The organism is Paracoccus aerius (assembly GCF_014656455.1).
Lineage (GTDB): Bacteria > Pseudomonadota > Alphaproteobacteria > Rhodobacterales > Rhodobacteraceae > Paracoccus > Paracoccus aerius.
This window is the reverse complement of record NZ_BNCL01000010.1, coordinates 55,161-111,564: the sequence shown is the minus strand read 5'-3', so window position 1 is coordinate 111,564 and position 56,404 is coordinate 55,161. Positions and strand designations below refer to the sequence as shown.

Annotated in this window: 51 protein-coding genes and 2 tRNA genes (1 of these 53 running past the window's edge); 21 read left to right on the top strand and 32 right to left on the bottom strand. The window is 66.7% G+C overall.

Annotated elements, in window-relative coordinates; translation table 11 throughout:
• Positions 1-3: 3 nt before the first annotated feature.
• The 8 genes from IE224_RS12895 to IE224_RS12860 all read right to left on the bottom strand — a co-directional run bounded on the left by IE224_RS12895 (position 4) and on the right by IE224_RS12860 (position 8,943).
• Entirely contained in the window at positions 4-1,020 is a 1,017-nt protein-coding gene (locus IE224_RS12895; RefSeq protein WP_191310921.1) for a Gfo/Idh/MocA family protein, read from the bottom strand.
• A gap of 8 nt (positions 1,021-1,028) precedes the next feature.
• Positions 1,029-1,928: a sugar phosphate isomerase/epimerase family protein gene (locus tag IE224_RS12890; RefSeq protein WP_191310919.1), complete on the bottom strand. Its 900-nt coding sequence runs from the start codon at positions 1,926-1,928 to the stop codon at positions 1,029-1,031.
• 79 nt (positions 1,929-2,007) lie between these two features.
• Positions 2,008-2,937, bottom strand: coding sequence for a substrate-binding domain-containing protein (locus IE224_RS12885; protein ID WP_191310917.1), 930 nt, complete (start codon positions 2,935-2,937; stop codon positions 2,008-2,010).
• 59 nt (positions 2,938-2,996) lie between these two features.
• Positions 2,997-4,016: an ABC transporter permease gene (locus IE224_RS12880; RefSeq protein ID WP_167620980.1), complete on the bottom strand. Its 1,020-nt coding sequence runs from the start codon at positions 4,014-4,016 to the stop codon at positions 2,997-2,999.
• 13 nt (positions 4,017-4,029) lie between these two features.
• The gene (locus IE224_RS12875; protein ID WP_191310915.1) at positions 4,030-5,568 is read right to left on the bottom strand and encodes a sugar ABC transporter ATP-binding protein; all 1,539 of its coding nucleotides are present in this window, start codon (positions 5,566-5,568) and stop codon (positions 4,030-4,032) included.
• 57 nt (positions 5,569-5,625) lie between these two features.
• Positions 5,626-6,567: a sugar ABC transporter substrate-binding protein gene (locus tag IE224_RS12870; RefSeq protein ID WP_191310913.1), complete on the bottom strand. Its 942-nt coding sequence runs from the start codon at positions 6,565-6,567 to the stop codon at positions 5,626-5,628.
• A 255-nt stretch (positions 6,568-6,822) separates the two neighbouring features.
• Complete coding sequence (locus IE224_RS12865) at positions 6,823-7,851, bottom strand: LacI family DNA-binding transcriptional regulator (protein ID WP_167620983.1); 1,029 nt, start codon at positions 7,849-7,851, stop codon at positions 6,823-6,825.
• 81 nt (positions 7,852-7,932) lie between these two features.
• Positions 7,933-8,943: a LacI family DNA-binding transcriptional regulator gene (locus tag IE224_RS12860; protein WP_191310911.1), complete on the bottom strand. Its 1,011-nt coding sequence runs from the start codon at positions 8,941-8,943 to the stop codon at positions 7,933-7,935.
• A 106-nt stretch (positions 8,944-9,049) separates the two neighbouring features.
• Here IE224_RS12860 and IE224_RS12855 point away from each other — a divergent pair, with 106 nt between their 5' ends.
• Together IE224_RS12855 and IE224_RS12850 are read left to right on the top strand one after the other, a co-directional pair.
• On the top strand, positions 9,050-9,997 hold the full coding sequence (locus tag IE224_RS12855; RefSeq protein WP_191310909.1) for a sugar phosphate isomerase/epimerase family protein: 948 nt from the start codon (positions 9,050-9,052) through the stop codon (positions 9,995-9,997).
• Entirely contained in the window at positions 9,994-11,166 is a 1,173-nt protein-coding gene (locus tag IE224_RS12850; RefSeq protein WP_191310907.1) for a Gfo/Idh/MocA family protein, read from the top strand. Before IE224_RS12855 ends, IE224_RS12850 begins: the two co-directional genes overlap by 4 nt.
• A gap of 36 nt (positions 11,167-11,202) precedes the next feature.
• On the opposite strand, the gene IE224_RS12845 is transcribed toward IE224_RS12850, so the two are convergent.
• Genes IE224_RS12845 through IE224_RS21295 form a run of 3 tightly spaced genes read right to left on the bottom strand, consistent with a single transcriptional unit; the run spans position 11,203 to position 13,912 of the window.
• Positions 11,203-12,249, bottom strand: coding sequence for an NAD(P)-dependent alcohol dehydrogenase (locus IE224_RS12845; protein ID WP_191310905.1), 1,047 nt, complete (start codon positions 12,247-12,249; stop codon positions 11,203-11,205).
• A 38-nt stretch (positions 12,250-12,287) separates the two neighbouring features.
• Positions 12,288-13,484 (bottom strand): alpha-amylase family glycosyl hydrolase, encoded by a 1,197-nt coding sequence (locus IE224_RS12840; RefSeq protein WP_191310903.1) that lies wholly within the window; start codon positions 13,482-13,484, stop codon positions 12,288-12,290.
• Positions 13,391-13,912 (bottom strand): alpha-amylase family glycosyl hydrolase, encoded by a 522-nt coding sequence (locus IE224_RS21295; RefSeq protein ID WP_191310901.1) that lies wholly within the window; start codon positions 13,910-13,912, stop codon positions 13,391-13,393. Before IE224_RS21295 ends, IE224_RS12840 begins: the two co-directional genes overlap by 94 nt.
• Positions 13,913-14,028: 116 nt before the next feature.
• Between IE224_RS21295 and IE224_RS12830 the strand changes: the two genes are divergently transcribed.
• Positions 14,029-14,979 (top strand): TIGR03885 family FMN-dependent LLM class oxidoreductase, encoded by a 951-nt coding sequence (locus IE224_RS12830; protein WP_191310898.1) that lies wholly within the window; start codon positions 14,029-14,031, stop codon positions 14,977-14,979.
• Between the two features lie 21 nt (positions 14,980-15,000).
• Here the strand turns inward: IE224_RS12830 and IE224_RS12825 are convergent, their stop codons facing one another.
• Positions 15,001-16,659 carry an NAD+ synthase gene (locus IE224_RS12825; protein ID WP_191310896.1) on the bottom strand — a complete coding sequence of 553 codons (1,659 nt, stop codon included), beginning with the start codon at positions 16,657-16,659 and terminating at the stop codon, positions 15,001-15,003.
• A 125-nt stretch (positions 16,660-16,784) separates the two neighbouring features.
• Here IE224_RS12825 and IE224_RS12820 point away from each other — a divergent pair, with 125 nt between their 5' ends.
• From IE224_RS12820 to IE224_RS12805, 4 genes are all read left to right on the top strand, one after another.
• Positions 16,785-18,230 carry an MORN repeat-containing protein gene (locus tag IE224_RS12820; protein WP_191310894.1) on the top strand — a complete coding sequence of 482 codons (1,446 nt, stop codon included), beginning with the start codon at positions 16,785-16,787 and terminating at the stop codon, positions 18,228-18,230.
• Positions 18,231-18,325: 95 nt separating this feature from the next.
• Positions 18,326-19,003 carry a GntR family transcriptional regulator gene (locus tag IE224_RS12815; RefSeq protein ID WP_191310892.1) on the top strand — a complete coding sequence of 226 codons (678 nt, stop codon included), beginning with the start codon at positions 18,326-18,328 and terminating at the stop codon, positions 19,001-19,003.
• 10 nt (positions 19,004-19,013) lie between these two features.
• Positions 19,014-20,225 carry a mannonate dehydratase gene (gene uxuA / locus IE224_RS12810; protein WP_191310890.1) on the top strand — a complete coding sequence of 404 codons (1,212 nt, stop codon included), beginning with the start codon at positions 19,014-19,016 and terminating at the stop codon, positions 20,223-20,225.
• Positions 20,225-21,136, top strand: a complete 912-nt coding sequence (locus IE224_RS12805) for a sugar kinase (RefSeq protein ID WP_191310888.1) — start codon at positions 20,225-20,227, stop codon at positions 21,134-21,136. Before uxuA ends, IE224_RS12805 begins: the two co-directional genes overlap by 1 nt.
• Positions 21,137-21,174: 38 nt before the next feature.
• On the opposite strand, the gene IE224_RS12800 is transcribed toward IE224_RS12805, so the two are convergent.
• The 8 genes from IE224_RS12800 to uxaC form a co-directional block, all read right to left on the bottom strand.
• Positions 21,175-22,569 carry a mannitol dehydrogenase family protein gene (locus IE224_RS12800; protein ID WP_373305558.1) on the bottom strand — a complete coding sequence of 465 codons (1,395 nt, stop codon included), beginning with the start codon at positions 22,567-22,569 and terminating at the stop codon, positions 21,175-21,177.
• 1 nt (position 22,570) lies between these two features.
• On the bottom strand, positions 22,571-23,311 hold the full coding sequence (kduD, locus tag IE224_RS12795; protein ID WP_191310886.1) for a 2-dehydro-3-deoxy-D-gluconate 5-dehydrogenase KduD: 741 nt from the start codon (positions 23,309-23,311) through the stop codon (positions 22,571-22,573).
• Complete coding sequence (kduI, locus tag IE224_RS12790) at positions 23,308-24,135, bottom strand: 5-dehydro-4-deoxy-D-glucuronate isomerase (protein ID WP_191310884.1); 828 nt, start codon at positions 24,133-24,135, stop codon at positions 23,308-23,310. Before kduI ends, kduD begins: the two co-directional genes overlap by 4 nt.
• 11 nt (positions 24,136-24,146) lie before the next feature.
• Positions 24,147-24,428: a cupin domain-containing protein gene (locus IE224_RS12785; RefSeq protein WP_191310882.1), complete on the bottom strand. Its 282-nt coding sequence runs from the start codon at positions 24,426-24,428 to the stop codon at positions 24,147-24,149.
• Positions 24,425-25,705 (bottom strand): TRAP transporter large permease, encoded by a 1,281-nt coding sequence (locus IE224_RS12780; RefSeq protein WP_167620999.1) that lies wholly within the window; start codon positions 25,703-25,705, stop codon positions 24,425-24,427. The genes IE224_RS12785 and IE224_RS12780 overlap by 4 nt, the downstream gene beginning before the upstream one ends.
• 1 nt (position 25,706) lies before the next feature.
• Positions 25,707-26,240, bottom strand: a complete 534-nt coding sequence (locus tag IE224_RS12775) for a TRAP transporter small permease (RefSeq protein ID WP_191310880.1) — start codon at positions 26,238-26,240, stop codon at positions 25,707-25,709.
• Positions 26,241-26,304: 64 nt separating this feature from the next.
• The gene (locus IE224_RS12770; RefSeq protein WP_167621001.1) at positions 26,305-27,300 is read right to left on the bottom strand and encodes a TRAP transporter substrate-binding protein; all 996 of its coding nucleotides are present in this window, start codon (positions 27,298-27,300) and stop codon (positions 26,305-26,307) included.
• 22 nt (positions 27,301-27,322) lie between these two features.
• The gene (uxaC, locus tag IE224_RS12765; RefSeq protein WP_191310877.1) at positions 27,323-28,729 is read right to left on the bottom strand and encodes a glucuronate isomerase; all 1,407 of its coding nucleotides are present in this window, start codon (positions 28,727-28,729) and stop codon (positions 27,323-27,325) included.
• An 81-nt stretch (positions 28,730-28,810) separates the two neighbouring features.
• On the opposite strand from uxaC, the gene IE224_RS12760 reads away from it, so the two are divergent.
• The gene (locus IE224_RS12760; protein WP_167621003.1) at positions 28,811-29,515 is read left to right on the top strand and encodes a GntR family transcriptional regulator; all 705 of its coding nucleotides are present in this window, start codon (positions 28,811-28,813) and stop codon (positions 29,513-29,515) included.
• A gap of 81 nt (positions 29,516-29,596) precedes the next feature.
• On the opposite strand, the gene IE224_RS12755 is transcribed toward IE224_RS12760, so the two are convergent.
• The 4 genes from IE224_RS12755 to IE224_RS12740 all read right to left on the bottom strand — a co-directional run bounded on the left by IE224_RS12755 (position 29,597) and on the right by IE224_RS12740 (position 33,141).
• The gene (locus tag IE224_RS12755; protein ID WP_191310875.1) at positions 29,597-30,496 is read right to left on the bottom strand and encodes a TonB family protein; all 900 of its coding nucleotides are present in this window, start codon (positions 30,494-30,496) and stop codon (positions 29,597-29,599) included.
• On the bottom strand, positions 30,493-30,945 hold the full coding sequence (exbD, locus tag IE224_RS12750) for a TonB system transport protein ExbD (RefSeq protein WP_167621005.1): 453 nt from the start codon (positions 30,943-30,945) through the stop codon (positions 30,493-30,495). The genes IE224_RS12755 and exbD overlap by 4 nt, the downstream gene beginning before the upstream one ends.
• Before the next feature lie 3 nt (positions 30,946-30,948).
• Positions 30,949-31,980: a tonB-system energizer ExbB gene (exbB, locus tag IE224_RS12745; RefSeq protein ID WP_191310873.1), complete on the bottom strand. Its 1,032-nt coding sequence runs from the start codon at positions 31,978-31,980 to the stop codon at positions 30,949-30,951.
• A 135-nt stretch (positions 31,981-32,115) separates the two neighbouring features.
• Positions 32,116-33,141 carry a siderophore-interacting protein gene (locus IE224_RS12740; protein WP_191310871.1) on the bottom strand — a complete coding sequence of 342 codons (1,026 nt, stop codon included), beginning with the start codon at positions 33,139-33,141 and terminating at the stop codon, positions 32,116-32,118.
• Between the two features lie 126 nt (positions 33,142-33,267).
• Here IE224_RS12740 and mobA point away from each other — a divergent pair, with 126 nt between their 5' ends.
• Together mobA and IE224_RS12730 are read left to right on the top strand one after the other, a co-directional pair.
• Positions 33,268-33,876 (top strand): molybdenum cofactor guanylyltransferase MobA, encoded by a 609-nt coding sequence (mobA, locus tag IE224_RS12735; protein ID WP_191310869.1) that lies wholly within the window; start codon positions 33,268-33,270, stop codon positions 33,874-33,876.
• Positions 33,877-33,891: 15 nt separating this feature from the next.
• Positions 33,892-34,605 carry a TspO-related membrane protein gene (locus IE224_RS12730; RefSeq protein WP_191310867.1) on the top strand — a complete coding sequence of 238 codons (714 nt, stop codon included), beginning with the start codon at positions 33,892-33,894 and terminating at the stop codon, positions 34,603-34,605.
• On the opposite strand, the gene IE224_RS12725 is transcribed toward IE224_RS12730, so the two are convergent.
• A complete protein-coding gene (locus tag IE224_RS12725) occupies positions 34,584-35,960 on the bottom strand; it encodes a cryptochrome/photolyase family protein (RefSeq protein WP_191310865.1) in 1,377 nt (458 codons plus the stop codon). The two genes, IE224_RS12730 and IE224_RS12725, sit on opposite strands and share 22 nt — an antisense overlap.
• A gap of 119 nt (positions 35,961-36,079) precedes the next feature.
• On the opposite strand from IE224_RS12725, the gene cobA reads away from it, so the two are divergent.
• Positions 36,080-36,820, top strand: coding sequence for a uroporphyrinogen-III C-methyltransferase (cobA, locus tag IE224_RS12720; RefSeq protein ID WP_229849369.1), 741 nt, complete (start codon positions 36,080-36,082; stop codon positions 36,818-36,820).
• A gap of 111 nt (positions 36,821-36,931) precedes the next feature.
• The gene (locus tag IE224_RS21290; RefSeq protein WP_268246548.1) at positions 36,932-40,408 is read left to right on the top strand and encodes a calcium-binding protein; all 3,477 of its coding nucleotides are present in this window, start codon (positions 36,932-36,934) and stop codon (positions 40,406-40,408) included.
• A gap of 4 nt (positions 40,409-40,412) precedes the next feature.
• Here IE224_RS21290 and queG read toward each other — a convergent pair whose 3' ends face one another.
• The 4 genes from queG to IE224_RS12695 form a co-directional block, all read right to left on the bottom strand.
• Positions 40,413-41,435: a tRNA epoxyqueuosine(34) reductase QueG gene (gene queG / locus IE224_RS12710; protein WP_373305557.1), complete on the bottom strand. Its 1,023-nt coding sequence runs from the start codon at positions 41,433-41,435 to the stop codon at positions 40,413-40,415.
• 118 nt (positions 41,436-41,553) lie between these two features.
• On the bottom strand, positions 41,554-42,240 hold the full coding sequence (gene fzlA, locus IE224_RS12705; protein ID WP_167621014.1) for an FtsZ-binding protein FzlA: 687 nt from the start codon (positions 42,238-42,240) through the stop codon (positions 41,554-41,556).
• Between the two features lie 61 nt (positions 42,241-42,301).
• On the bottom strand, positions 42,302-43,030 hold the full coding sequence (gene mtgA, locus IE224_RS12700; protein WP_191310859.1) for a monofunctional biosynthetic peptidoglycan transglycosylase: 729 nt from the start codon (positions 43,028-43,030) through the stop codon (positions 42,302-42,304).
• 33 nt (positions 43,031-43,063) lie between these two features.
• A complete protein-coding gene (locus IE224_RS12695) occupies positions 43,064-43,597 on the bottom strand; it encodes a DUF1269 domain-containing protein (protein ID WP_191310857.1) in 534 nt (177 codons plus the stop codon).
• 151 nt (positions 43,598-43,748) lie between these two features.
• Here IE224_RS12695 and IE224_RS12690 point away from each other — a divergent pair, with 151 nt between their 5' ends.
• Both IE224_RS12690 and IE224_RS12685 read left to right on the top strand, forming a co-directional pair.
• Complete coding sequence (locus IE224_RS12690) at positions 43,749-44,057, top strand: hypothetical protein (RefSeq protein WP_191310854.1); 309 nt, start codon at positions 43,749-43,751, stop codon at positions 44,055-44,057.
• A gap of 100 nt (positions 44,058-44,157) precedes the next feature.
• A complete protein-coding gene (locus tag IE224_RS12685; RefSeq protein ID WP_191310853.1) occupies positions 44,158-44,607 on the top strand; it encodes a DoxX family protein in 450 nt (149 codons plus the stop codon).
• Positions 44,608-44,717: 110 nt separating this feature from the next.
• Here IE224_RS12685 and IE224_RS12680 read toward each other — a convergent pair.
• Positions 44,718-44,802 (bottom strand) — tRNA-Leu (locus tag IE224_RS12680).
• Positions 44,803-44,986: 184 nt separating this feature from the next.
• Between IE224_RS12680 and IE224_RS12675 the strand changes: the two genes are divergently transcribed.
• From IE224_RS12675 to gltB, 5 genes are all read left to right on the top strand, one after another.
• Entirely contained in the window at positions 44,987-45,973 is a 987-nt protein-coding gene (locus tag IE224_RS12675; protein ID WP_167621019.1) for a complex I NDUFA9 subunit family protein, read from the top strand.
• Positions 45,970-46,776 carry an undecaprenyl-diphosphate phosphatase gene (locus tag IE224_RS12670; RefSeq protein WP_191310977.1) on the top strand — a complete coding sequence of 269 codons (807 nt, stop codon included), beginning with the start codon at positions 45,970-45,972 and terminating at the stop codon, positions 46,774-46,776. Before IE224_RS12675 ends, IE224_RS12670 begins: the two co-directional genes overlap by 4 nt.
• A gap of 152 nt (positions 46,777-46,928) precedes the next feature.
• Complete coding sequence (locus IE224_RS12665; RefSeq protein WP_191310851.1) at positions 46,929-48,425, top strand: NAD(P)-dependent oxidoreductase; 1,497 nt, start codon at positions 46,929-46,931, stop codon at positions 48,423-48,425.
• Between the two features lie 8 nt (positions 48,426-48,433).
• Entirely contained in the window at positions 48,434-49,132 is a 699-nt protein-coding gene (locus tag IE224_RS12660) for a hypothetical protein (protein WP_191310849.1), read from the top strand.
• On the top strand, positions 49,129-53,670 hold the full coding sequence (gltB, locus tag IE224_RS12655; RefSeq protein WP_191310847.1) for a glutamate synthase large subunit: 4,542 nt from the start codon (positions 49,129-49,131) through the stop codon (positions 53,668-53,670). The genes IE224_RS12660 and gltB overlap by 4 nt, the downstream gene beginning before the upstream one ends.
• Before the next feature lie 142 nt (positions 53,671-53,812).
• Here the strand turns inward: gltB and IE224_RS12650 are convergent.
• Positions 53,813-53,888 (bottom strand) — tRNA-Lys (locus IE224_RS12650).
• Positions 53,889-53,974: 86 nt separating this feature from the next.
• On the opposite strand from IE224_RS12650, the gene dapF reads away from it, so the two are divergent.
• The gene (gene dapF, locus IE224_RS12645) at positions 53,975-54,814 is read left to right on the top strand and encodes a diaminopimelate epimerase (RefSeq protein ID WP_373305556.1); all 840 of its coding nucleotides are present in this window, start codon (positions 53,975-53,977) and stop codon (positions 54,812-54,814) included.
• Positions 54,811-56,064, top strand: coding sequence for a tRNA (N(6)-L-threonylcarbamoyladenosine(37)-C(2))-methylthiotransferase MtaB (gene mtaB / locus IE224_RS12640; RefSeq protein ID WP_191310845.1), 1,254 nt, complete (start codon positions 54,811-54,813; stop codon positions 56,062-56,064). The genes dapF and mtaB overlap by 4 nt, the downstream gene beginning before the upstream one ends.
• Before the next feature lie 28 nt (positions 56,065-56,092).
• On the opposite strand, the gene IE224_RS12635 is transcribed toward mtaB, so the two are convergent.
• On the bottom strand, positions 56,093-56,404 hold the end of the coding sequence (locus tag IE224_RS12635) for a universal stress protein (RefSeq protein ID WP_191310843.1). 525 nt of this gene lie beyond the right edge of the window; the window shows 312 of its 837 coding nt (coding positions 526-837); its start codon lies off the right edge, out of view — the gene reads right to left on this strand; its stop codon occupies positions 56,093-56,095.

Genomic DNA, 56,404 nt, shown 5'->3' with positions numbered 1-56,404 from the left:
GGGTCAGCCTTGGGCGTAAAGGGCGGGACGGTCGGGATAGGTGATGGCTATGGCATCGCCCTCGGCCTCTTGCGCGGCCACGCAGGCGTCCGAGGTGACGGCGGCCATGTAGCCGTCCCATGAGGTCGGGCCCGATGCCGTGCCTTGCGCCGCGGCCTTCAGGAAGTCCTGCAATTCCACGTCGTAGGACGCCACGAAGCGGTCCTTCCAGTCGGTCAGGATCGGGTTCTGCAAGGTCGCGTTCAGGCGCGTCTGGATGGACATGGGTTCGGGCAGCCGGGCCACGCCGTCCTCGCCCACGACCTCGCACTGGATGTCGTAGCCGTAATGGCAGTTCACGAAGATCTCCGTGTCGATGACCGTGCCCTTGGCCGTCACCAGCGTCACGATCTGCGGGTCGCGCAGCTTGGCATGGGTGCGGGCGCAGGACCGGGGAAAGGTCACGCGGGCGGACACATAGTCGTCGTCCAGAAGCCAGCGGAACACGTCGATCTCGTGGATCAGCGTGTCGTGGATCGCCATGGGGGTGGTATAGGCTTCCGGCACGGTCGGGTTGCGGTGCGCGGCATGGACCATGATCGGCGCACCGATCTGACCGTCCACGACCTTCTTCAGGGCGACATATCCTTCGTCATAGCGACGCATGAAGCCCACCTGGACCAGGCGCGTCCCATGCGCCACCTCGGCATCGACGATGCGCTTGGCGCCCTCGGCGGTCGTCGCCAGCGGCTTTTCGCAGAAGCAGGGCTTGCCCGCGGCGATGGCGGCCAGGACATATTCCTCGTGCGTCGCGCCCCAGGAACAGACGAGGATCGCGTCCACATCGGGGCTGGCGATCAGGTCCTGGCCATTGTCGAAGACGGTGGCGTCGGGCGCGATGTCGGCGCGGACGGCCTCGGCCGATGCGCGGTTCACGTCGGACAGGGCGGTGATGCTGCCGCCCGACAGCACCTGGTTGATGCGGCGGGCGTGGTCGCGGCCGATGGCTCCGGTGCCGATGACACCAATTCTGACGGTCATGTCCTGTCTCACTTCCAATACTGGTCGATGTATTTCTGCATTTCGGTGCGCATGAAGCGGCCCGACTGGTCGGCCTTGTCTTCCCAGGCAAAGACGCAGGCGGTCATGATGCCGTCAAAGCCGATGGCGGCCAGCGTGCCGAAGAAGTCGTCCCATGGCACCTCGCCCTGGCCGATGTTGAGGTGCTGGTGGACACGCGCCTGCGTGCCCGGCGGGTTCAGGATATAGCGCAGGCCGGAACTGGCCTTGTGGTTGAAGGTGTCGCCCACATGGACATGGGCCAGCACGTCGGCGGCCTCGCGCAGCATCGCCGCGGTGTCGTCTCCGAAATAAAAGGTATGGGGCGCGCAATACAGGAAGCGCACGTTCTTCGAGTTCACGGTGCGGATGATGTCCAGGGCAGGCTGGATGGTTTCGCACCAGTCTTCCGGATGGGGTTCCACGTTCAACTGGATCCCTTCACGTTCCAGGATCGGGACCAGTTCCTCCATGCTGCGCCACCAGGCGTCCTCGCAGGCCTCGATCATCGACCCGGTATGGCAGCAATAGCAGGACCCCTTGTCGGGATGGGGGCCGCGGCCGAATTCGCTGTTCATCGTGTCCACGCCCAGTTCCACCGCGATCTCGATCGCGCGCTTCCAGTGGCGGACAGCGGCCTGACGCTCGGTTTCGTCGTTGGAGGCCCAGCGATACATCGGCAGCAGGCTGGCGATGCCGACATCCGCGTCCTTCAGCGCCTGTTTCAGGGACTTGACGCGGTCGGGGAAGACGCGCGGCGCCTTGAACCATTCCAGGAAATCGCCGCGCGGGGATAGTTCGATCCAGTCATAGCCAAGCTCCTTGACCTTGGCCGGGATCGCCTCGAGCGGCAGGTGACGGTGCATGAAGGGGTCGATGGCGATGCGCATGACTGCGGTCCTGTAGCATTGTCTGGAAAAAAGCCGGGCAGGGCACGGGGAGGAGGCGCCCCCTGCCCGGCGGCACCGCTTACTTCTGGTAATCGGCCATGTTCTGGGGGGTCACCGGCTCGAACGGGATCCAGTGTTCGGGTTCGATCTTTTCGCCCGCTGCGGCGGCGACGGCGGCCTTGACGGCCTGCTCGCCCTGGCCCGTGGCGTTCTGATAGACGGTCACGTCCATCTGCCCCGCCTCCATCGCCGCCAGCCCGTCTGCGGTGGCGTCGATGCCGGCGATGACGATGTCGCCCTTGCCGGTGGTGGCAGCCAGGGCCTGCGCCGCGCCGATCGCCATCTCGTCGTTGTTGGCGACGATGGCGTCGAACTCCAGGCCCGCCGTCATCCAGGACGTGACCAGATCCTGCGCCTGGACGCGGTTCCAGTTGGCGACCTGCTTTTCGACGATTTCCACCTGGCAGTCGGGCTTGGCAAAGGCTTCCTCGACCATCTTCGTGCGCACCAGGGCAGCATGGTTTTCCAGCGGTCCCATCAGGATCACGGCCTTGGGATCCTCGCGCCCCTTCAGGGCCTCGCAGACGGCGGCGGCTTCCAGCCGGCCCGCGTCGGTTTCCTGCGATCCGACATAGCCGGTGCCCTGGGGCATCCCGGTTTCCAGTTCGGCGGGCGGGTGGTTCACGTAGATCAGCGGGATGCCGGCGCCGGTCGCGGCGGCGGTGATGGCCGATGTCGAGTCCCCGTCGACCGCATTCACGATGATCGCATCGACGCCGTTGGCCACGAAGTTCTGCACCTGGTTCAGTTGTTTGGCCACGTCCAGTTGCGCGTCCTCCACCGACAGGGTGACGCCCTCGGTCCGTTCGGCCTCGGCCCGGATGCCGTTCAGCAGGATCGTCAGGAAGGGGTTGTCAAAGGACGTCATGGTGACGCCGATCCGGGTTTCGGCAAGCGCGGGGGCTGCCAGGGACAGGCAGAGGGCGGTGGTGGCAATCAATCTGGTCATCGCGGTTTCCTTGTCGGACAGGGTTGGGGGGCGGCCCCGCAGCAGGGGCCGCGCCGGTGTCAGCTTGTCTTCCGGCGCTTCCGCTGGCGGTGGACATCGGCCACGACGGCGGCCACGACGATCGCGCCCTTGATCATCTCCTGGTAATAGGCGTCCAGCCGCAGGAAGGTGAAACCCGAGATGATGACACCGAAGATGACCATCCCGATGGCGGTTCCCAGCACCGACCCGCGCCCGCCCTGCAACGACACGCCGCCGATCACGGCCATGGCGATGGCGTCCAGTTCATAGGCCAGGCCCATCCCGGCCTGCGCCGTCTGCCCGCGGGCCGCGACCACCATCCCGGCAAGTGCTGCCAGCATCGCGGCGATCACATAGACCTTGACCAGGTGGCGTTCCACGTCGATGCCGGACACGCGCGCGGCCTGGGCATTGGCGCCGATGGCATAGGTGAACTTGCCATAGCGGGTGTATTTCATCGCCACGTGGAAGATCGCCGCGACCAGGATGAAGATCACCACCGGCATCATGCCGCTGCCGATCCAGGCAAAGCCCTCGGTCGGGAAGCTGATCGGCTGGCCCTTGGTGTACCACTTGGCAAAGCCGCGCACCGTGACCATCGTGCCAAGCGTTGCGATGAAGGGCGGGATCTTGGTATAGGCGATCAGCCAGCCGTTGATCAGGCCGACGATGGCGCCAAAGCCAAGCCCGATCAGCAGGGGCACGATCATCGGCAGGTCGGTCAGCGCAGGATAGACCGCGCGCGCATAGGTGGACACCTGGGCGAATGACATGGCGACCATCGCCACCGCCCCCACCACGGAACCCGACGAAAGGTCGATCCCGCCCGAGATGATGACCTGCGTCACCCCCACGGCGATGATCCCGATGACCGAGACCTGCAGGATCATGATCTTCAGCCGGTTCCAGGAAAACAGGAAGGACTGGCCCTGGAAGATCCAGCCCAGGATCTCGAAGACCAGGGCGATGCCGATCAGGACCAGCAGGATGTTGACCTCGGCGGGCCATTTGCGCTGCGTGCGCGGGGCGGTGCGGGCGGTGATGTCTTGGCTGCTCATGCGAATGGTTCCCTTACTTCGCCGCAAGCGACATGATCTTGACCTGATCCGCTTCCGCGCGGTCCAGGAAGCCGGACACATGGCCTTCGTGCATGACCATGATGCGGTCGGACATGCCCAGCACCTCGGGCAGTTCGGACGATATCATCAGCACCGCCACGCCCTGCGCGGCCAGTTCGGTGATCAGGCGGTGGATTTCGGATTTCGCGCCCACGTCGATGCCGCGGGTCGGTTCGTCCAGGATCAGGATGCGGGGTTTCGTCAGAAGCCAGCGGGCGATCAGCAGCTTTTGCTGATTGCCGCCCGACAGGTTTTCCACGGTTTCCTGAAGGTTCGGGGTCTTGACGCGCAGGGTGCGGGCCATGTCCTCGGCCAGCTTGTTCACCTCGGCCTGGCGGACGAAGCCGTTTTTCACATGGCTGCGGGTGATCAGCGCGGACTGGATGTTCTCCAGGCAGTCCAGCGTCAGGAAGCAGCCGGTCTCCTTGCGATCCTCGGTCAGGAAGGCCATGCCATGCGCCATTGCCTGGGCGGGGGACTTGATCTGGACCGGCGTCCCGTCGATCAGGATTTCGCCGGACTCGGCAGGCGTGACCCCAAACAGCGCCTCGGCCACGTTCGACCGCTTGGAACCCACCAACCCGGCCAGTCCCAGGATCTCGCCCCGGCGCAAGGTGAAGGACACGTCGTGGAAGACGCCGGGCAGGGTCAGGTTCCGCACCTCGAGGATCGTGTCGCCGATGGGGCAGTCGACCTTGGGGAACATGTTGGTGATCTCGCGGCCCACCATCATGCGGATGATGTCGTCGCGGGTGACATTCTTGGCATTGTGGGTGCCCACATACTTGCCGTCGCGGAAGACGGTGAATTCGTCGGCGATCTCGAACAGCTCGTTCATCTTGTGGGTGATGTAGACGATGCCGATGCCGCGCTGACGCAGATCGCGGATGATGGCGAACAGGTGGTCGACCTCTCGTTCGGTCAGCGCCGATGTCGGCTCGTCCATGATGAGAACGTCGGAATTGTGGCTGACGGCCTTGGCGATCTCGACCATCTGCTTTTGCGCGACCGTCAGTTCGGACACCTGGGCGCGGGGGTCCAGCCTGATGTTCAGCCGCGCGAACAGGTCGGCCGTCATCCGGGCCATTTCGGCATGATCGATCAGGCCGAGACGGTTCTTGGGTTCGCGGCGGATCCAGATGTTTTCCGCCACCGTCATCCAGTTCATCAGCGCCAGTTCCTGGTGGATCATCGAGATCCCCTGGTCCAGGGCGTCCAGCGGCGATTTCAGGGCCACCACCTGGCCGCGCAGCCGGATCTCGCCCGCGTCGGGCTGATAGACACCGGCGATGATCTTCATCAGCGTGGACTTGCCCGCGCCGTTTTCCCCCATCAGGGCGTGGACGGTGCCGGGGCGGATGCGCAACTGCACGTCGTCAAGGGCCAGAACGCCCGGAAACTCCTTGCGGATGCCGCTGATCGACAAGACGCCGTCGCGATCTATGGCAGCCTGCACGCGGTCGATCGCGGCAGCGGTCCTTGGGCTGACCATGGTCGTCCCTCCGTGATCCTGGGATGCGCCGGGACCCCGTGCCCCGGCGCTGCGCTGTCAGTTCCGGGCCTGGTAGTCCGCCAGGTTTTCGGGCGTCACCAGTTCGAAGGGGACATAGACCTTGGTTTCCACTTCCTCGCCCCGCGCCAGGCTGAGGGCTGCATCGACGGCGCCCTGGCCCTGGCCCGCGGCGTTCTGGAAGACGGTCACGTCCAGATCGCCCGCCTCCATCGCGGCAAGCGCGTCCTGGGTGGCGTCGATCCCGCCCACGATGATGTCGTCCATCGACCTGCCCGCGGATTTCAGCGCCTGGATCGCGCCGATCGCCATTTCGTCGTTGTTCGAGATCACCGCGTCGAATTCCAGCCCCGAGGTGATCCAGTTGGTCATCAGGTCGGCGGCCTGGGTGCGCGACCAGTTGGCCGTCTGCTCCTCGACAATCTGGATGAAGCCGCAGTCGGGCGTGGCGATCACGTCCTTGATGTCCTGGGTGCGCATCCGCGCCGCCTGGTTCGACAATTCGCCCATCAGGACCACGGCCCTGGCTTCGGTCTTGCCGGCTTCCTTCAGCAGGCGGCAGATTTCCTGGGTCTGCAGCGTGCCGGATTCCTTTTCGTCGGACGCGACAAAGGCCTGCTTTTCCGGCAGGTCGTCCACGTTCACCGGCTCGCGGTTCACATAGACCAGCGGGATGCCGGCATCGGCGGCCGCCTGCGACATGGCCACGGTGGCGTCGGTATCGACCGGGTTCACGATGATCGCGTCCACGCCCGAGGCCACGAAGTTCTGGATCTGGTTCAGCTGCTTGCCGACATCGTTCTGGGCGTCCTCGATCTGCAGTGTCACGCCGTCCAGGCTGGCCGTGTGTTCCTGCATCCCGTTGCGAAGGACGGTCAGGAAGTTGTCGTCAAAGAGCGCCATGGACACCCCGATATTCTCGGCCTGGGCAGCCGTTGCCATCACCGCAGAAATCGCGGTCGCCGTCAGCAGTCGCTTCATTGTTCTTTCCCTCCACTGGTGGTGCGCGTGGCACCTTGTTCTTGCCGCGTCAGTCATTGGGCTACACGGGGCCACCCCTGCGGATGCAGGGTTGCGGCAGTCCGGATCTTTGGCAGGCAGCGACGATTCTCCTCCGTGTCGTCGCAAGGGGAAGATCACCGAGGGGGTGCCCTTCGGTCAATCACGGCATGACGCATAAAACCATCATTCATGATGGAAAATGACGTGCGCCATGATGGCTTCACCTCATAAGGGTCACAGGCTTTCCGGCGTCCAGATCTGGAAGGGCAGGAAACGCTGGCCGGGATTGTCGGTCAGGCCGTGTTCGCGGGCGTGGATCATCAGGGCCACGGTTTCCTCGCAGACCTGCCGCAGGGGCGTGCTGATGACGACCGACAGGGTGCGGTCCTGCAGCGCCTCGCGCGAATCCGGGGTCAGTTCGTTCACGATCAGCGCCACGTCGCCGGGCTTGCGCAGTTCGCGCAACGCGGCAATGGCGCCTTCCATCCCGCCACCGGCGCAATAGATGCCGACAAGGTCGTTGTGGCGTTCCAGAAGCTCCGTCACCGCTTCATAGGTCAGTTGCCGCGTTTCCAGGTTGACCTGCGGGTTCAGCAATTCGAAATCTGGCGCGTATTCCCGGAAATAGCTGCGAAAGCCGGTTTCGCGCAACTCATGCCCGTGGAAGCGGTGCCCGCCGATGAAGACCGCTACCTTGCCGGGCCTGCGGGCGATCTTGGAAATCAGCCAGCCTGCCGACCTCCCCACCTTGATATTGTTCGTCCCGACATAGCTTTCGCGCACGCCCTGGGCGAAATCGGACAACAGAGAAAAGGTCGGAATGCCGCGCTGTCGCAGGTCGCTGACGGCCGCCGTGACCTTGTGGTGGTCCAGCCCGGTGGCAGCCACCATGTCCACCTTTCCGGTCATCGAGGCCAGAATCTGCTCAAGCTCTCCGGGCAGCGTCGATTGCGCAAAGCGCACCGTGACCCGCAGCCGGTGCGAGGAGACCTGCGCCGCGTGTTCCTGAAACAGCCGCGCGAAGTCCTGGTAGAAGGGATGGCGTTCCTTCTGAAGGATCAACCCGACATGCAATTCGGGCAGTTCCGCCATCAGCCGGGCGCGGATCGCATTCGCCCCGTGATAGCCGATGCGCTGCGCGGCGTCCTGCACGCGCCGCGCGGTTTCCTCGCGCACCTTCATGCGGCCGTTCAGCACCCGGTCTGCGGTGGCAAGGCTGACGCCAGCTTCCCGGGCAAGGTCGGCGATGGTCGGACGGCGCATCCGGCCCCCTTTCCGATTGTGATGGAAGACGTCAGGGCGTTGATGGTTTCACGTCACCCGTGCCGGCGTCAACCCAGTGATTCAGACGCTTTCGGGCATGAAGATCTGGATCTCGGTTGCGACGGATCCTGCGTCACCGTCCAGCCGGCCGATCAGGCGGGCCATGGTTTCCACCGCCAGCCGCGCTTCGAGCATGGGTTTCTGGTCGATGATCGCCTGCACCTTGCGCGCCTTCAGCAAGTCCCGCCGCTGCGGCGTCAGTTCATGCGTGACGATGGCGATGGACCGCGACCGCCGCACGGGCTCAAGCGCGGCCACCAGTTCCGTGCAGCCCGTGGTGCACAGATAGATGCCGCGCAGGTCGGCATTGGCCCGCACCGCGCGCAGGGCAAGGGTGGCGGCAATTGCCTTGTCCTCATGCGTTTCCAGCACTTCGGCCACATGCAGGCGAGGGTGGCGTTCGGCCAGCAGGTCGACAAATCCGCCGCTGCGCGCGCCGTGGCCCGGCATGTCGAAGCGCCCGATCAGGACCAGGGCCTCGCCCCTGTCGGGGCCCGCCAGGTGACCCATCAGGTCGCCTGCGACGCGACCGGCCTGGCGGTCGTCGGGACCGACAAATGCGGCGCGGTTTCGGGCGGGCAGGTCGTCGGCCATGGTCACGACAGGGATGCGCGCGGGCAGCGCCCCGACCGCCATGACGATCTGCGGGGCGGCGGGAACGGTCAGGATCATGCCGTCGGCCCAGGATGCCGCGCGGGTGATCCGGGCGGCGATCCGGTCGGGATCGGCGGGGTCGATATGCTCGACCTGCAGCAGCATGTTCAGATCGCGGTGAAGCGTACGGGCCTGGTCGATGCCCCCGCGAAGCTGATCGTGGAAGGGGTTCGTGGGCGGCTGGATCAGGACGGCGATGCGCTTTGTCAGGGTGGGCCTGATCGTCAGGTTCCGGTCCAGCCCAAGCTTCCGCGCGGCCTGCAGGATCGCCATCTCTTTCGCGGCCGAGACGCCGCCCCGGCGGTTCACGACCCGGTCCACGGTGGCGACCGACGCGCCTGCCGCCCGCGCCACATCCTCCAGCGTCACCTTGGCCATGATCCCCCCTGCCTGGACGACAGTGGCGGCTTGAGGGTTTCCCCTCAAGAGATTCCTTCGCAGGGCGTCCCGTGCCCGATAATCCCGTAGGCGACCGGAGGACCCCATGACCATCACCATCACGACCGCCCCCTGCTGCTGGGGTGTGGACGATGTCGCGAACCCGAACCTGCCCGACTGGCGGCTGGTCCTGGCCGAGGCCGCGGCAGCGGGCTATGGCGGGCTGGAGCTTGGGCCCTACGGCTACATCCCGCTGGATGCCGAAACGGTGTCCGCGGAGTTGCGGCGGCATGGGCTTTATGTCGTGGCGGGGACGATCTTCGACAACCTGGTCGACCCCGCCAACCGCGACAACCTGGAACGCCAGACCCGCCAGATCTGCGCGGTGATCACAGCCCTGCCCAAGCCTCCGGCAGCGCCGGGCCAGCGGTATGCCGCGCCCTACCTGACGGTGATGGACTGGGGCCACGACGCCCGCGACTTCGCCGCCGGCCAGTCGGACCGCGCGGCCCGGCTGGACGATGCCGCCTGGGCCGGCATGGTCGCCAACATCCGCGCCATCGCCCGGATCGCCCGCGGCCACGGCGTCCGCGCCGTGATCCATCCCCATGCCGGCGGCCATGTGGAATTCGCCGATGAGATCGCGCGGATCCTGCGCGACATCCCCGCCGACGAGGCGGGCCTGTGCCTGGACACCGGCCACACGGCCTATTCCGGGATGGATCCGGTCGCCATGCTGGAGGCCTGCTGGGACCGCCTGGACTACATCCATTTCAAGGACATCGACCCGGCCGTCCATGCCGGCGTGATGAACAGCCGCATCCGCTTCTTCGAGGCCTGCGCCCTGGGCGTGATGTGTCCCATCGGCGACGGCTGCATCGACTATCCGGGGATTCTGTCGCTGCTGGAACGGCGCGGCTATGCCGGTTTCATCACCGTGGAACAGGAACGCGACCCCCGCAGCGCCGGCGGGACGCTGGCCGATGTCGCGAAGTCCCGCCGCTATCTGGAACAGGTTGGCTTTGTCCGCCCTGCCATGGAGAAAACCCGATGATCGACGGCATCCGCTTGACGAAGGCCCCCATCCGCTGGGGCATGGTGGGCGGCGGAAGGGGCAGCCAGATCGGCTATGTCCACCGCTCTGCCGCGCTGCGTGACGGGTATTTCTCCCTTCTGGCCGGGGCCTTTGATCTGGACCCCGATCGCGGCCGCGCCTTCGGTGCGGATCTGGGGCTGGACCCGGGCCGCTGCTATCCCGACTGGCAGGCGATGTTCGCGGCGGAAGCCGCGCGCGCCGACGGCATCCGCTGCGTCACCATCGCCACGCCGAACAACACTCATTACCCGATCACCCGCGCGGCCCTGCTGGCGGGCCTGCACGTGATCTGCGAAAAGCCCCTGACCTTCACCACGTCCGAGGCGCTTGACCTGCAGGCCATCGCAGCCGACCGCGGCCTGGTCGTTGGCGTCGCCTACGGCTATTCCGGCCACCAGATGATCGAGGAGGCTGCGCGCCTTGTCGCCGACGGCACGCTGGGCGAGATCCGCATCGTCAACCTGCAATTCGCCCACGGCTTCCACAGCGCGGCGGTGGAACATGACAACCCCGCCGCCCGCTGGCGCGTTGATCCGGCCTTTGCGGGGCCAAGCTATGTCCTGGGCGACCTTGCGACCCATCCGCTGTATGTCGCGCAGGTCATCTGCCCCAATCTGCGCATCCGCCGGCTGCTTTGCACTCGGCAAAGCTTTGTCGCCTCCCGCGCGCCGCTTGAGGACAACGCGACCGTGCTGATGGAATACGAAGGCGGCGCGGTGGGGACCTGCTGGACCTCGGCCGTGAATGCCGGGGCGATGCACAGCCAGAAGGTGCGGATCGTGGGGTCGAAGGGTTCGGTCGAATGGTGGGACGAACACCCTAACCAGTTGCGGCTGGAAATCCAGGGCGAACCCGCCCGCGTCCTGGACCGGGGGATGGCCTATCTGCACCCGCAGTCGCTGGCTGACGACCGCATCGGCGCGGGTCACCCGGAAGGGCTGTTCGACGCCTGGGCCAACCTGCACTGCCGCTTTGCCCTGGCCATCGAGGCGCATGAGGACAAGGATCCCGCACGCCTGGCCGGCCTGCGCTATCCCGGCATCGAGGCGGGTGTCGAGGGCGTCCGCTGGGTCGAGCATTGCGTGCGGTCGGCCGACGGGGGCGGGGTCTGGGTCGACTACGCCTGACCGATGCCAGCCGGGCACCCCCGGCTGGCAGGATCGTCACGCCATCGTGGCGATGTCCATGACGAAGCGATACTTCACGTCGCCCCCGAGCATCCGTTCATAGGCTTCCTCGATCTGGTCGGCGCGGATCATCTCTATATCGGCGGTGATGCCGTGCCGGGCGCAGAAATCCAGCATCTCCTGCGTTTCGGGAATGCCGCCGATCATGGAACCGGCCAGGCTGCGGCGGCGCATGATGAAGTTGAAGACATTGGGCGACGGATGGGGCGTCGCCGGCGCGCCCACCAGGGCCATGGTGCCGTCGCGCTTGAGCAGCGCCAGAAAGGCGTCGAGGTCATGCGGGGCGGCGACCGTGTTCAGGATGAAGTCGAAGCTTTGCGCATGGGCCCACATCTCGTCGGCGTCCTTCGAGATGACCACCTCGTCCGCGCCGAGCGCCTTGGCCGCCTCGCGCTTGTCGGGCGAGGTGGTGAATGCCACCACATGCGCGCCCATCGCATGGGCCAGCTTCACGCCCATATGGCCCAGGCCGCCGATGCCCACGACCCCCACCTTCTTGCCCGGTCCCGCCCCCCAGTGGCGCAGCGGCGAATAGGTCGTGATCCCCGCGCAAAGCAGGGGGGCCACTGCGGCAAGCTGGTCTTCGGGATGGGTGATCTTCAGGACATAGCGTTCATGGACCACGATCGCCTGGGAATAGCCGCCAAGCGTGTGGCCGGGCGTATCTTCGGTCGGCCCGTTATAGGTGCCGATCATGCCATCGCAGTAATTCTCGAGCCCGTCCTCGCAATCGGCGCAATGCTGGCAACTGTCCACGATGCAGCCCACGCCCACCAGATCGCCAGGCTTGTGGCTGGTGACATGGGCGCCGACGGCGGTCACGCGGCCCACGATCTCATGTCCCGGGACGCAGGGGTAAAGGGTGCCTGCCCATTCGCTGCGGGCCTGGTGCAGGTCGGAATGGCAGATGCCGCAAAACGCGATCTCGATCCGCACATCATGGGGGCCGGTGTCGCGCCGGGTGATCTGCATCGGGCCCAGGGGCTGGTCGGCGGCAGGGGTTCCAACGGCATGGATGGTCATGAGCGGTCCTTTCAGATCAGGGGTTGCCCGAGGTTGCCTTACCGGGGCCACCGGGACCAGCGGAAATCATGGCCAGGCAGCGTCACCCGAAGGCGGCCGTCCCGGGTTTCCAGGGGATCGCCCAGCAGGGCGGTGGATTCGCCCCGGCAGGACGCGCCCAGGTCCAGATCCAGCCGAGCGGGCTTCGGGGACAGGTTGTGCAGGGTGACAAGGTCGTGGTCTGCTGCGGCATAGCGAAGGGCGATCACGCCATCGGGCGCATTGGCGATTGTGCGGCATTCGCGGCGCCCGATGCCCGGATGATCCAGCCGGATCGCGGACAGCCGGGCCACGTGGTTCAGAAGCGAGCCCGGATCGTCCCACTGGTCCGTCGCATTCACCTGGTCCGGGCCGAAGGCGCCGGCGACGACGGGCTGGATCAGGCGGGCCTTGGCGGCGGTGGAGAAGCCGCCGTTGCGGCCACGGGTCCACTGCATCGGGCTGCGCACCGCGTCGCGGCCCGGCTGGCCCAGGTCCTCGCCCATGCCGATCTCGTCGCCATAGCAGAGCAGGGGCGCCCCGGGCATGGCGAACAGCAGGCTGAGGGCCATGCGCAGCCTCGGCCCGTCGCCGCCCAGCATCGGCGCCAGCCTGCGGCGGAAGCCGCGGTCGAAGATGCGCATGTCCTGGTCCGGGGCCAAGATATCCACGGTGGCGCGGAAGGCGTCCGGGTCCAGCCGCTCCAGCGTCGCCTCGTCCAGGTTGCGCAGGAAGTTGGCCCAAACGCCGTTGTCGGGCGGCGGGGGCAGGCGGGCCAGCCCGTCCAGCACCGGCTGCGCGCGGCCCGACGCCAAGGCGTGCAGCAGATGGTTGTTCAGCGAAAAGTTCATCATCGCGTTCATCTGCCCGCCATCGAAGAAATCGGGCAGGCTGCCCTCGTCCTCGTTGACCTCGGACATGATCAGGGCGTCGGGGATGCGGCGGGTGACATGGCGGAAGATGTCGCGCAGGATCCGGTGGTCCTTGTCCTTGCCGCCCTGCGGGTCCAGCGGCTTCTGGATCAGGTGTGCGGCGGAATCGATGCGGAAGCCCGCGATGCCGAAGCTCATCCAGAAGTCCATGATCCGTTCCAGTTCCATCCAGACCGACGGGTTTTCGTGGTTCAGGCTGGGCTGGAAGCGAAAGAAGCGGTGATAGTAATACTGCTGCGCCACCGGGTCATGGGTCCAGGTCGTGTCCTCTTGCCCCGGAAACATCGGGCCGCGGCCGGGCGCGGGGCGGGGGGATGGTCGGTCCAGACGTAATAGTCGCGAAAGGGCGACCGGGCGTCGTGCCGGGCCGACAGGAACCAGGGATGCCGGTCCGAGGTGTGCTGCGCCACCAGATCCAGGATGACGCGGATCCCGCGCGCGCCGGCTTCGGTCAGGAAGAACAGGAAATCGTCAAAGCTGCCATATCGCGGATCGACCTGCAGGTAATCCGTGATGTCATAGCCGTTGTCGCGGTTGGTCGAAGGGTGGAAGGGCAGCAGCCAGATGCAGGTCACGCCCAGCCGGACCAGGTGGTCCAGCCTTTCGGTCAAGCCGGGAAAGTCGCCGATCCCGTCGCCGTTGCTGTCGCAGAACCGCGAGACATCGACGCCATAGATGACCGCGTTCTTCCACCATTCGCCCGCGTCAGTCATCCCTGCCCGCCCCTGTTCCCTGCCCAAGCGCAAGCCGCAAGGCCGCGTATTGTTCCGGGGAGGGAACTTCCCGCGGCTTTGCGGGCTTCCCGCAGGCACGCACAAGGGGAACGGCCATGACGCGCATCGGATATCACGCCTCGCACGAACAGTTCGATCCCCGCACCATGCGCGACCTGGCCGTCCGGGCCGAGGCTGCCGGCTTTGCCGGGGTCAAATGTTCCGACCACCTGCAACCCTGGAGCACGCGGCAGGGCCAGTCGGGCCATGCCTGGGTCTGGTTGGGCGCGGCGATGGGCGCGACCACGGTTCCCTTTGGCAGCATCTCGGCGCCGGGATACCGTTACCACCCGGCGGTGATGGCGCAGGCGGTGGCGACGCTGGGGCAGATGTTCCCCGGCCGGTTCTGGCTGGCCCTTGGCACGGGCGAGGCGTTGAACGAATGGGTGACGGGCCTGCCCTGGCCGGACAAGCCCGAACGCAATGCCCGCCTGCGTGAATGCTTTGACGTGATGCACGCCTTGCTGCGCGGCGAGACCGTCACCCATCGCGGCCGCATCACCGTGATCGAGGCGCGGCTGTGGTCGCTGCCCGACACGCCGCCGCCCCTGTTCGGCGCGGCCGCCACACCCGAAACGGCCCGTCTTCTGGGCGGCTGGGCGGAAGGACTGCTGACCCTGGGCGGCGATCCCGACAAGGTCGCCAAGGTCATCGCCGCCTTCCGCGAGGGCGGCGGCGAGGGCAAGCCGGTCCATATCCAGCACACCATATCATGGGCCGAGACGCAGGATCAGGCCATGGCCAATGCCCTGGACCAATGGGCGCCCGTCGCCATCGGGGGCGAGATCAACTGGGACATCCGCCGCCCGACGGATTTCGACCTGCTGGGCCAGTTCGTCGGCCCCGACCAGATCGGCCGGTCGGTGCGCGTCTCGGCCGATCCGGGGCTGCACCGCGCCGACCTGCAGGCCCTGGCCGGTCTGGGCGTGGATACGATCTTTCTCCACAATGTCGGGCTGAACCAGGAAGCCTTCATCGACATGGCCGCGCGCGAACTGCTGGGCTGAGGCCCCCGCCGCGCCAAGCCCCTACAGCTTGTCACGCCAGCGGTTGACCAGGGGATAACGCCGGTCCAGCCAGAAGGCCCGGGTCGAGATCCTCGGCCCCGGCGCGGCCTGGTAGCGTTTCCATTCGCTGCCATAAAGCAGCCGTTCCACCAGTCGCACCGTATCCGCGTCGAAGCCCTGCGCGACAAGATCCGCCAGCGACAGGTCCTTTTCCACCAGCCCTTCCAGGATCGCGTCCAGGATGTCGTAGGGGGGCAGCGAATCCTGGTCCACCTGGTCCGGGCGCAGTTCCGCCGAAGGCGGCTTCTGGATGATCCGGGGCGGGATCACCTCGCCCGCCGGTCCCATCATCCAGTCGCGGTGGTTCCCGTTGCGCCAGCGGCAGGTTTGGAACACGCGTGTCTTGTAGAGATCCTTGATCGGATTATATCCGCCCGCCATGTCGCCATAGATCGTGGCATAGCCCACGCCCACCTCGGACTTGTTGCCGGTGGTCAAGAGCATCCCCCCGAACTTGTTCGAAATCGCCATCAGCATCACGCCGCGCAGGCGGGACTGGATGTTTTCCTCGGTGATGTCGGGCTGGGTGCCTTCCATCAGATGCGCCAAGGCACCCGATACCGCATCGCGCGCGCCGTCGATGCGGACGGTGTCCAACCGGGTGCCCAGGCGGGCCGCGCAATCGGCGGCGTCATCAAGGCTGGTCTGGGACGTGTATTCGCTGGGCAGCATCACGCAGTGGACGTTTTCCGGCCCGATCGCGTCAGCGGCGATGGTTGCCACAAGCGCGGAATCGATCCCGCCGGATAGGCCCAGCACCACCGTCTTGAAGCCGGACTTGCGCATGTATTCGCGCAGGCCCAGCATCATCGCCATGTAGTCCTGTTCCCATTCGTCGGGCTGCGGCGCCATTTCGCCCGGCTCGGCCCGCCAGCCGTCATCGGTCAGGGTGAAATCCACATGGGCCAGCATCTCTTGGAACGGCGGAAGCTGCACGACCTTGTGGCCGCCGGGGTTCAGCACGAAGCTGGCGCCGTCGTAAAGCTGGTCGTCCTGCCCGCCCACCATGTTGACATAAACCAGCGGCAGCCCGGTTTCGACCACGCGGGCAACCATGTGGCCCATGCGCAGGTCCAGCTTGTTGCGGTGATAGGGCGAGCCGTTCGGCACGACCAGGATCTCGGCGCCGGTCTCGGCCAGGGTCTCGGCCACGTCGGGGGCCCAGCCGTCCTCGCAGATGGGCGATCCGATGCGCGCGCCCGCGACGGGATAGGGGCCGCTGATCGGGCCGCTGTCGAACAGGCGCAATTCGTCGAACAGCTGCTTGTGGGGCAGGCGGTGCTTCAGCACGCGCGCCACCAGCTCGCCGTCCTTGAAGACCCAATAAGCGTTATACAGCATGTCGCGGTCCCCCCAGGGACCGCCGATGCCGATGGCCGGGCCGCCGGTGCAGGCGGCAGCCAGTTCGCGGATCGCTTCCTCGGCCTGGCGGGTGAAGGCCGGCTTCAGCACCAGATCCTGGGTCTGGTACCCGGTGATGAACATCTCGGGCAGGGCCAGCATGTCGGCACCCGCGTCCCTTGCGGCAGCCCAGGCGTCGCGCGCCTTGGCGGCGTTGCCCGGCAGATCGCCCACGGTGGCATTCAGTTGGCCGATGGTCAGGCGGAAACGGTTTGTCATGATGCTTGGCCCCTGGTCCTTGTGGAAATCGTGATAGGCGATGGCGCGGATAAGGAAAAGTCGGGCTTTGCGTGCCGGGTTCCGCTGCGCTAGACCAGAAGCGAAGGACAAAGGACTATGTGGCGATGAAGGCGGCAAGTTGGGCGGCTGTTGTGGCGCTGTTGGCGGGGACCGTGGCGGCGGATGCGCAGGTCGTGACCAAGCAATACGACGACGGCGGCGTCTACGAGGGCACCTTCCGCAACGGTCGCCAGCACGGCCAGGGCAGCTATACCCTGCCCAACGGCTATCGCTACGAAGGCGACTGGGTCGAGGGCGAGATCCTGGGCCAGGGCCGCGCGACCTTTCCCAACGGTTCGGTGTACGAAGGCCAGTTCGCGGAAGGAAAACCCAACGGCACGGGCACCATCACCTATGCCGACGGCGGCACCTATGAAGGCGACTGGGTTGCCGGAGAGATCACCGGCAAGGGTGTCGCGCGCTATGCCAACGGCTCGGTCTATACCGGCGATTTCGTCAAGGGCCTGCACCAGGGCAAGGGCGTGCTGACCCAGCCCAACGGCTATCGCTATGAAGGGGACTGGAACGCGGGCGTCAAGGAAGGGCAGGGCAAGATCACCTATCCCGATGGCGCGGTCTATGAAGGCGGGATGCTGGCCGGTCAGCGTGCGGGCAAGGGCAAGCTGACCATGGCGGACGGGCTGGTCTATGACGGCATCTGGTCGGCTGGTCAGATGTCGGGCACCGGTGTGCTGGTCCAGGGCTCGGGCGACCGCTACGAAGGGCAGATGCTGAACGGCCGGCGCGAAGGGCAGGGGATCGCCACCTATGCCAATGGCGATGTCTACGAGGGAAGCTTCAAGTCCGACCGCCGCCACGGCCAAGGCACCTTCACCGGCACCGACGGCTATGTCTATATCGGGTCCTGGATCGAGGGCCGGATGGAGGGCGAGGGCCAGATCACCTATCCCGACGGTTCCATCTACCAGGGCCAGATGAAGGCCGACCGTCCCGACGGCCGGGGCAAGATCACCTATCCCGATGGCGCGACCTATGACGGCCAGTGGTCCCAGGGCGTGATCGAGGGCGAGGGCAAGGCCACCTATGCCAATGGCATGGTCTATGAAGGCGGCTTCAGGAATGCCCGCAACCACGGCCAGGGCCGGATGACCTATCCCGACGGCTATGTCTATACCGGGGCCTGGGCCGACGGGCAGCGCCACGGCGAAGGCCAGGCGACCTATGCCGACGGCACCGTCTACACGGGCGGCTTCGTCAACGGCTTGCGCGAAGGCCAGGGCAAGCTGACCACGCCCGACGGCTTTTTCTACGAAGGCGGCTGGAAGGCGGGCGAGATCGACGGAAAGGGCACGGCCACCTATGCCAGCGGCGACCGATATGAAGGCAGCTTCGTGGCCGGCAAGCGCCAGGGCCAGGGCGTCATGCGCTATGCCAGCGGCGAGGTTGCGTCCGGCGAATGGGACCAGAACCGCCTGGTCGAAAGCGGCCCGGCGCCCGAAAGCGAGGCAACGGATACGCCGGCCATGCCCACCGAGGCACCAAATCCCTAAGGTGGGTGCTTGCACGCACCTTCCGCCAAGGCAGCCCCGACATTTCGCTTCACTGGTATGGAAGTATGGTATAGATCCTCCGGTAGGAGGCATTCATGGACATCGCCCGCATCACCATCGCGCCCAGCACCTCGGCCCAGGTGCATGACTGGCTGCGCAAGCGCGTCCAGCAGGGCGACCTGCCCCCCGGGATGCGGATCAGCGAAACCGAGGTCGCGGCCGCCATCGGCATCAGCCGCCAACCCGTGCGGGAAGCCTTTATCCGCCTGGCCAGCGACGGCCTGGCCGAGGTCCGCCCCCAGCGGGGCACCTATATCAGCAAGATTTCCGTGGCGGCGGTCCTGTCCGCCCGCTTCATCCGCGAGGCGGTCGAGGCCGACCTGGCCCGCGCCGTGGCCAAGACCCGTCCCGTTGCCGTCCTGGACCGCATGGCCAAGGAAATCGCCAAGCAACACAAGGCGGACCGGGACGGAAACGTCGAGGACTTCATCGAATCCGACGACCGCTTCCACAAGCTGCTGGCGCTTGGGGCGGGGCAGGAGGCCGTCTGGGCCGATCTCGACCGGCTGAAGGCGCAGATGAACCGGCTGCGCCACCTGTCCATGCGCGCCTTCGACCGCAGCTTCACCATCGGCCAGCACCAGCAGATCCTGGATGCGCTGCGCGGTGGCGACGCGGACGCAGCCGAATCCGCGATGCGCGCCCATCTGCGCCAGATGCTGACCGAGGTGCCGCAGATCGCGGCCGCCCAGCCCGACTATTTCACTGCATGAGAGGATCCCCATGAGACACACCTGGCGTTGGTTTGGCCCGAATGACCGCGTGTCGATCGACGACATGCTGCAGGCCGGCGTGCAGGGCGTCGTCACGGCGCTGCACCATGTCCCGACCGGAGAGGTCTGGTCGTCCGAACAGATCGCCCTGCGCCAGGCCCAGCTTGCCTCGATGCGCGACGGTTCGCCTTCGGGGCTGGCCTGGGAGGTCGTGGAAAGCCTGCCCGTCAGCGAGGCGATCAAGACCCAGTCGGGCGACTGGCGCGGCCATGTGCAGAACTGGATCGCCTCCATGCGGAACCTGCACGCGGCGGGGATCCGGGTGATCTGCTACAACTTCATGCCGGTGCTGGACTGGACGCGCACCGATCTGGAATGGCGCCGCCCCAATGGCGCGCGCTGCATGCGCTTCGACCTGACCGACTTCGCGGCCTTCGACATCCACATCCTCGAACGCCCCGGCGCGGCCGAGGACTTCCCGGAAGACATCCGCGACGCCGCCGCCCGCCGCTTTGCCGACATGGACGATGCCGCGCGCCAGCAGCTTGCCGGAAACGTGGTCTTCGGCCTGCCCGGCGCGGCCGAGCATCTGACCATGGGCGATGTGCGCGACCTGCTGCAGACCTATGCGCCGGTGACGGACGCGGTGTTGCGCCGCAACTTCAACGCCTTCCTGGAACAGGTGGCGCCCGTCGCGCAGGACCTGGGGATGCGGCTGTGCTGCCACCCGGACGATCCGCCCTTCCCGCTGCTGGGCCTGCCCCGCGTCATGTCCACCGAAGCAGACTATGCCGAACGCATGGCGGCTGTGGATCTGCCCGCGAACGGCATCACGCTCTGTTCCGGCTCGCTGGGGGCGCGGCACGACAACGACCTGCCGGGCATGATGCGCCGGCTGGGCGACCGCGTGCATTTCCTGCACCTGCGCAATGTGCGCCGCGACACCGACACCATCCCCGCCAGCTTCTTCGAGGATGAACACCTGGGCGGGCAGACCGACATGGTGGAACTGATAGACGCCATCCTGTCCGAGGAAGCGCGCAGGCAGGCGGCAGGGCGCGAGGACTGGCGTATCCCCATGCGCCCCGACCACGGCCAGGACATCCTGGACGACATCGGCCGGGGCGGTCAGCCGGGCTATCCCGCGATCGGCCGCCTGAAGGGTCTGGCCGAACTGCGCGGCGTCGAACTCGCGTTGTCGCGCAAGCACCGGGCCGCCTGATGCGCATCCTGTCCATCGGAGAGGCGATGGTTGAACTGGGCCAGTCGGACCAGCCCGGCCTGTGGCGCCTGGGGATCGCGGGCGACACGCTGAACACGGCCTGGTATCTGCGCCGGTTGCTGGGCGCGGATTGGCAGGTCGATTACCTGTCCCGCGTCGGTCAGGGCGCCTTTTCGCAGCAGATGGTGGATTTCCTGGTTGCCGAAGGCATCGGCGCCACCCATGTCGGCCGCGATCCCGACCGAGAGATTGGGCTTTACGCCATCAGCCTGAAGGACGGCGAACGCAGCTTCGCCTATTGGCGCGATACGTCGGCAGCCAAGCGTCTGGCCGACGATCCGGCGGCCCTTGACGCGGCGCTTGACGGTGCGGGGGTCGCCTATTTCTCGGGGATCACGGTGGCGATCCTGCCGCCCCAGGGCCGGGCGAACCTGCTGGCTGCCCTGGGCCGGGCCAAGGCGGCAGGCACATGGATCGTCTTCGACCCGAACCTGCGCCCGCGCCTGTGGACCGACACCAACACGATGCATCAGGGGATCAGCGATGCTGCCGCGGGTGCCGATCTGGTCCTGCCCTCTTTCGACGACGAGGCCACGCATTTCGGCGATGCCGATCCCCAGGCGACCGTGGCCCGCTATCTGGCGCTTGGCGCGGGGCAGGTGGTGGTCAAGAATGGCGGCGGGCCGATCAGCTTTGGCGGGGCCGGGGGATCGGGCGTGATCGACGACCTTGCGCCCGAAACGCCCGTGGACAGCACGGCGGCAGGCGACAGCTTCAACGCGGGCTATCTGGCGGCCAGCCTGTCGGGCGCGGATTGCGCGGCGGCCATCGCGGCGGGCCACGACCTCAGCCGAAAGGTCATCCGCCATCGCGGCGCCCTGGTGCAACAGGCCGTGGCGGAAAAGGCGTAACCATGGTGGGCGAGGGCCCAGGCCCTTGGCCCTTGGTGTCAGGCGTCGACGCGGCCCACGACCATGGCCCGCGCGCCGTCTTTCATCAGCCCCGACAGCGCCGCCGTCAGGTCCGCCGCGAAGCCCGCATCGTCGCGCAGCGCGGGCGGAAAGACCTCGGCCAGGGCCAGGAAGCCCACCACGGTCTGCGCCGGATCGTCGCGCCACAGCGCGGCAAGGCGCGGGGCCAAGGGATCCTTGACCTCGATCACCGCGCCCTGTTCGTCGCGCCCCGAAGCGTATCGCATCCAGGCCGCCACGGCCAAGGTCAGACCCGGCACGGCGCGGCCCGCAGCGCGGCCCTCTGCAATGGTGCCAAGGATGCGCTGCGGCAGCTTCTGGCTGCCGTCCATGGCGATCTGCCAGGTCCGGTGCCGGATCGCCGGATTCGCATAGCGCGCGGCAAGCGCATCGGCATAGGCGCCCAGATCCTCGCCGGGCGGAGGGGTCAGGGCCGGGATGATCTCGTCCCGCCACAGCCCACGCACGAAATCGGCAAAGACCGGATCGGCCATGGTTTCGGCGATGGTCTCATGGCCGGCCAGATAGCCCAGATAGGCAAGGCTGGAATGCGTGCCGTTCAGCATCCGCAGCTTCATGTGTTCAAAGGGCGTCACGTCGGCGACCATCTGCACGCCGACCGCCTCGAAGGCGGGGCGGGGGCCGCAGAAATGATCCTCGACAACCCATTGGCGGAAGGGTTCGTGCATCACCGGCGCTTCATCGCGATACCCGGTCGCAGCCTCCAGCCGGTCCAGGTCGGCGGGCGTGGTCGCAGGCACGATCCGGTCCACCATGGTCGCGGGGAACGCGCCCTGCGCCTCGATCCATTGGGCCAAGGCTGGGTCGATCAGGCGGGCAAGTTCCCCAACCACGCCCTGCACCACCCGCCCGTTTTCCGGCAGGTTGTCGCAGCAAAGCACGGTGAAGGGCGGCAGCCCCGCCGCGTGGCGAAGGGCCAGGGCGCGGACCAGGAAACCCGGCGCCGATCTTGGCAGCGGATTTTCCAGGTCGTGCCGGATATCGAGATGGTCGCGGTTCAGGCGGCCTGTGGACGGCTCGTGGCAATAGCCCTTTTCCGTCACCGTCAGGCTGACGACATGCGTGTCGGGTGCGGCCATGACATCCAGGACGGCCTGCGGGTCTTCCGGCGCGACCAGCACGTCGCGCAGCACCGTGACCACCTGCGGCTTCTCGCCGTCCGGTCCCAGTTCAAGCGCGGTATAGGCCCAGCCCTGCGGGCGCAGCCTGTCGCGCGTGCCCGGCGATTGCAGCGAGACGCCCGTGATGCCCCAGTTCCCGGCCTCGGCCACATAGACTGCACCATGAGCGCGGAAGAAGGCGCCAAGGCCCAGGTGGACGATGCCCGCCTTGGGCGTGGGTTCGCGGTGCAGCCTATCGGGCAAGCCAGCCTCCATCGACATTCAGGATCGCGCCGTTGACATAGTCGGACGCAGGCGCCGAGAGGAACACGGCGGTCTGGCCGATATCTTCGGCCCGGCCCCAGCGGCCCGCCGGGATGCGGTCCAGGATCGCGCGGTTGCGGACCGGATCGGCGCGCAGGGCGGTAGTATTGTTGGTCTCGATATAGCCCGGCGCGATGGCGTTGACGTTCAGCCCGGCGGCGGCCCATTCGTTCGCCATCAGCTTGGTCAGGCCCGCCACGCCGTGCTTGGAGGCGGTATAGGACGGCACCCGGATGCCGCCCTGGAAGGACAGCAGGCTGGCGATGTTGACGATCTTGCCCCGCCCGCGCGGCAAGGCCGCCCTGGCGAAGGCTTGGCAGGTGAAGAACAGCGCCTTGAGGTTGGTGTCCATCACCTCGTCCCAGTCGGCCTCGGTGAAATCGACCGCATCGGCGCGGCGGATGATGCCCGCGTTGTTGACCAGGATGTCGATGCGTTCGCTGGCAAAGACATCGCGCGCGGCCATCGGGTCGCTGAAGTCCAGCCGCATCTGGCGGCCTGCCTTTTCAGAAACCTGGCCCATCAGCGCCAGCGTCTGATCGCAATCACGCCGGCCCGCGGCGATCACCTCGGCCCCCGCCTGTGCCATGGCCACGGCGATGGCCTGGCCGATGCCGGTGTTGGCGCCGGTGACAAGCGCTGTCTGGCCGTCCAGGGAAAACGCGCTCACCGCAGATCCCCCGGCTGGACAAAGTCCATGTCGGTGTAATCGACGTTGTCGCCCGCCATGGCCCAGATGAAGGTATAGCCGCCGATGCCCGCGCCCGAATGGATCGACCAGGGGGGCGAGATCACCGCCTGTTCGTTGCCCACGAAGATATGGCGGGTTTCCTGCGGCTCGCCCATCAGGTGCAGGACGCGCGATTCCGGCTCCATGCCGTGATACAGGTAAGCCTCCATCCGGCGGTCGTGGACATGGGCAGGCATGGTGTTCCAGACCGAGCCGTCCTCGAGCGTGGTATAACCCAGCACGAGCTGGCAGCTTTCCATCACCAGGGGGTGGATGAACTGGCGGATGGTGCGCTTGTTCGAGGTCTCGACCGCGCCGGTCTTCATCTCCTTCGCCTCGTCGACCGTGACCAGGCGGCAGGGCAGTTCGCGATGCGCGGGGCAGGAGGTGATGTAGAACCGCCCCATGCCGCTGAAGGTGACCGCGCCCGATCCCATGCCGAGGTAAAGCACGTCGCCCTTGTTCATCTGCCAGGTCTGGCCCGCCGCCGTGACCGATCCGGCCTCGCCGATATTGACGATGCCCATCTCGCGCCGTTCCAGGAAGGTCGCGGTTTTGGTTTCGGCGATCTTGTCCAGCGTGATGTCGGCGCCGTCCGGGACCGCGCCGCCTACCACGAAGCGGTCGTAATGGGTATAGACCAGCCGGATTTCCGCCCGGGCGAACAGCCCCTCGGCCAGGAAATTGCGGCGCAGGGCTTGGGTGTCCATGCCTTTCGCATGATCGGGATGAACCGCCTGGCGGGTTTCGACATGGGTGGTCATAGCAGAGCCTTTCACAGGAAATCGTCGCGGCGGGGGGTGAAGCTGTCGATCAGCTCGCCCCCTTCAAGACAGGTGCAGCCGTGCTGGGCATGGGACGGGATGACAAAGGCGTCGCCCGGCCCGACCTCGAATTCGCGGCCATCCACGGTGAAGCGATAGCGGCCCGTCTGCACATAGGTCGATTGCACATGGGGGTGGGAATGCAGCGCCCCCTGGTCGCCCGCCCGGAAGGCGAAGCGGACGACCATGAGTTCGGGCGAATGGGCCAGGACGGTGCGGATGGGATCGCTCATTTGAACACGCTCGGCAGCCACAGCGACAGGGCGGGGACATAGGTCACCAGCATCAGCACGGTCAGGCCCGCGATATAGAAAGGCCAGACGCTGCGCATGGCTTCCCAGATCGATATCCGGGCCACGGCGGCGGCGACGAACTGGACCGGGCCCAGCGGCGGCGTGTTTAGCCCGATCCCCAGGTTCAGGATCATGATGACGCCGAAATGCACCGGATCGACGCCAAAGGCCGCGACCACCGGCAGAAAGATCGGCGTCGTGATGATGATCAGCGGCGACATGTCCATGAAGGTGCCCAAAACCAGCAGCACGATGTTGATCATCAGCAGGATCACCAGCGGGTTGTCCGACACCGACTGCATCCAGTTGAGCGAGATCTGCGCCACATGCAGATAGGCCATCAGCCAGCCGAAGGCGCCCGCCATGCCGATGATCAGCAGCACCATCGCCGTGGTGCGCACTGCCTGCTGCGTGGCATGGACGAAGTCTCTCCAGGACATGCTGCGATAGACCAGCACCGTCACCAGGACGGCGTAGATGACCGCGATGCAGGAGCTTTCGGTGGCCGTGAACACGCCCGACCGCACCCCGCCGAAGATGATCGCGATCAGCAGCATCCCCGGCAGCGATTGCAGCAGATAGTATCCGACTCGGGCAAAGCCGGGAAAGGCCTCGGTCGGGTAGCCGCGCTTGCGGGCGACGATATAGGCCGTGACCGACAGCGCCGCCGCCAGCAGCAGGCCGGGAATGATGCCCGCCGTGAACAGGTCGGCGATGGAAATCCGCCCCCCGCCCGAGATCGAGTAGATGATCATGTTGTGGCTGGGCGGCAGAAGCAGCGCGATCAGCGCCGACATCGAGGTCACGTTGACCGCATAATCCGCGCCGTAGCCGCGTTCCTTCATCTGCGGGATCATGATGCCGCCGACGGCCGCGGCCTCGGCCACCGCCGATCCGGAAATGCCGCCGAACAGGGTCGAGGCCGCGATGTTGACCTGGCCCAAGCCCCCACGGACATGGCCGATCAGCGATCCGGCAAAGGCCACGATCCGCGCGGCGATGCCGCCCCGGACCATCAGGTCGCCCGCGAAGATGAAGAAGGGAATGGCCATCAGCGTGAAGACGGAAATCCCCGCCGACAGCCGCTGGAAGACCACCAGCGGCGGCAGGCCCATGTAACCCACGGTGGCCAGGCTGGATATGCCAAGGCAAAAGGCGATCGGCGTGCCGATCAGCATCAGGACGGTGAAGACGCCGAAGAGGATCAGGTATTCCATGTCAGGCCTCGGTCATGAGGATGTCTTCGGCGTCGGGCTCGGCCTCGGCCTTGCGTCCCGACAGGCGGTTCAGCAGGTGTTCCAGCACGAAAAGCGTCATCAGGACGCCGCCCACGAACAGCGGCATGTAGGAAAAGCCGCCGGGCAGCCGGATCACCGGCAGCGTCGAATCCCAGGTTCGCTCCATCAGCTGCCAGCCATAGACCGCCATGCCGATGCTGAAGGTCAGCACCGCCAGATCAGACAGCGCCCTCAGCCAGGTTCCCGCGCCTTCGGGCAGGAAGAACAGCAGCACGTCGAAGCCCATGTGGAAGCTTTCATGAACCCCCACTGCGGATCCAAGGAAGATGAACCAGCTCATCAGCAGGATCGCGACGGGTTCCACCCATAACAGGCTGTCGTTCATGACATAGCGCATGAAGACCTGCGCGAAGACGATGATCGTCATCGCCACAAGCCCGCTTCCGGCCAGCCACAGGCTGATCCGCGAAAGCAGGGAATTGAGACGCGACAACGCGGCGATGCTGCCCAGCATGGCGTCACCTTTTCGATTTCAAGAATGGAAGAAGCCCGCGGCGAAAGCGCCGCGGGCTGGATGGTTACTGGGCCGGCTGGGTTTCCCGGATGCGCTTGACCAGATCCTGCGCTTCGGGCGTGGTCACGTATTTTTCATAGACGGGGGCCATTGCCTCGATGAAGGCGGTCTTGTCCACGTCCCTGATGACCTCGGCGCCCGCCGCGATGACCTTTTCCTCGCTGGCCTTTTCCTGTTCCGCCCAAAGCTGGCGCTGAATGGTGGCCGAGTTCTTGGCAGCCGTGCGCATGATCTCCTGGTCCTCGGGCGACAGTTTCTCCCACGAGGTCTTCGACACCGCGACCAGTTCCGGGACCATCAGGTGCTGGTCCAGCGTGAAGTATTTCGCGACCTCGGCATGGCCCGAACTGTCATAGGAGGGGAAGTTGTTTTCGGCCCCGTCGATGACGCCGGTCTGGATGGACGAATACACCTCGCCGTAAGGCATCGGTGTGGCATTGGCGCCCAGGGCCGACATCATGTCCACGAAAACGTCGTTCTGCATGACGCGGAACTTCATGCCCTTCAGATCCTCGACCGTCTGGATCGGCTTCTGCGAGTTGTAGAAGTTGCGCGCGCCCCCATCGTAATAGGCAAGGGCGATCAGGTCCTTTTCCTCGAAGGCGGCGGCGATCTCCTCGCCGATGGGACCGTCCATCACCGCGTGCTGGTGTTCGGGAGAGGTGTAGAGATAGGGCAGCGACAGGGTCTGCGTGATTGGCACGATGTCGTTGAACGACCCGAACGAGGCGCGCACCATGTCGATCACGCCGAACTGGGTTTGCTCGATCGTGTCCTTTTCCTCGCCCAGCTGGGACGACGGGAAGACCTCGATGCAGATGCGGCCCTCGGTCTTTTCCTTGACCTCGGCGGCCATGGCCTTGACGCCCTCGACGGTCGGATAGCCGTCGGGATGGGTGTCGGAAGACCGAAGGGTGATTTCGCATTCGGCCGCCGCGGCACCGCTTGCGAAGGCGGCCGAGATCAGCAATCCGGCGAAGGTGGTCTTGACGAACTTCATGGTTTCCTCCCGTTGGTGAAGCTCAGAGTTTGTAGGCCTTCTTGGCGAGGCCGTAGGTCAGGTCATGCGCCAGGTCGGATGCTTCGTCCTCGCGAAGTCGTCCGGTGGCGACAAGGGTGGCAAGAAAGGCGCAATCCACGCGGCGCGCGACATCATGGCGCGCGGGGATCGAGCAGAAGGCGCGGGTATCGTCGTTGAAGCCCACGGTGTTGTAGAAGCCGGCGGTTTCCGTGGTCATCTCGCGGAAGCGGCGCATCCCCTCGGGGCTGTCGTGGAACCACCAGGGCGGGCCAAGCCGCAGGCAGGGATAGACCCCCGCCAGGGGCGCCAGTTCGCGCGAATAGGCGGTCTCGTCCAGCGTGAACAGGATCACCGTCAGGTCGGGGCGCATCCCCACCGCGTTCAGCAATGGGCGCAGGGCCGCGACGTAATCGGTGCGGCCGGGAATGTCGAAGCCCTTGTCGCGGCCATGCACCGCCATGACCGGATCGGAATGGTTGCGCCGCGATCCGGGGTGGATCTGCAGGACCAGCCCGTCCTCAAGGCTCATCCGCGCCATTTCGGTCAGCATGTGACCGCGGAAGGCATCGGCTTCATCCGCGCTGCACTGGCCGCGCAGGGCCTTGCCGAACAAGGCCGCGGCATCGGCCTGTGCCAGATCCTCGGTCCGCGCCGTGGCATGGCCGTGGTCGCTGGAGGTCGCGCCGTGGTTTTTGAAGAACGCCCGGCGCGCCCGGTGCGCGTCCAGGTATCCGTCCCAGGTCGCGGTGTCGAAGCCGGTCTGTTCCCCCAGCAGCGCCACGTTGTCGGCAAAACCCGCCATTTCGGGATCCACCACCCCGTCGGGGCGATAGGCGGTGACGACGCGGCCGTCCCAGCCCGATTCGCGGATCATCCGGTGCCAGCGCAGATCGTCGGTCGCGGCTTCGGTCGTGGCGATGACCTCGATGTTGAACCGCTTGAACAGCGCGCGGGGCCGGAACTCGGGGCGCGCCAGGCAGTCGGCGATGTGGTCGTAATACCAATCCGCCGTTTGTTCCGTCAGCGGCCGGTCGATGCCGAAGACATGCTGGAAGCTGTGGTCCAGCCACAGCCGCGACGGCGTGCCACGCAGCAGGTGAAAGTTCCGCGCGAACAGCCGCCAGATCTTGCGCCCGTCGGTCTCGGTCGGCCCGCCATCCACGCGCGGCACACCCAGATCGGTCAGCGCCACGCCCTGGCTGCACAGCATCCGGAAGACGTAATGGTCAGGCGTGACGAACAACTGCGCCGGATCGGGAAAGGGCTGGTCCTCGGCGAACCAGCGGGGATCGGTATGGCCGTGGGGGCTGACGATGGGCAGGTCGCGGATATCCGCATAAAGTCCGCGTGCCAGGTCGCGGGCGCGTCCGTCCAGCGGAAACAGCCGATCCTCGTCCAGCAAGCCCATCCTCCCCCCATCGAGTCGCACTTGTATCGCAACTACTCATCTAATATGCTAGTTTGCAAGAGTGGTCAATGAGGTGTCGTGATGCCGTCTCCACGAGGTCTGTCGCTGATCGATCTGCCGGTGCTGGACGGCGGGCGGACCCGCACGGTCACCGACCAGATTTTCGAATTGCTTTACGACCGCGTCGTCAACCTGACCCTGCCGCCGGGCGCCAAGCTGTCCGAGGCCGAGGTGGCGGCCCAGATGGGCGTGTCCCGCCAGCCGGTGCGCGACGCCTTCTACCGGCTGTCGCAACTGGGCTTTATCGAGATCCGGCCGCAACGCGCGACCATCGTGACGCCCATCTCGGAAGAAGCCGTGCTGCAGGCCTATTTCATCCGCGCCGCGCTTGAAGAGGCTTGCATGCGCGTCGCGGTCGACCGCCTGACCGATGATCATTTCGCCGCGCTCGACGGCCTGATCGACCTCCAGGCCGAGGAAATCGCGGCAGGGAACCGAAGGCGGTTCCATGCCTTGGACGACCAGTTCCACCACGACATCTGCACCTTCGCGGGGGTTGAGTTCGTGTGGACCCTGGTCAAGGAAAACAAGGGCCACATGGACCGGGCGCGCTATCTGTCGCTGTCCTATGGCGCCGATACGGCTTTCAAGGAACATCGCGAGATCCTGGGCGCCCTGCGTCGTCGCGACGCCCCGGCAGCCGTCCTGGCAATCCGCCAGCACCTGAGCCGGATCGAGGCGATCATCGCCCGCCTGCGCATCGACCAACCGCAGGTCTTCGCCTGAGGCCCTGGCCTTCGCCTTGGCGAAAAGATCCTCGGGGGAGTGGCCGTCAGGCCCCCGGGGGCGGACAGCCCCCGTCCCGTGTCAGCGGACCTGGAGATTGATCGGCAGGTCGAAGGCGTAACTGGCATCGGTCAGTTCGGATGGCGCACGGGGGCAGCGCCCAGCACGCTGCGCCGCCTGGACCGCAGCCTGGTCCAGCGCCGCAATTCCGGACGACCCGGCGACCCCGACCCCCTGGATCGAGCCGCTGCGGGACACCGACAGGCGCAGCGTCACCCGCCCGCCTTCGCGGACCCCGCGCGGCGCCGACGCGCGGCGGCTGATGCAGGACCGGATCTGGCCGCCCCACTGCGACATCAGGCTGGCCTTCTGCTGCGGGCTTGGGCCGGCGGCGCCGGTGCCGCCCGCGCCCTGGTCGGCGCGACGGGCTTGCTGCTGCGGCGCAGGCTGTTCTTGGCGGCGCGGTTCCGCCTGACGCTGCCGTTCGGGTTCGCGACGCTGTTCCCGGCGCGGCTCGGCCTGACGAACCGGTTCCGGCTCTCGCTCGGGGCGGCGCTCGGGGCGGGCAGAGCTGCTCAGCGCGACGGCGGGCGGGGTTTCCAGTTCCGGCGGCGCGGGCGGAAACAGTTCGGCCATGTCGTCAAGCGGTTCCAGTTCCGGCAGCGGCGGCAGATCCAGCGGTTCCGCCACCTGTTCCGGCTCGGGCTCGGGTTCGGGCTGGGGCTCGGGTTGAACCGGTTCCTCGGCCACCTCCTCCGGCTCGTCCGCCGCCTCCTCGACCGGGGCTATGGCTTCCTCGGCCGGCTCTTCGGCGGGGGCCAGGTCCACGAAGACGGGTTCCGGCAGGCCCGGGGGCGGGGCCCCGGCCTCGGCCCGGTGCATCAGCCACAAGGCACCGCCCAGATGCAGCGCCAGCACCAGGACCGAGGCGCCGCCCCACAGCGCGCCGTCACGGATCATGCTGCCGGCGCGGCCGGTCATTGCCCAGGCTCCGCAGGGGCGGGCGCGGCCCCGGTGGTGGATTCAAGCCCGACAAGAGCGATCTTCAGATAGCCCGTGTCGCGCAGGGTGTTCATGGTCTCCATCAGGTCGCCATAGGCCACTTCGCGGTCGGCACGAAGGAAGATGCGCTGCTCGCGGTCCCCGCCGGTCGCGGTGGCCAGGGCGGCGGCAAGGCCGCCCGGCGCGATGTCCTGGTTGCCAAGCGCCAGCGTCAGGTCGGGCTTGACGGTCACATAGACCGGCTGGTCGGGGCGTTCCGCCGGGGTGGCATTGGACACCGGCAGGTCGACATTCACATCGACCGTCGCCAGCGGCGCCGCGACCATGAAGATGATCAGCAAGACCAGCATCACGTCGATGAAGGGGGTGACGTTGATCTCGTGGTTCTCGACCAGGTCGTCACCGGTTTCGCGGATCCCGCCTGCCATGGCTCAGCCCTCCTTCGCGACGAGGCCGCGGAAATCCAGGTCGCGGCTGACCAGTTGGCGCACGCCCGCCGCCGCATTGGCAAGGCGCAGGCGATAGCCGGTGATGCCGCGGGCGAAGACGTTGTAGATCACCACGGCCGGAATCGCCGCAACCAGGCCGATGGCGGTTGCCAGCAGCGCCTCGGCGATGCCGGGGGCCACCACGGCGAGGTTCGTGGTCTGAGATTCGGAAATGCCGATGAAGCTGTTCATGATCCCCCAGACGGTCCCGAACAGGCCCACGAAAGGCGCGGTCGATCCGATGGTCGCCAGCACGCCGGTGCCCCGGCCCATGCGACGGCCGGCCACGGCCTCGATCCGCTCAAGCTGGGATTCGACCCGTTCCTTGACGCCGTGGTCGCCCGCGATCTTCAAGGCGGGTTCTGACCGACGGTATTCCTCGGCGGCCTGGCGGATCATGCGGGACACCGCATCGCGCCGGTTGCCGCTGGCCGCCACGGCGGCATCGAGCGAGCCTGCGCGCTGGATCCGGCGGATGCCCTTTTGGGCGGTCGCGCTTGCACCCCACAGTTCCAGGGCCTTCACCACAAGAACCGTCCAGGTGATGACCGATGCGATGGCAAGGCCGATCATCACCGCCTTGACCACGATATCCGCGGCCCAGAACATCCCCATCGGGGACAGGTCATGGGGCAGGTTCGGATCGCGCGCGGGCGGCGTCAGGATTGGCGCCAGCGCATCCTGCATCGTCTGGGGCAGGAACTGGGCCACCGGCGCAGGCTCGGCTGGCTGGGTCTCCGCTGGCTGGGGCACGGCTGGCTGCGGCGCGGCAGCCGGGGCGGAAGCGGCCGGATCCGCCGTGGTGGCCGGCGGGGCGGCAAGGGGCGCGGGTGCCGCCGGCTGTTCGGCCTGGGACTGGACCTGGGCTTGCGGCGGTGCAGTCGGCGCATCCTGGGCTTGGGCCAGCGGCGCCAGCAGACAGGCCAATGCAAGGGCAAGGGCCGGGCCAGGACGGAACAAAGGCAGGTGGGTCATGGCATTCCTTGGCTTCCTGATCCGCAATCGGCGGATGCGATGCAGTCGACGCAGGGACTCGGACCGTCCCGCAGATTTCGGGCCGGTATCAATCAGCCATGTAAAATTGTCAACTATTCGGACCGCGTTGCGCCCTCATGCGGTCCAATAGGCTGCAAGATGCGCACGCGAGGCCGGGATCTTCCCGGTGGCGACGGCTTCCTTCAGCGGCGTCAGGCGCGACCGCTCCGTGGCAAACCAGATCCCGTCTGCGGCAATCCCATGCCGTTGCAGGATTCGGGCCAGGTCCGCCTCGCCTCGGGGGGCGTGGATCACGCGGATGCCGGGGTGACGGGGCAACGGATAATCCGCCGTTGCGCCGAACAGGTAGCAGTCGCCCGTGCCGTCCGGCGCGGCGGCTTCCAGGATGCGCGCCAGGGCAGGATAGGCGGTCTCGTCGCCGCCGATCAGCAAGACCTTTCCCCTGGCGATCCCGCCGCCGCCAGGCCCGGTCAAGCCGACGAGAGTTCCGGGCACTGCCGTTGCGGCAAAGCTGCAGGCCCGTCCGGTGTCGTGGATGAACACATCCGTCTCCAGCCAGCCTGCGGCGACATCGACATGGCGCACGGTATAGGCGGGCCGGTGCAAGGCCGCTGCGCCCGCAGGCCAGATCGTGCGCCCATCGGGGCCGATCACCGGCCATGACGGCGTGCCTGCCCCCTGGGGCTGCAGGACCAGGCGGAAGTGGATCAGGTCGCGGGCAAAGCGGCCTAGATCGTCTCCTTCCAGCCGCAGCCTGATGAAATCCGCCGCGATCCGCTGCGATCCCGCCACGCGGGCAAGGCTGAAGTTCGGCGGATGCGCGCCCGGACGATCAAGCGAGGACCAAGCCGGATCCAGGCCTGCCAGGCTGCCGTCTAGGTGCTGCTCGACCGTTTCGCGCAGTTCGTGCAGCCGGTCGCGCGAATGGGCGCGGACGTAAAGGATGCTGCCGGTCGGCCCCATCTTCGCCCCGAACTCGCTGCCGTCGGGCAACTTGCACCAGGTGGACCGGCGGTGGCCATTGTGCAGGTCAAGACCAAGTTCGGCGGCCTTCGAGCGGATCAGGGCATCGATGCGGTCGAAGGGCAGATCGGGCAGCGAGGCCTCGGTCTGGAAAGGGGGCAGGGGATCGTGTCTCATGCGCGGACGGTCCTGGCGGCAGGCGATGGGCGCAAGGATGCGCCCAGATGCCCGCGTCCGCAACCGTCAGCGGCTGGCCACCAAGGCGGCCTTGCCACCGTTTTCCTGCCGCGCGACAAAGGAAACATGACCCGTCCCCCCGCCATCATCCTTGCCGGAGGCCTTGCGACCCGTATGGGCGGCGGCGACAAGTGCCTGCTGGATCTGGCCGGGCAGCCCATGCTGGCCCGGATCATCGACCGGCTGGCGCCGCAATGCGGGGGGGTCGCGTTGAACGCCAATGGCGATCCGGCCCGGTTCGCGGCCTTCGGCCTGCCGGTCCTGCCCGACGGCCTTCCGGATTTTCCGGGACCGTTGGCCGGGATCCTGGCGGGAATGGACTGGGCAGCCCTTGTTGGGGCCGACCGGGTTCTGTCGGTGGCGGGCGACACCCCCTTCTTTCCCGCCGACCTTGCCGAACGCCTTTCCCGCGCCGGCAACGGCATCGTCCTGGCCGCCAGCCGCGACGCCAAGGGGGTGGTCCGCGATCACCCGACCTTCGGGCTGTGGCCCACGGCCCTGCGCGACGATCTGCGCGCCTTTCTGGCAGGGGGCGGGCGCCGGGTGCGCGGCTTTGCCCAAGTGCAGGGCGCGGCCACCGCCGCCTGGACATCGGGTCCGGTCGATCCCTTCTTCAACATCAACACGCCGGGGGATCTGGATCTGGCCCGTGCGGCGTTACGATCGCAGATGTGACCAAACGGAGCCCATATGCGCAGAACGCTTTCGATCCTTGTCCTGCTGGCGGCGGTGGCTTTTGCCGTCTCGCCCATGCTGTCGAACGGCTTTGGCGGCTATCGGCCCGACCAGTTCCCGATCCCGCAGGCCGATCCGCCGATCCAGCCGGCGGGCTGGGCCTTCTCGATCTGGGGGCTGATCTTCGCCTGGCTGGTGGTCGGATCGGCGTTCGGCGCCTGGAAGCGGCGCGAGGATCCCGACTGGCAGCCGATGCGGCCCGCGCTGCTGGTCAGCCTGGCCCTTGGTGCCTTCTGGATCGAGACCGCGCATCGCACCCCTATCGGCGCCACCGTCCTCATCGTGGCGATGCTGGTGCCGGCGCTGGCGGCCTTTCTGCGCGCGGGGCGGCAGGATGCGGTCTGGCAGGTGCGGCCCGTGGCGCTTTACGCGGGCTGGCTGACGGCGGCGACGGGTGCGTCCTTCGGGCTGGTGCTAGGGGGCTTTGGCGTGATGTCGGAACAGGCGGCGGCGATCCTGTGCCTGCTGGCGGTCACGGGCGCCGCCCTGGCGGTGCAGGCGGCGCGGCCCGGCGAATGGGCCTATCCCGCCGGCGTCATCTGGGCACTGACCGGGATTTTCGTGGCGAACCTGTCGCCCGCCAATGTCCCGGTTCTGGCGCTTTCGGCGCTTGCGGTCCTGATCCTGGGCTGGCGCGCGGCAGGGGGCTATCGCTTGAACCGGGCATAGGCCTCAAGCGCCCGCTGCCGGCCCTGTCCCAGATCGATGGCGGGCAGGGCAGGGGCTTGCGGATCAAAGCCCCAGGCACGGGGCACCGCTGCGGCGAACTCGCGCGTGCCGTCGGCGCCCGGCTTCAGCCAATGATCCTGGTAGCGCCGCTTTCCGTCGAACTTGGCGGCCTGCCCTTCGGGGTTGAAGACCCGGAAATAGGGCGAGGCATCGGGTCCGCAGCCCGCTACCCATTGCCAGTTCATCGCGTTGCTGGCCGGATCCCAATCGGTCAGGCACCGGGCGAACCAGTCCAGCCCAATCCGCCAGTCCGTCATCAGGTGCTTGACCAGATAGCTGGCGGTGATCATGCGCACGCGGTTGTGCATCCGGCCCGTGGCATACATTTCCCGCATCCCGGCATCGACCATCGCAACGCCGGTCCGGCCCTGCCGCCAGGCCGCGGCATCGGGACTGTCGCCGCGCCAGGGGAAGCGGTTCCAGTCCGGCTTCCAGCAGGACCGGGCCATGTCGGGTGCTTCGTCGAACAGGTCGCGGGCAAAATCGCGCCAGGCCAGTTCGCGAAGGAAATCCTCGATCCCGCCCCGGCCGGAGTCCTGCGCGTGCAGCGCCCTGTGCCACAGGCGACGGGCGCTGATTTCCCCAACCGCAAGGGCGTCCGACAGGCCCGAGGTCGCATCGGGGTCGGCCGGCAGGTCGCGGCGCGCGCCATAGCGGGCATCCACGCGGCCCAGAAAGGCCTCCAGCCGGTCGTGCGCCTTGCTTTCCCCGGCCTGGACATGGCGGGCCATGACATCCCAGCCGCGATTCATGGCCGCCCGCGCCTCGGGCCAGTCTAGGCGATCGCTGTGGGGCCAGTCGGCTGGCGGGGACAGGCGCGGTGCGGGCAGGGGCTGGGCGATGGGCATCTTGCGCAGGGCGCGCCAGAAGGGGGTGAAGACCTTGAAGCGGGTGCCGCCGCCGGTCAGCACGCTGCCGCGCGGGACCAGGTCGGCCAGCGGATGCAGGTGCAGTTGCGCCCCCGCCCCTGCGGCCACCGCATCCAGCCCCGCGTCGCCGGCAAAGGGCGATCCCTGCGTCGCATGGACCGCACGGGCGCCGCTGTCGCGGATGACCTGGGCCAGCACGGTGGCCGGATCGCCGCGCCGCACGACCAACCGGCTGCCAGCCCTTCGCAAGCTGGCGTCAAGGTCGGGCAGCGCCATCGCCTGCCGCTGGGCGGATGCGGGGTGGTCCCGCGCCTCGGCCGGGTCCAGGATCACCAGGGGAATCACCGGCCTGTCCTGGGCGGCGGCGACAAGCGCGGGATGGTCGTCCAGCCGCAGCACACGGCGAAACCAGCAGATGACGGTCATGGCTTTCCTTTTGTTTCTTCCCGGCTCACGTCGCTGCGGGGCGGAAAGTTTCACCCCGGCGGATTGTCTGGCCCGCGATGGGTGGTATAGCTGGAAATCCCCGGACGAAAGCCGCCCCGTTGCCTGAACCCGCCCCCTTTCCCGGTTTCGTGTCGCTCGTATCCGCCGGGCCGGGCGATCCCGAACTGCTGACCCTGAAGGCCGTGGACCGCCTGGCGCGGGCCGATGTGGTGCTGTTCGACGACCTGGCATCCGGGCCGGTGCTGGATCACGCGGGACCGAAGGCCGAACTGATCGCGGTGGGCAAGCGTGCCGGGCGTCCCTCGGCCCGGCAGGATCACGTGAACGCGCTGCTGGTCGAACATGCCCTGGCGGGGCGCCGGGTGGTGAGGCTGAAATCGGGCGACGCGGGCTTCTTCGGCCGGCTGGAGGAGGAGCTGGTGGCGCTGGCCCAGGCGGGTATCGGGTTCGAGATCGTGCCCGGCGTCACCTCGGCCAGTGCGGCGGCGGCGGCGGCGGGGATCCCGCTGACCCGGCGGCTGACCGCGCGGCGGGTGCAGTTCATCACCGGGGCGGACGTGACGGGCCAGCTTCCCGGCGACATCAACTGGGCGGCCATCGCCGATCCGGCCGTCACCACCGTGGTGTTCATGGGCCAACGCAGCTTTCCCGAGCTGGCACGCGGCCTGCGTGCCCATGGCCTGCCCGGCGACACGCCCGCGCTATTCGCGGAATCGGTGGGCCATCCCCACCAGCGGCTGATCCGCACCACGGTGGACGGCATGGCCGCGATGATGGAGGCTTCGGCCGTGTCGCAGCCGGGCCTGATCATCTATGGGCCGCTGGCCTTCGACATCTAAAGATTTCGTTAAAACCTTTGAAAAGCAACCTTTTCCGAGGACGCGGATTAGGGTTCTGTTAGCCAAGGCCCCCGGAGGGCTTCTGGCTGAATCGCGCAACGAACCGACCCGATGATCACTTATCGTCATGTTGTCACCTATGGCACGACGCAGCAACGCTGGCTGTCCAATGTGACCGACCTGGCCCTGGCCCAGACCGGGGGGCAGTGGATGGTATTTGCCGTGAACGCGACTGGCGGCCTGTCCAGCTATCGCATCGGCGATCCCCTGGCCCCCCTGATCCGGGGGCAGGCTGCGGGCTTTCCCGCCAATTTCACCTATCACGCGCAGCCCAGGCTGACGGTGCTGGGCCAGGACGGCAAGACCGCCCTTATGATCGGCGGCATGTCGGGCGCCGGGGTGGCGGGACTGGTGGTGGATGACAAGGGCAGGCTGGGCAGCTTCGGCCAATTGTTCCCCGCAGACAAGATCGGCGCGAAGCTGTCTGCCAGCAGCCAGATCGTGACGGAGCAAGGCCAATTCCTGGTTTCGGCCCGTGCCGACCGCCTGACGATCGAGGTGAACCGGATCAGCCCGGATGGCCGGCTTTCCCCCGTGTCCTCGGTCGATCTGCCGCAGCCCCAGGGCGTGGCCGAGGCTTCGCTGGACAAGATCGTCATGGCCACCGTGGACGGGCAGCACCTGCTGGTCGCGATCTCGGGTCTGGGCAACTTCGTCTCGACCCATGCGATCGGCGCGAACGGGATGCTGGGCGCCGGCCATATCCACACCGCAGCCGAGGGAACCGGCTATGATGTCCCGTCCGACTTTGCCGTGCTGCAGGTCGCGGGGCGCAGCTTCGTGGTGATGGCGGGGAACACGTCCTCGTCCTTGTCGGTGTTCCGGCTGGACAAGACCGGCAAGCTGACCGCGACCGATCACGTCCTGGACGAACTGACAACACGGTTCCAGTCGGTGACGGCGCTTGCCACGGCCGTGGTGGACGGGCGGGGCTATGTGATCGCGGGCGGCGCGGACGGCGGGATCAGCGTCTTCACCCTTCTGCCGGATGGCAGGCTTCTGCACCTGCAGACCATTGTCGACACCAACGCGATGACCCTGGGCCGCGTCAGTGCGATCGAAGCGGTCGTGATCGCGGGCAAGATCGTGCTGCTGGTCACCTCGGCCCGGGAAACCGGGATGACGCAGCTTGTCATCGACCCGGGCGGGATCGGCAAGACCGCCATGGCCGGCGCGGGCGTGGCGGAGGGAACCGATCGCGACGATCTGCTGGTCGCGGCATCGTCCACCACGCAGCTTCGCGGCGGGGCGGGCGACGACATCCTGGTCACCGGCAATGCCAATATCACTCTGTCGGGCGGGAGTGGCGCGGATATCTTTGCCGTCACCCGCGTTGACGGCCGCGTCGTGATTTCCGACTTTGAAGCCGGGGTGGACCGCCTGGACCTGTCCATGCTGGGCATGATCCGCAGCACCTGGCAGCTTGCCTTTGCGCCGCAGGCCTGGGGAATGCGGATCGTTTACGGCAATTCGATCCTCGAGATCCGGACGCGCGACGGCAAGGGGCTGGTGCCGTCGGACTTCGGGAACGGCATGTTCCCCATCGCGCATTACACCCTGCCGGCGCTGGACCCGGTCAAGGTCACTCCTCCGCCCAGCACCGTCGGCCAGTGGATCTTCGGGACCGAGCGTGCCGACCAGCTGCTGGGGGCGGGCGGGCCGGATCAGGTGCAGGCAGGCGCGGGCAACGACACCGTCTCGGCCGGGGCCGGCAATGACAGCGTCCAGGGCGGGGACGGCAACGACCTGTTGCGCGGCGGCAGCGGCAATGACCTGCTGCAGGGGCAGGCGGGCCAGGACAGCCTGTTCGGCGATGAGGGCAATGACAGCCTGCTGGGCCAGGACGGGGATGATCTTCTGTATGGCGGACTGGGCGGCGACATCCTGCGCGGGGGCGGTGGCAATGACCGGCTTTATGGCGGGTCCGACAGCGACCGCCTGTTTGGCGAGGCGGGCCACGACACCCTGTCGGGCGAGGATGGCAACGATCACCTGGAGGATCCCGAGGGCAACAACCACCTGCTGGGCGGAGCGGGCAACGACACCCTGATCGCCGGCTTGGGCCTTGATTCGCTGTGGGGGGGTGACGGAGACGACCTGTTGCAGGGTGGCGGCGGGGCCGACGGTCTGGACGGCCAGGCGGGGCAGGACACGCTGTGGGGCGGGGCGGGGGACGACCGGCTTCAGGACCTGTCGGGCCATAACCTGCTGCTGGGCGAGGCGGGCAATGACCAGTTGGCAACCGGTGCCGGCAATGACCGCCTGCGCGGCGGTTCGGGGCGCGACGTGCTGCGCGCGGGCGGCGGCAACGACAGCCTTTGGGGTGACGATGATGACGATCACCTGTTTGGCGAGGATGGGAACGACCTGCTGGACGGAGGGGCCGGTCAGGACCTGCTGGACGGCGGGGCGGCCAATGACCGGCTGGACGGGGGGCAGGGCAACGACACCCTGCAAGGCCAGGGCGGCAATGACACGCTGACCGACCTGTCGGGCGACAACCGACTGATGGGCCATGACGGCAATGACAACCTCCGCGCCGGCGCAGGTCTGGACTGGCTTTACGGCGGTGCCGGAGACGATTCGCTTTGGGGCGGTTCCGGCGCGGACCGTTTGTGGGGGAATTCCGGCCGAGACCGGATCTGGGGCGAGGATGGCAATGACATCCTCGAGGATCTGCTGGGCCATAACCTGCTGGACGGGGGTGCCGGCAATGACCGCCTGCTGGCCGGCGGCGGGAACGACACGCTGCGCGGCGGGGCGGGGCAGGATCTGCTGCGGGGTGGCGGTGGAACGGACATCCTTGACGGGGGATCGGGCAACGACACGCTGTGGGGCGACGTGGGCAACGACCGGCTGACCGATCTGTCCGGCAGCAACATCCTGCGGGGAGGTGCCGGAAACGACCTCCTGACCGCCGGGGCAGGCAGGGACGCGCTGTGGGGCGACGGCGGGAACGATACCATGGCCGGAGGCGGGGGCCATGATACGCTGCGCGGCGGGTCGGGCAACGACCGCCTGCTGGGCCAAGCCGGAAACGACAGCCTGTGGGGCGACGGGGGCGACGACCTCATTTATGGCGGATCAGGCAATGATGCCGTCCTGGGCGGGCTTGGCGCCGACAGGCTGTGGGGGGAGGTGGGAAACGACCTGCTGCAAGGCGGCGATCATCGCGACCGGCTGTGGGGGGGAACGGGCCGGGACACGCTGGTCGGTGGCGGCGGCAGCGACCTGATCTGGGGCGGCGCCGGGGCAGACGTGTTTCGCTTTCTCAAGACCAGCGACAGCAGCCGTGCCGCGCCCGATCTGATCCACGATTTCCGGGCGAACTCGGACCACCTGGACCTGCGCGCTCTGAAGCTGCGCTATATCGACGATGCCGGTTTCAGCGGCGCCCGGCAGGTCCGCTGGGATCATGTCGGATCCGAGACGCGGGTGATGGCCGACCTGAACGGCGACGGACGGCCCGATTTCGTGCTGCGGATGCTGGGCCACCTGGACCTGGATCGCGGCGACTTCCTGTTGTGACGGCTCAGCCCTCGGCCAGCCGCCCCATCGCCCACCGCGCCGCATCGGCCACGGCGGGATCCGGGTCGCCTGTCAGCCCCCGCGCCAGTTCCGCCAGCGACGGATCGCCCGAGTTCCCGATCGCATAAAGCACGTTGCGTACGAAGCGGTCGCGCCCGATGCGTTTGATCGGGCTGCCGGAAAAGCGCGCGCGGAAGCCCGCATCGTCCAGCACCGCCAGCTCGGCCAAGGGCGGCGCGCCGACGATGCCGCGATAGCGCATCTCGGACCCGGCCTGGGCGAACTTGTTCCAGGGGCAGACGGCCAGGCAATCGTCGCAGCCATAGATCCGGTTGCCCATCAGGGGGCGCAGTTCGGGATCGACCGGACCCTTGTGCTCGATCGTCAGGTAGGAAATGCAACGCCGCGCGTCCAGCTGATAGGGCGCGGGAAAGGCGCCGGTCGGGCAGGCGTCAAGACAGGCGCGGCAGGATCCGCAATGGGAAATCTCGGGCGCATCCGGGGGCAGGGCGGCGGTCGTGAAGATCGAGCCCAGGAAGAACCAGCTTCCCAGATCGCGCGACAGAAGATTGGTATGCTTGCCCTGCCAGCCCAGCCCGGCCGCCTGCGCCAGCGGCTTTTCCATCACCGGCGCGGTATCGACGAAGACCTTGATCTGCTGGCCCGGGACCTGTGCCAGCAGCCAGCGGCCAAGCTGCTTCAAGCGCTTCTTGACCAAGTCGTGGTAATCGCGGCCCTGGGCATAGACACTGATCGCCGCGCGGTCGGTCTGGTCCAGCACGCCCAGCGGATCATGGTCCGGCGTGTAAAGCTCGGCCAGCATGATGACCGACCTGGCCTCGGGCCACAGTGCGGCCGGATTGCCGCGCCAATGCGCCCGCTCGGACATCCAGGCCATTTGCCCCTGCCGCCCGGCCTCCAGAAACTGCTGCAACCGTTCTGCCACCTCCGGCACGGCATCCGGCGTCGTGACCCGCATCCGCGAAAACCCGACCGCCTCGGCCTCGGCCGCCAGACGCTCTTTCACTTTGGCATAAATATCCTCGGGGGGGTGAGACGCGCCCGGGAAAAGGTCCGGTGGACCTTTTCCAGCGGCGAACGCCTGCCGCCTTGCGGCAGGCTGGGGGGGCGAAGCGCCCCCGGTCTTATCCGAAGTCAAGCTCGGCATAGTGGGGGGCCGGGTGGATCCCCGGAACCTGGTCGGCCAGGATCGACCGGAAGGCCGGGCGCGACTTGATCGTCGCATACCAGTCGCGCAAGGATTCCGACCGGTCCCAGTCCACGTCCGAGATATAGTCGAGGCAGGAAAAATGCGCGGCAGCCGTGAAATCGGCCAGCGACAGGCTGTTCCCGGCCAGCCAGCGGCGGGTTTCCAGCAGCGTGGTCAGATAGTCGATATGCTCCTTGATGGCGCGCAGGCCCTCCTTGACCACACGGCTGTCCGGATAGCCCTGCCGGGTGACCTTCTTCCACACCCGCTCGGTCAGGATCGGCACCGTCACCTCGGTGTTGAACTTGTCGTCGAACCAGGCGCAGAGCCGGCGCACCTCGTGGCGTTCCAGCGGCGTGGGGGGCATCAGCGCGGGAGAGGGCACGGCCTCGTCCAGGTATTCGATGATCGCCTGGCTTTCGGCCAGCATGTTGCCGCGGTGGCGCAGGACCGGCAGCTTGCCGGCGGGATTGCGCCGCTTCAGGTCGGGCGGACTTTCCCAGTAACGCTCCTCGACCAGCTCGACCTCGATCTTCTTCTCGGCCAGGACCAGCCGGACCTTGCGGCAGAAAGGTGACAGCGCCGTGTGATAAAGCCGCGTGGTCTGGGTGTTGCTGTTCATCGCCTGCTTCAAGAATCCCTGCTTCGCAATCCGGCCTTGATAAGCCTGCCCCCGCCGCGTTTCAACCGGCGCGGGCAGCGGCGAAGCAATCGGCGCGTCCGTCGCGCTGAATGGTGGCCGCCCCGTCGGCAATCGCGCGCGACCGGTTCGAGGCCCGGTTGACGCCGCGCGTCTTGGGCGAGGGCAGCACGGCGGCAAGCCGCGCCGCCTGCACGGGCGTCAGCTTGTCCGGCGTGGTGCCAAAATACTCACGCGCCGCCGCCTTGATCCCGAAGATGCCCGGCCCGAACTCGGCCACGTTCAGATAGACCTCAAGGATGCGGCGCTTGGACCAGAAGGCCTCGATCATCGGCGTGAAGGCGGTTTCCAGGACCTTTCGGGTCCAGCTTCGCCCCTGCCACAGAAAGACGTTCTTGGCCGTCTGCTGGGTCAGCGTCGACGCCCCCCGCGTCGATCCCGAGGCCACGACCTTGCGGATCTCGACCACGTCGAAGCCCCAGTGCAGGCAGAAGTTCGCGTCCTCGGCCGCGACCACCGACCGGCGCATCGCAGGCGAGATGTCCTCGAGGTTCACCCAGGCCCGCGGCGCGGTCGCCTCGGAGGCGATGGTCCAGGTCGTGGGCGGGTTGACCAGGGCATAGAACATCACCAGCCCCAGCATCAGCGCCAGGAAACGCAGTGCCAGCCACCGCGTCCAGATCAGCAGCCGCCGCAGGGGACGCCAGCGGACCGGGCGCATCTCCGACGCGGGATCGTCGGCGGGCGGGCTGAAGAGGATGCGCAGGACCATGCGCCGCCCTGTCTCATGCGGCCCCGGCTTGCGTCAAGCGCCCGCGGCCGGGGGCACCACCGGCGGCACGGATGCGGCATTGCCAGACAGGGCGTCGCGCAGCCGGTCCTCGTCCTCTTGCGACAGCGAGGTCTTCAGGACCCGGCCCCGGTGGTGGAAGGATTGCAGCCGGTCTAGCACCTTGTCCGCCGTCATCTTGCGCAGCAGCACGAAGACCGCTGACCCGCCCGGCGGCAGGGATCGTGCCGTGTCGCGCATGAAGTCGTCGTTGATGCCCACGTCCGACAGCTTGCCCGCAAGCGCCCCCGAGGCCGCCCCCACCGCCGCCCCGATCAATGGATTCAGGAAGATCAGCCCGATGAAGGTGCCCCAGAAGCCCCCGCCAAGCGCGCCCGCCGCCGTCAGGTTGATGGCCTGGTGCAGCTTGATGTCGTCCTCGGCCGGGCGGGTGACGACAACCGCGTCCTCCATCTCGATCAGGTATTCGGATTGCATCTTCACCAGTTCTGCCCGCAGTTCGAATCCGGTGGCCTCGTCGTCGAAGGCAATGACGATCAGTTCCGACATGGCTTTCTCCTTTTTTCCAGCCCATCGCGCGTCCAATGAACAGGACAGCCCAGGCTTTCGCCAATGTGAAGCACAAAGCCACGATGCCGCTTGAAAATCGGCCGGATGCTGCGCCATATCGGCCCAGTCGCAACGATGGGCCTGCCCCGGGATGAGAGTTCTTGCCACAGTCATGCTGATGGTGTCGCTTTTGGCGATGTCCGTCACCGTGGCGGGTGCCCAGATCACCCGCCCGCCCTGCAGCGCGCAGATCCGCGCCGATGACATGTGCTATGCGGCAGCGCTGCCCGACGCCAGGTCCGAGACATCCAAGAAATCCGGCATCTGCTTTGTCTGCCTGGCGCCGTCCCAGGATGATGCCAAGGCCGTACGCCCCCAGTCCCGCCTGCAGATGACCTACGCGGCTGTTGTGGCGACCGACGCGCGCCGCCTGGCTCCCTGGCGTCCGCCCCAGGCCTGATCCCCGATTTCGAAGCACCGCCTGAACCTGCCCCCATGGGGCGAACACCGACTTTTCCTTGCGCCGGGGTCCGGCTGCAAGACGAATGGGATCAACGACCATGTCCGATTACAACACCACCAACACCCGCCTGATCATTCCCGGCCTGCAGGGCCTTTATGCCGCCGTCGCGCCGCTGACGGTCCTTTACATGCGCGTCATCTGCGGCGCGGCCTTCATGGTCCATGGCTTTCCCAAAATCATGAACCCGATGGGTGCCGTCGGGATGGTCGAGGGACTGGGCTTCACGCCCGGCTGGCTGTGGTCGCCGCTTCTGGCGGGGACCGAGTTCCTTGGCGGCCTGCTTCTGGTCCTGGGCCTTTTGACCCGCCCGGCCGCCGTCGCGACATCGATAGTCCTGTGCGTGACCACCTATTTCCACTGGGTTGTCCAGGCCGAGGGATTCGCTGGGGCCGAGAAGTCGCTGCTGTGGCTGGGCCTGACGCTGTATTTCGCCGCGCATGGCGGTGGCCGGCTGTCGCTGGACCGCGCCTGGGGCAAGCAGTTCTGACAAGGCCTACGACAGCAGGGGCGGGCTTGTCCCGCCCCGAGCCAGGCTTGCTGCCAAGTTTCCACAAGTAAAAAGCCCCCGGAAAACCGAAGTTTTCCGGGGGCTTTTTATGGTGCCCAGAAGAGGACTCGAACCTCCACGCCTTGCGGCACACGGACCTGAACCGTGCGCGTCTACCAATTCCGCCATCTGGGCCAACTGGTGTGAGCGGCTGATTAAAGGCAGCCGCAGGGGGCGTCAATGGGGGTCTGACAGAAATCTGTCGAAAATCTGCCGCGCCATCCTGCCGCAGCCGCAATGGCCCGCCCCGCGCCTTGTCGCGCGGCCCGCGCTTGGATATGGAACCACCAGACATCGGCATGAAGGAGGCGAGACGCCCATGGCGAAACTGGTCACGATCTATGGCGGGTCCGGCTTTGTCGGCCGGCACATCGCCCGGCAGATGGCCAAGCGCGGCTGGCGCGTGCGCATCGCCGTCCGCCGCCCGGACGAGGCGCTGTTCACCCGCACCTATGGCGCAGTGGGCCAGGTCCAGCCGATCCTGTGCAATATCCGCGACGACCTGTCGGTGCGCGCGGCCATGGTGGGCGCGGACGCGGTCGTGAACTGCGTCAACATCCTGGCCCCCAAGGGCAAGAGCACCTTTCAGGCCGTCTTCGAACAAGGGGCCGAACGTATCGCCCGCCTGTCGGTCGAGATGGGCGTGGACCGGGTGGTCCATATATCCGGCCTTGGCGTCGATCCGGGATCGGACAGCCCCTATATCGCCAGCAAGGCACGAGGCGAATCGGCGGTGCTGAAGCATCGGCCCGATGCCGTGATCCTGCGTCCCTCGGTCATCTTCGGCCAGGGCGACAATTTCTATAACCGCTTTGCCGCCATGACCCGCTTTGGTCCGGTCCTGCCGATCGTCGGGGGCAAGACGCGCTTGCAGCCGGTCTTCGTCGACGACGTGGCTCTGGCCGCCGTCAAGGGCGCGACCGGAGAGGCGGCGCCCGGCATCTATGAACTGGGCGGGCCGGATGTGCTGACTGTCCGGCAGGTTGTCGAGCAGGTGCTGAAGTCGACGATGCGCCGGCGCGGCGTGGTGAACCTGCCCTTCTGGGGGGCGGGCATCGGCGCAGGGGTGCTGGGTGTCCTGCAGTTCCTGACCGGCGGGCTGTTCACGAACACGATCCTGACACGCGACCAGCTTGCGCTGCTGCGCGCCGACAATGTCGTCTCGCCCGCGGCGCGCGGCTTTGCCGAGCTTGGCATCCAGCCCGTGGCGGCCGAGGCGGTGATCGACGACTATCTGTGGCGCTTCCGTCCCTCGGGTCAGTATGACGCGATCAAGCAGTCGGCCAAGAACCTGCGCGCAGACTGATGGAACACAACACGATCGTTGCCGCGGTTCTCGGGATTCTCGAGGGCCTGACCGAGTTCATTCCGGTGTCCTCGACCGGACATATCCTGCTGGCGGGGCATTTCCTGGGCTTCGATTCGCCCGGTCGCAGCTTCGAGGTGCTGATCCAATTGGGCGCGCTGCTGGCGATCCTGGGCATCTATTCCGCGCGGATCGTCCAAGTTCTGACGTCCGCCCCCCATGATCCGGCCGCCCGCCGCTTTGTCGGGGCGGTGCTGCTGGCCTTCCTGCCCGCCGTGGCGATCGGCGTCCTGGCCCATGGCTTTATCAAGACGGTGCTGTTCGAGACGCCCGTTCTGATCGCGGTGATGCTGATCCTGGGCGGCATCGTGCTGCTGTGGGTGGATCGCCGCGCCACCCATCCGGTCTATGCCCGGGCCGAGGATTTTCCCTTGTCGGTCGCCTTCAAGATCGGCCTGTTCCAGTGCCTGGCGATGATCCCCGGCGTTTCACGCTCGGGTGCGACCATCGTGGGCGGTCTGCTTTTGGGCGCGGACAAGCGGTCGGCGGCAGAGTTTTCCTTTTTCCTGGCAATGCCCACGATGTTGGGGGCCTTCACGCTGGACCTGCTGAAGAACCGCGACCTTCTGGACGCAAGCGCCTTGGGCAATATCGCCATCGGCTTCATTGCGGCCTTGCTGACGGCGCTGATCGTGGTCCGCTGGCTGCTGGGCTATGTCTCGCAGCATGGCTATGCCTTGTTCGGCTGGTGGCGCATCGCGGTCGGGATCATCGCTTTGCTGGGGATTTGGGCAGGTTGGTAACGCGTCCTGACCTATTTTTGTGACCTTGAGCGAACTTTTTTCAGCATCAAGGCATAAATATGGGTATTAGGTCAGCATAGCTGACTTTTAATGCCGGTGGCCCTGGTTTACTGCGTTTGCGGAAGTTCCTGTTATTGGAAGGTCGCGCAGCCATGGCCACGCAAAACATGCTCAAGTTCGTCTCGACCCCGCGCGAGATGCCCGAAAAACGTCCGGCGACCGAACGCAGCGAAGACTTCCACGAGATTTACCGCGAATTTGCCAGGGCCAAGGCCGCCGAACAGGCCAGCCGGTGCAGCCAGTGCGGCGTGCCTTATTGCCAAAGCCACTGCCCGCTTCACAACAACATCCCCGACTGGCTGCGCCTGACCGCCGAGGGGCGTCTGTTCGAGGCCTGGCAGGTCAGCCAGGCGACCAGCACCCTTCCCGAGATTTGCGGCCGCATCTGCCCCCAGGACCGGTTGTGCGAAGGCAACTGCGTGATCGAGCAGTCGGGCCACGGCACCGTCACCATCGGCGCGATCGAGAAATACATCAACGACGTCGCTTGGGAAGAAGGCTGGATCAAGTCCGTCCAGCCAGTCCAGGAACGCGCCGAATCGGTCGGCATCATCGGTGCCGGTCCCGGCGGCCTGTCCGCGGCCCACATGCTGCGCGCGCGGGGGTTCCAGGTGACGGTCTATGACCGCTATGACCGCGCAGGCGGGCTGATGACCTATGGCATCCCCGGCTTCAAGCTGGAAAAGGACGTGGTCATGCGCCGCAACCAATGGTTGGCGGACAGCGGCGTCGAGTTCGTCCTGAACTGCAATGTCGGCCAGGACATCAGCTTTGACGCGATCCGCGGCAAGCATGATGCCGTGCTGATCGCCACGGGCGTCTACAAGACCCGCGACCTGGACATCGACAACGCCAATGCGGGCGGGGTGGTGCGGGCCATCGACTATCTGACCGCATCCAACAAGGTCGAGTTCGGCGACGAGGTGCCGGACTTCGAGGATGGCGAGTTGAACGCCCGCGGCAAGCGCGTGGTCGTGATCGGCGGCGGCGACACTGCGATGGATTGCGTGCGCACCGCGATCCGCCAGGGCGCCTTGTCGGTGAAATGCCTGTATCGCCGCGACCGCGCCAACATGCCGGGTTCGCAGCGCGAGGTGCAGAATGCCGAGGAAGAAGGCGTCGATTTCGTCTGGATGTCCGCGCCCGGCAAGTTCATCGGCCATGTGACCGGCGACTTCGCCGCCAACCAGGAAGCCGACGTGGACGGTCCGGTGCGCGCGGTAACGCAGATCGCGCAGGTCAGCATCCAGAAGATGCGCCTTGGCGCGCCGGACGTGTCGGGCCGCCAGTCGCCCGAACTGATCGAGGGCGCCGATTACGACGAACCCGCCGACCTCGTCATCAAGGCCCTGGGCTTCGAGCCCGAGGATCTGCCGAAACTGTGGGGCGTGGACGGGCTGGAGGTCACCCGCTGGGGCACGATCAAGGCCAATTTCCAGACCCACCAGACCAGCCTGCCCGGCGTTTTCGCCGTGGGCGACATCGTGCGCGGCGCGTCCCTTGTCGTCTGGGCGATCCGCGACGGCCGCGAGGCCGCCGAATCCATTGCCGGTTTCCTCACCGGCGAAGCCCGCGTCGCGGCGGAATAGGTGCGGTGATGCTGCGGATCATCGCGCCACTGGGACTTGCCCTGGCCGCGTCGGTCGGCCATGCGGCGACCTTCACCCCGCCCAAGGGATGCCAGTTGCAGTCGACGGTGCAGAACCGCGGCTGCTCGGTGACCCAGTACTACCAGTGCTCGGCCGATCCCGCAGGCCATCAGCGCAGCGCGACCCTGGGCGAGGACGGTTTGCGCCACCTGTCCCATATCGACGAGGAAACCCGCTGGATCGAAAGCAGCGATCCCAACACCGGGCTGGCCGATTTCCTGGTCGAACGGTCCAAGGATCACGCCAGCTTCCAGACGCTTCTGGAAACCGGCCAGGATGATTTCGACTTCTGGACCGAATCGAATACTGGCGAACGGCTGCGCCATGTGGGCCAGGACATTCTGACCGGGGAAACGACGGTGATCGACGGCCAGCCGCTGGAACTGACCCGCTTCCGGTTGAGAACCTATGACGCCAATGGCGAATTGCTGATCGAAAGGACCGGCCAGCAATTCATCAGCCGCAAGATGGGCCGTTTCTATGGCGGGGTGGAAACCCAGTCAGACTGGACCGGCCAACGTCAGGAAACAAACGACAGCCCCGTCACCTTCGCCTTTCCGGGCGAGGAAGGCTTCGGGGAAGCCACACCGCAATTCGACTGCGATCAGTTGCTGACGCAGCTTATGGACGAAAGGGCCCAGCTATGAGCAAGGATTGGCAGCAGGAACAAGAGGCCCTTCGCGACTGGATGGCCAAGAACAGCCTGTATCGCGAAGAAGACGAACATTCGTCCTGCGGCGTGGGCCTGGTGGTCAATATCGACGGCAAGCCAAGCCGCAAGGTCGTGCAGTCGGGCATCGACGCGCTGAAGGCGATCTGGCACCGGGGCGCGGTCGATGCCGATGGCAAGACCGGCGACGGCGCGGGGATTCATGTCCAGATCCCGGTCCCCTTCTTCTATGACCAGATCCGCCGCACCGGCCACGAACCCGACCAGTCCAAGCTGATCGCCGTGGGGCAGGTCTTCCTGCCCCGCACCAACTTTGCCGCCCAGGAAGCCTGCCGGACCATCGTGGAATCCGAAGTCCTGCGGATGGGCCACTATATCTATGGCTGGCGCCACGTCCCCGTGAACACCGCCGTTCTGGGCGAAAAGGCCAATGCCACCCGCCCCGAGATCGAGCAGATCCTGATCCGCTGCGAAAAGGACATCGACCACATCCAGTTCGAGCGCGAGTTGTACATCATCCGCCGCCGCATCGAAAAGGCGGCCGTCGCGGCTCAGGTCGCAGGCCTGTATTTCTGCTCGCTGTCCTGCCGCTCGATCATCTACAAGGGCATGATGCTGGCCGAGCAGGTGGCCGAGTTCTATCCGGATCTCAAGGACGAACGCTTCGAATCGGCCTTCGCGATCTATCACCAGCGGTATTCGACCAACACCTTCCCGCAATGGTGGCTGGCCCAGCCCTTCCGGATGCTGGCCCATAACGGCGAGATCAACACGCTGAAGGGCAACCTCAACTGGCTGCGCAGCCACGAGATCCGCATGGCCAGCAGCGCATTCGGCGAAGCGGCCGAGGATATCAAGCCGATCGTCCCCGCCGGGTCGTCGGACAGCGCCGCCCTTGATGCGGTCTTCGAGGTGATGGTGCGGTCGGGCCGCAGCGCCCCCATGACCAAGACCATGCTGGTCCCGGAAAGCTGGTCCAAGGCCACCACCGACATGCCCAAGGCATGGGCGGACATGTATGCCTATTGCAACGCCGTGATGGAGCCGTGGGACGGTCCTGCCGCCCTGGCGATGACCGACGGCCGCTGGGTCTGCGGCGGGCTTGACCGCAATGGCCTGCGGCCCATGCGCTATGTCGTGACGACCGAGAACCTGCTGATAGCCGGATCCGAGGTCGGCATGGTCCCCGTGGACGAGATGAGCGTGCGGGAAAAGGGCGCGCTTGGTCCTGGCCAGATGATCGCCGTCGATATGTGGGACGGCAAGCTTTACCATGACGGCCAGATCAAGGACCGCCTGGCCGCAAGCCAGCCCTTCGGCGAATGGATCGAGAAGGTCGTTGACCTGAACGACATCATGCGCGAACTGCCCGAGCAGGCGCATTTCAGCGGGGACGAGCTGCGCCGCCGCCAGACTGCCGCCGGCTATACGCTGGAGGAACTGGAACACGTCCTGTCGCCGATGGCCGAGGATGGCAAGGAATCCATCGCCTCGATGGGCGACGACACGCCGCCCGCCGTCCTGTCGAACCAGTATCGCCCGATGAGCCATTTCTTCCGGCAGAACTTTTCGCAGGTGACCAACCCGCCCATCGACTCCTTGCGCGAAACGCGGGTGATGTCGCTGAAGACGCGGTTTGGCAACCTCAAGAACGTGTTGGACGAATCCAGCAGCCAGACCGAGATCCTGATCCTGGAAAGCCCCTTCGTGGCGAATGGCGAATTCGCGGAAATGTCGCGCATGTTCGGCGAAACGGTGACGCGGATCGACTGCACCTTCCCCGATGGCGCGGGCAGCGAGGCACTGGGCGAGGGCCTGGCCCGCATCCGGGCCGAGGCCGAGGATGCCGTGCGGTCTGGCGCGGGCCATCTGGTCCTGACCGACGAAGGGCAGGGGCCTGACCGCGTCGCCATGCCCATGATCCTGGCGACTTCGGCGGTTCACAGCTGGCTGACCCGCAAGGGTCTGCGGACCTTCTGTTCGCTGAACGTGCGGTCGGCGGAATGCATCGACCCGCATTACTTTGCCGTGCTGATCGGCTGCGGCGCGACCACGGTAAACCCCTATCTGGCCCAGGATTCGATCCAGGACCGGATCGAGCGCGGCCTTCTGCCCGGCACCCTGATCGAGAACATGCGCCGTTACCGCGACGCCGTGGATGCGGGGCTTCTGAAGATCATGGCGAAGATGGGGATCTCGGTCATCTCGTCCTATCGCGGCGGGTTGAACTTCGAGGCCGTGGGCCTGTCCCGCGCAATGGTCGCCGAATATTTCCCCGGAATGCATTCCCGCATCAGCGGCATCGGTCTGCACGGGTTGCAGGCCAAGGTCGAGGGGCTGCACCACAAGGCCTTTCATGCGGACGGCAACGTGGACCTGCTGCCGGTCGGCGGCTTCTACAAGATGCGCCGCACGGGCGAAAAGCACGCCTGGGAAGCCAGCACCATGAAGATGTTGCAGGTGGCCTGCGACCGCGCGTCCTATGACGTGTGGAAGCAATATAGCGCCGCCATGCGGGCCAATCCGCCGATCCACATCCGCGACCTGCTGGACATCAAGGCCCTGGGCAAGCCGGTGCCGATCGAGGAGGTGGAATCCATCACCTCGATCCGCAAGCGCTTCGTGACGCCGGGCATGTCGCTGGGGGCCTTGTCGCCCGAGGCGCATATGACGCTGAACATCGCCATGAACCGGATCGGTGCGAAATCCGATTCGGGCGAGGGCGGCGAGGATCCGGCGCATTCGCATCCGCTGCCCAACGGCGACAACCCCTGCGCCAAGATCAAGCAGGTGGCCTCGGGCCGGTTCGGCGTCACCGCCGAATATCTGAACGCCTGCGAGGAGCTTGAGATCAAGGTGGCCCAGGGCGCCAAGCCCGGCGAGGGCGGGCAGTTGCCGGGCATGAAGGTGACCGAACTGATCGCGCGCCTGCGCCATTCGACCAAGGGCGTGACGCTGATCTCGCCCCCGCCGCATCACGACATCTACTCGATCGAGGATCTGGCGCAGCTGATCTATGACCTGAAGCAGATCAACCCGCGCGCCAAGATCACGGTGAAGCTGGTGGCGTCTTCGGGCGTGGGCACGATTGCGGCGGGCGTCGCCAAGGCCAAGGCCGACGTCATCCTGATCTCGGGCCACAACGGCGGCACCGGGGCCTCGCCCGCCACCTCCATCAAGTTCGCGGGCCTGCCCTGGGAGATGGGCCTGACCGAGGCGCATCAGGTTCTGGCGATGAACCGCCTGCGCGAACGGGTGACGCTGCGCACCGATGGCGGGCTTCGCACCGGCCGCGACATCGTCATGGCCGCGATGATGGGGGCCGAGGAATACGGCATCGGCACCGCCGCGCTGATCGCGATGGGTTGCATCATGGTCCGCCAGTGCCAGTCGAACACCTGCCCGGTGGGCGTCTGCACCCAGGACGAACGCCTGCGCGCCATGTTCACCGGCTCGGCGGACAAGGTGGTGAACCTCATCACCTTCTATGCGCAAGAGGTGCGCGAGATCCTGGCCTCCATCGGTGCCCGCTCCATCGACGAGATTATCGGCCGGGCCGACCTGCTGACCCAGGTCAGCCGGGGGGCCGCAAACCTGGACGACCTGGACCTGAATCCGCTGCTGATCACCGTCGATGGCGCGGACAAGATCGTCTATGACCGGTCGAAGCCCCGAAATGCCGTCATGGACACGCTGGACGCCGAGATCGTCAAGGACGCCGCCCGCTTCTTCGAGGACGGCGAGAAGATGCAGCTGTCCTACGCCGTGCGGAACACCCACCGGACCATCGGCACGCGCACGTCGTCGCTGATCGTGCAGAAGTTCGGGATGCGCAACAACCTGCAGCCCGACCACCTGACGGTGCGCCTGACGGGCAGCGCCGGCCAGTCGCTGGGCGCCTTTGCGGCCCCCGGCCTGAAGATCGAGGTGTCGGGCGACGCCAACGACTATGTGGGCAAGGGCCTGTCGGGCGGCACCATCGTGGTGCGCCCGCCGATGGCAAGCCCGCTGGTCGCCTCGGACAACACGATCATCGGCAACACGGTGCTGTATGGCGCGACCGATGGATACCTGTTCGCAGCGGGCCGGGCAGGCGAACGCTTCGGGGTCCGCAACTCGGGCGCGAAGGTGGTGATCGAGGGCTGCGGCAGCAACGGTTGCGAATACATGACCGGCGGCGTGGCCGTGATCCTGGGGCGGATCGGCGCGAACTTCGGGGCGGGCATGACGGGCGGCATGGCCTATCTGTACGACCCGCAGGGCGTGGCGCGCGACTACATCAACCCCGAGACCCTGGTCATGTGCCCGGTGACCAAGGACCATTGGGAAAACCAGTTGAAGTCCCTGGTCGAACGGCACTTCAAGGAAACCGGATCGCGCCGTGCAGGCGAGATCCTGGCGGATTGGGAGATCGAGAAGACCAACTTCCTGCAGGTCTGCCCCAAGGAAATGCTGATCCACCTGCCGCATCCGATCATGGATGTGGAAGAACCGGCGGCGGTTCCGGCCGAATAGGGCGGGATGCCTGGACATGGATTGGGGCGCGCAGCACTGCGCGCCCTCTTTCATGGCAGGTCGCGGCGCGGAAAAGGCAGATTTTGGGGCTTCCGGAACGATCAAGGCCCGGGCTTTTCAGCCCAGGCCCTTGATTTCATGATGGTGAGCCCAACAGGATTCGAACCTGTGACCCACTGATTAAAAGTCAGTTGCTCTACCAACTGAGCTATGGGCCCAACATGGGGGGCTTACTAGGGGGGGCTGCCGGGGGCGTCAAGCGGAAAAGTCGTGGCCACTGGCGGAAAATTAACGCAGGGACTATATGGCCCCCATGAACAGCCCATCCGCCCCCGGCCTGCCCTTCATGAAGATGCATGGGCTTGGCAATGATTTCGTCGTCCTCGACCTGCGCGGGGGCGGCACGCCGCCTGCGGCGGGCGCGATCGCGCGCATCGCCGACCGCAACAGGGGGGTGGGGTTCGACCAGTTGGCGGTGATCCAGCCCGGCGAGGACAGCGATGTCCGGCTGCGGTTCTGGAATGCGGACGGGTCCGTCAGCGCCGCCTGCGGCAACGCGACGCGCTGCATCGCGCGTTACGTGATGGACCAGTCCGGGCGCGACCGCCTCAGCCTGCGCACCGACCACGGCGTGCTGCTGGCCGAGGATGCGGGCGCGGGGCTGACGCGCGTCAACATGGGGCCGCCGGTGCTGGACTGGCACGCGATCCCGCTGGCCCAGGACGTGGACACCGACCACCTGCCCATCGAGGGCGATCCGGCGGCGACCGGCATGGGCAACCCGCATGTGACCTTTTTTGTCGATGACGCGGCATCCGTCGATCTGGCCAGCTTCGGCCCGCAGATGGAACATCATCCGCTTTATCCGCAGCGCACCAATGTCGAGGTCGTGCAGGTCCTGTCGCCGGATGAGATCATCCTGCGCATCTGGGAACGCGGGACGGGGCCGACGCTGGCCTCCGGATCCTGTTCCTGCGCGGCCGCCGTGGCCGCGGCCCGGCGCGGGCTGACTGGGCGGCGGGTCAAGGTCAATGTGCCTGGAGGGATGCTGATGATCGACTGGCGCGACGACGGCGTCTGGATGGAGGGGCCGACGGCCCATGTCTTTTCCGGCGTGCTGACGCCAGATTGGCTTGCATCATGACCGCACCCGTCTTTTCCACGCTGGGCTGCCGCCTGAACGCCTATGAGACCGAGGCGATGAAGGAAATGGCCGAGGCCGCGGGCCTGTCGGGCGCCGTGGTCGTCAATACATGCGCCGTCACCGCCGAGGCCGTGCGCAAGGCCCGCCAGGAAATCCGCCGCCTGTCGCGCGAAAACCCCGGCGCCCCGGTGATCGTGACCGGTTGCGCCGCCCAGACCGAACCCGAGACCTTCGCGGCCATGCCCGAGGTCACGCGCGTGATCGGCAACCACGAGAAGATGCAGCCGCAGACATGGGTCAGCCTGCGCGCGCCCGACCTGATCGGCGAGACCGAAAAGATCCGCGTCGACGACATCATGTCGGTCAAGGAAACGGCGGGCCACCTGATCGACGGCTTTGGCCGCCACCGCGCCTATGTCCAGGTCCAGAACGGCTGCGACCATCGCTGCACCTTCTGCATCATCCCTTACGGGCGCGGCAATTCGCGGTCGGTCCCTGCGGGCGTGGTGGTGGAGCAGATCAAGCGCCTGGTCGGGCGCGGCTTCAACGAGGTCGTGCTGACCGGCGTGGACCTGACAAGCTGGGGCGCCGACCTGCCCGGCACGCCGCGTCTGGGCGATCTGGTGATGCGCATCCTGCGGCTGGTCCCGGATCTGCCGCGCCTGCGCATCAGCAGCATCGATTCGATCGAGGCGGACGATAACCTGATGCTGGCCATCGCCACCGAAGCGCGCCTGATGCCGCATCTGCACCTGTCATTGCAGGCGGGCGACGACATGATCCTGAAGCGGATGAAGCGCCGCCACGGGCGCGACGACGCGATCCGCTTTTGCGAAGAAGCGCGCCGGCTGCGCCCCGACATCGTCTTCGGCGCAGACATCATCGCGGGTTTTCCCACGGAAACGGATTCCATGTTTCAGAACAGCGTGAAGCTGGTGGACGATTGCGGGCTGACCTTCCTTCATGTCTTTCCCTTCTCGCCGCGCAAGGGCACGCCCGCCGCGCGGATGCCTGCCGTGCAAGGCCCCGTGATCCGCGACCGCGCCGCGCGGTTGCGCGAAGCGGGCGAGGCCGCGCTGCGCCGTCACCTCGACGCGCAGCTTGGCCGCACCCACCGCGTCCTGACCGAAGGGCCGCGCCTGGGCCGGACCGAGCAGTTCACCGAGGTGGCCTTCGCCAGCGACCAGCCGGAAGGCGCGCTGATGGACCTGCGCATCGCTGGCCATGACGGAACGCGGCTGACAGCCTGAACCAGCCACGCGGGCCATCAGCGCGCCATCAGCGCGCCATCAGCACGGGCACCTTCGCCTTTTCCAGCATGTTGCGCGTGGCCCCGCCCAGGATCGCCTGGCGGAAGCGGGAATGGCCGTAGGCGCCCATCACCACAAGATCCGCGCCGATCTCGGTCGCGCGGCGGTTGATCTCTTCGCTGACGGTGCCGGCGGTGCGGGCTAGGACGGCGATGTCGGCATGGACGCCGTGGCGGTTCAGCATCTGCGCGAGCGGCGCGCCGGGTTCCGATCCGTCCGCGCCGGCGCGCGGGTCGATCACGGTGATTTCGACTGAACCGGCGGATTGCAGCAGCGGCAG

Excerpts from the sequence above, each read along its gene's own strand:
- IE224_RS12895 (WP_191310921.1), bottom strand. The coding sequence starts at position 1,020 with ATGACCGTCAGAATTGGTGTCATCGGCACCGGAGCCATCGGCCGCGAC.
- IE224_RS12890 (WP_191310919.1), bottom strand. The coding sequence starts at position 1,928 with ATGCGCATCGCCATCGACCCCTTCATGCACCGTCACCTGCCGCTCGAG.
- IE224_RS12885 (WP_191310917.1), bottom strand. The coding sequence starts at position 2,937 with ATGACCAGATTGATTGCCACCACCGCCCTCTGCCTGTCCCTGGCAGCC.
- IE224_RS12880 (WP_167620980.1), bottom strand. The coding sequence starts at position 4,016 with ATGAGCAGCCAAGACATCACCGCCCGCACCGCCCCGCGCACGCAGCGC.
- IE224_RS12875 (WP_191310915.1), bottom strand. The coding sequence starts at position 5,568 with ATGGTCAGCCCAAGGACCGCTGCCGCGATCGACCGCGTGCAGGCTGCC.
- IE224_RS12870 (WP_191310913.1), bottom strand. The coding sequence starts at position 6,567 with ATGAAGCGACTGCTGACGGCGACCGCGATTTCTGCGGTGATGGCAACG.
- IE224_RS12865 (WP_167620983.1), bottom strand. The coding sequence starts at position 7,851 with ATGCGCCGTCCGACCATCGCCGACCTTGCCCGGGAAGCTGGCGTCAGC.
- IE224_RS12860 (WP_191310911.1), bottom strand. The coding sequence starts at position 8,943 with ATGGCCAAGGTGACGCTGGAGGATGTGGCGCGGGCGGCAGGCGCGTCG.
- IE224_RS12855 (WP_191310909.1), top strand. The coding sequence starts at position 9,050 with ATGACCATCACCATCACGACCGCCCCCTGCTGCTGGGGTGTGGACGAT.
- IE224_RS12850 (WP_191310907.1), top strand. The coding sequence starts at position 9,994 with ATGATCGACGGCATCCGCTTGACGAAGGCCCCCATCCGCTGGGGCATG.
- IE224_RS12845 (WP_191310905.1), bottom strand. The coding sequence starts at position 12,249 with ATGACCATCCATGCCGTTGGAACCCCTGCCGCCGACCAGCCCCTGGGC.
- IE224_RS12840 (WP_191310903.1), bottom strand. The coding sequence starts at position 13,484 with ATGTTTCCGGGGCAAGAGGACACGACCTGGACCCATGACCCGGTGGCG.
- IE224_RS21295 (WP_191310901.1), bottom strand. The coding sequence starts at position 13,912 with ATGACTGACGCGGGCGAATGGTGGAAGAACGCGGTCATCTATGGCGTC.
- IE224_RS12830 (WP_191310898.1), top strand. The coding sequence starts at position 14,029 with ATGACGCGCATCGGATATCACGCCTCGCACGAACAGTTCGATCCCCGC.
- IE224_RS12825 (WP_191310896.1), bottom strand. The coding sequence starts at position 16,659 with ATGACAAACCGTTTCCGCCTGACCATCGGCCAACTGAATGCCACCGTG.
- IE224_RS12820 (WP_191310894.1), top strand. The coding sequence starts at position 16,785 with ATGAAGGCGGCAAGTTGGGCGGCTGTTGTGGCGCTGTTGGCGGGGACC.
- IE224_RS12815 (WP_191310892.1), top strand. The coding sequence starts at position 18,326 with ATGGACATCGCCCGCATCACCATCGCGCCCAGCACCTCGGCCCAGGTG.
- uxuA (WP_191310890.1), top strand. The coding sequence starts at position 19,014 with ATGAGACACACCTGGCGTTGGTTTGGCCCGAATGACCGCGTGTCGATC.
- IE224_RS12805 (WP_191310888.1), top strand. The coding sequence starts at position 20,225 with ATGCGCATCCTGTCCATCGGAGAGGCGATGGTTGAACTGGGCCAGTCG.
- kduI (WP_191310884.1), bottom strand. The coding sequence starts at position 24,135 with ATGACCACCCATGTCGAAACCCGCCAGGCGGTTCATCCCGATCATGCG.
- IE224_RS12785 (WP_191310882.1), bottom strand. The coding sequence starts at position 24,428 with ATGAGCGATCCCATCCGCACCGTCCTGGCCCATTCGCCCGAACTCATG.
- IE224_RS12780 (WP_167620999.1), bottom strand. The coding sequence starts at position 25,705 with ATGGAATACCTGATCCTCTTCGGCGTCTTCACCGTCCTGATGCTGATC.
- IE224_RS12775 (WP_191310880.1), bottom strand. The coding sequence starts at position 26,240 with ATGCTGGGCAGCATCGCCGCGTTGTCGCGTCTCAATTCCCTGCTTTCG.
- IE224_RS12770 (WP_167621001.1), bottom strand. The coding sequence starts at position 27,300 with ATGAAGTTCGTCAAGACCACCTTCGCCGGATTGCTGATCTCGGCCGCC.
- uxaC (WP_191310877.1), bottom strand. The coding sequence starts at position 28,729 with ATGGGCTTGCTGGACGAGGATCGGCTGTTTCCGCTGGACGGACGCGCC.
- IE224_RS12760 (WP_167621003.1), top strand. The coding sequence starts at position 28,811 with ATGCCGTCTCCACGAGGTCTGTCGCTGATCGATCTGCCGGTGCTGGAC.
- IE224_RS12755 (WP_191310875.1), bottom strand. The coding sequence starts at position 30,496 with ATGACCGGCCGCGCCGGCAGCATGATCCGTGACGGCGCGCTGTGGGGC.
- exbD (WP_167621005.1), bottom strand. The coding sequence starts at position 30,945 with ATGGCAGGCGGGATCCGCGAAACCGGTGACGACCTGGTCGAGAACCAC.
- exbB (WP_191310873.1), bottom strand. The coding sequence starts at position 31,980 with ATGACCCACCTGCCTTTGTTCCGTCCTGGCCCGGCCCTTGCCCTTGCA.
- IE224_RS12740 (WP_191310871.1), bottom strand. The coding sequence starts at position 33,141 with ATGAGACACGATCCCCTGCCCCCTTTCCAGACCGAGGCCTCGCTGCCC.
- mobA (WP_191310869.1), top strand. The coding sequence starts at position 33,268 with ATGACCCGTCCCCCCGCCATCATCCTTGCCGGAGGCCTTGCGACCCGT.
- IE224_RS12730 (WP_191310867.1), top strand. The coding sequence starts at position 33,892 with ATGCGCAGAACGCTTTCGATCCTTGTCCTGCTGGCGGCGGTGGCTTTT.
- IE224_RS12725 (WP_191310865.1), bottom strand. The coding sequence starts at position 35,960 with ATGACCGTCATCTGCTGGTTTCGCCGTGTGCTGCGGCTGGACGACCAT.
- IE224_RS21290 (WP_268246548.1), top strand. The coding sequence starts at position 36,932 with ATGATCACTTATCGTCATGTTGTCACCTATGGCACGACGCAGCAACGC.
- fzlA (WP_167621014.1), bottom strand. The coding sequence starts at position 42,240 with ATGAACAGCAACACCCAGACCACGCGGCTTTATCACACGGCGCTGTCA.
- mtgA (WP_191310859.1), bottom strand. The coding sequence starts at position 43,030 with ATGGTCCTGCGCATCCTCTTCAGCCCGCCCGCCGACGATCCCGCGTCG.
- IE224_RS12695 (WP_191310857.1), bottom strand. The coding sequence starts at position 43,597 with ATGTCGGAACTGATCGTCATTGCCTTCGACGACGAGGCCACCGGATTC.
- IE224_RS12690 (WP_191310854.1), top strand. The coding sequence starts at position 43,749 with ATGAGAGTTCTTGCCACAGTCATGCTGATGGTGTCGCTTTTGGCGATG.
- IE224_RS12685 (WP_191310853.1), top strand. The coding sequence starts at position 44,158 with ATGTCCGATTACAACACCACCAACACCCGCCTGATCATTCCCGGCCTG.
- IE224_RS12675 (WP_167621019.1), top strand. The coding sequence starts at position 44,987 with ATGGCGAAACTGGTCACGATCTATGGCGGGTCCGGCTTTGTCGGCCGG.
- IE224_RS12665 (WP_191310851.1), top strand. The coding sequence starts at position 46,929 with ATGGCCACGCAAAACATGCTCAAGTTCGTCTCGACCCCGCGCGAGATG.
- IE224_RS12660 (WP_191310849.1), top strand. The coding sequence starts at position 48,434 with ATGCTGCGGATCATCGCGCCACTGGGACTTGCCCTGGCCGCGTCGGTC.
- gltB (WP_191310847.1), top strand. The coding sequence starts at position 49,129 with ATGAGCAAGGATTGGCAGCAGGAACAAGAGGCCCTTCGCGACTGGATG.
- dapF (WP_373305556.1), top strand. The coding sequence starts at position 53,975 with ATGGCCCCCATGAACAGCCCATCCGCCCCCGGCCTGCCCTTCATGAAG.
- mtaB (WP_191310845.1), top strand. The coding sequence starts at position 54,811 with ATGACCGCACCCGTCTTTTCCACGCTGGGCTGCCGCCTGAACGCCTAT.